The sequence below is a fragment of the Natrinema thermotolerans genome (assembly GCF_031165565.1).
GTDB lineage: Archaea > Halobacteriota > Halobacteria > Halobacteriales > Natrialbaceae > Natrinema > Natrinema thermotolerans.
Genome location: NZ_CP101873.1, coordinates 1231407 through 1286429, shown reverse-complemented (window position 1 = coordinate 1286429; position 55023 = coordinate 1231407). Strand labels below are relative to the sequence as shown.

The window sequence follows — 55023 nt, the reverse complement described above, 5'->3', positions numbered from 1 at the left end:
GGGCAAGGGCATGGACGCCCACAATCAGGCGATGCGGGAGATCCGCTCGCGCAAGGAGGCAAGCTACGATCCCCACGAGCCGACCCGCGTCTGGCTCGACGAGGACAACACGCCAGACGGCGTCAAGACGAGCCTGACGATCATTCTCAACACCGGCGGCTGCCGGTGGGCCCGCGCCGGTGGCTGTACGATGTGTGGCTACGTCGCCGAAAGCGTCGACGGTGGGTCGGTCTCCCACGACGCTCTGATGGACCAGATCGACGTCTGTCTGGCCCACGAGGCGGACAATGCTGACGAGCAGGCCGACCTCATCAAGATCTACACCTCCGGCTCGTTCCTCGACGAGCGCGAGGTCGGCGCGGAGAGTCGCCGGGCGATCGCCGACACCTTCGCGGACCGCGACCGGATCGTCGTCGAGTCGCTGCCCGACTTCGTCGACCGCGAGAAGATCGGCGACTTCACCCAGCACGGACTCGATACGGACGTCGCGATCGGCCTCGAGACGGCGACCGACCGCGTCCGTCACGACTGCGTGAACAAGTACTTCGACTTCGCGGACTTCGAGGACGCCTGCGCCGAGGCCGCCGCTGCTGACGCTGAGGCGGACGGCGACGTCGAGGCCGGCATCAAGGCCTACCTGCTGATGAAGCCGCCTTTCCTCACCGAGTCCGAAGCCGCCGAGGACATGATCTCCTCCGTCGAGCGCTGTGCCGACGTCGAGGGCTGTCACACCGTCTCGATGAACCCCTGTAACGTCCAGCGCTACACGATGGTCGACGATCTCTATTTCGAGGACGGCTACCGGCCGCCGTGGCTCTGGTCGGTGGCCCACGTCCTCGAGGAGACGGCCGATGCCGACGCGATCGTCGTCTCGGACCCGGTCGGCCACGGCTCCGATCGCGGCCCACACAACTGCACCGAGTGCGACGACCGCGTCCAGAAGGCGATCAAGGACTTCGATCTCCGGCAGGACCCCTCGGTCTTCGAGCAGGTCTCCTGCGAGTGCAAACTGACCTGGGAGACGGTCATCGAGCGCGAGCGGAGCTTCAACCAGCCGCTAACCCGATAACGGCGGCAGTCGCAGGACGAACCGTTTTGGCACTGGCGCGGGTCGGGCGGATATGGCGCTTCCCGTCCCATCCCGATACGTCAACGAACTCGAGCCGACCGTCCTGATCCTCATCGGTATTCTCCTCGTCGTCTTCCCCGAGCCTGCCACCTCCGCGTTCGGCGCGGGACTGCTGTTGCTGGGGCTTGGCTGGTGGTTCTACGAGTGGGGTCGGTAGCGCGGCCGCCGCCTCATACGGTTCACTGTCGGTTACCACCGGTGTACCTGCGACGGTCCTGCGGAGACACCAGTATACAGTGACAACAACCCGTCTCAGTCGCCGGTAGCCGGCTCGTCCGACGCCGAGCGGATCGGTTCCGCGTCCGCGCGCGGGACCTCGAGCGTGACGACGGTCCCGCGGGGGTCGTTGTCGGCGAAGGAGAGTTGCCCGCCGGTCTGGGTGACGACCCAGTTGACGAGCCAGAGGCCGAGTCCGCTGCCGTGGCGCAGTTGGGTGATCTCCCGTTCGCCCTCGAGCAGTTCGCGCTCCTCGTCGGGGATGCCGGGGCCGTCGTCGGCGATCGAGAGCGTCAGCAGTTCGTCGTCCGGGCAGTCCCGAAGGGTCACGTCGACGGCCGGCCGGTCCCGATCGCTGTGTTCGACGGCGTTCTCGAGGACCTGATAGATCGCCGTCTCGAGGTATTCGTCGGCGCGTGCCTGGACACCGTCCGGCAGCGTTCGGGTGACCTCGACCGCCGGCGCAGCGTCCTCGAGGCGGTCGATCGCGCGGTCGATCGACGCCGAGATGTCGAGCGGGCCGGTCGGTGCCTGATCGCAGTCGAGGACGCGCTCGACGGCGCGGGTCTTCTCCGCGAGCCCGACGAGTTCGTTCGTCCGGTTCCGAATGGTTTCGACGTACTCGTCCTCGCCGACGGCATCGGCGAGCATCTCGGCACAGCCCTCGATGATGTTCATCCCGTTTCGCAGGTCGTGTCGCAGCACGCGGTTGAGGATCTCGAGGCGTTTCTGGCGCTGTTTCCGCTCGGTGATGTCGGTGTACAGGCCGAAGGCGCGGTCCGACGAGCCGTCCATCTCGATCGGGACGACCCGGAGCCGGAAATCGCGAAGGCCGTTCACGGTCCGGCGTTTGACCTCGGCCTCGCCGACCTTGCCCCTGCTGCCGCGTCGGTTGAGCGTCTCGGCCTCGTCCGTCCTGTCGGTCGGCACGACGAACTCGTCGAGCGACTCGCCGACGAGGGTCGACTCCTCGTAGCCGAAGAGCCGCTCGAACGCCGGGTTGACGGCCTCGACGATCGGCCCGTCCGAGAGGTTACTGACGCTGACGACGCCGTCGGGGACGTTCTCGAACAGGGCGGCGAACCGGTCGCGCTCGGTTCGTAGCCGCTCTTCGAACGCGATCCGGTCGAGCGCGTCGGCGACGTGAGAGAGCAACAACTCCGTCAGTTCCTCGTCGGTCGGGGAAAACGCCGACGGCTCCCGGGAGACGGCCTGGAACACGGCTCGATCGCCGATCGGAGCCGTCAGGACCGACCGGCAGCCCTCGATCCGTGGCGTTCGAGCGCCCGTCACGTCGTCCAGTCGGAACAACTGGCCGGTGCGATAGGTTCGGCTGGCGAGACAGCCGTCGATCGGGGTCCTGTCTTCGGGGTCGGCCGTGAGAGCCGACGACGCGGCTTCCGTGACGAGTTCGTCCCCGCTGACCATGTCGATGACACAGCCGTCGAAGTCAAGGACATCCTCCGCGGCTTCGATGGCCACGTCGTAGATCTCCGCGCGGCTCTCACAGCCGTCGAGCCGGGAGGCGACGCCGTGGAGCCCCTGAATCTTCGCCTTTCGATCGACCAGCTGTCGCTCCATGCGCTTGCGGTCACTGATGTCGCGGGCGATGCCGACCGTTCCCTCGAGTTCCCCGTCGGTCGTCAACAGCGCCATGTTGACCTCGGCGGGCGTTTCCGTCCCGTCCGTATTCGTCAGCGTGATCTCGTAGGTCGCGACGCGTCGGTCGTCGTCGGCCAGCAACTCCTCGACGTAGCGTTGCCCGCGCGCGACGCTTTCGTCGGTGAGTATCGTCGAGACGTGTTCGCCGAGGAGGTCGTCGCGATCGTAGCCCGTCGTCGTCGCCATCGTATCGTTGACGGTCACGAACCGGCCCTCGTGGTCGAGTTGATAGACGCAGTCGCCGACCGTCTCGACGACCGTCTTCGTTCGCTCGAGTTCGCGTTCCCGAGCGGCCCGATCGAGCGCCGCCTCGGCCGTCGTCGCAAGGACGTTGAGGAGATTACGTTCGGCCTCGTCGAGTTCGCTCGTCGCGGGGGATGCCACCGAGAGTATTCCATGATCGCCGAGCGGCTGGAGGACCGCGTTCCCCATGCCGATCGTGACATCGTAGGGGACCCGGTCGGTTGATGGCTCCTCGACGACGGTCGATTCCCCCTCGGTGTAGGCGTTCCAGAGGCTCGTATACTCGCCGCCGACCGACGAAATATCGCCGGTACGACGGTCGAGTTCGGACGTGATGCCGGCGAGTTCGAGGCGGTCGGTTTCCTCGTCGTAGTACCTGATCGAGCCCAGCGGCCGGTCGATCACGTCCTCGGTCGCCGCCATGACGATGTCGGCGATCTCGTCGGTCGATTCCGCCCGGAGCAGCTCACGGGTCGTCTCCTGCAGCGCCTCGAGCGCGGTCGCGCGCTTGACGTCCGCGGTGATGTCCTGCCCGAACGAGAGGACGCTGACGATCTCGCCGTCCTCGACGATCGGCGTGTTGAACCACTCACAGGTTATCGTCGTCCCGTCCTTGCACCGGTTGCGGTTGACCTGTCGCGAGGGCAACCCGTCTGGGTCGCCGTCGACGAGTCGCTCCCAGTACTCCCGGACCGCTTCGCGGTCCCCCTCGGGAACGAGGAAGTCGGGCGCGACCTGGCCCATCGCCTCGTTGGCGGTGTAGCCGAACAGTTCCGTCGCCGCCGGATTCCAGTTTCGGACCCCGAACTCGAGGTTCCACTCGATGATCGCGAGCGGCGACTGTTCGACGAGCAGTTCGAGTCGGCTCGAGGGATCGGCCGTCGATGACGGAACGGCCTCGAACGGACGCTTGTGTTCGGTGTCCGACGGGTCCCGGTTTCCGTTCTCTCGGTCCGCAAGCAGTTTCCGAAGCCGCTCGAGGAGCGGTTCCGTTCCCTGTGATCGGGGGACGTAGCCGTCTGCCCCCGCCGCGACGACATCGCCTGCGAGCCGTTCGCTGCCGTCATCGGGGAAGACGACGATCGGCACGTCGGCCCGCCGGTCGCGGAGTCGCCGACAACACGCGACCGGGTTCACGGCCGAACCCGAGCCGGCGATCACGATGCAGTCGGCCGTCCCGAGTCGGTCGAGACACTCGGCGACCGACCGAGTCGACGCGACCGAGACGCCGCGCTCCTCGAGGGCGCGTTCGGCGTCGCCGGTGTCGGTACCGATGACGACGGCTCGCGTGTCCGGACCGATGATCCTATCCATGCCTCGATAGTCCGGTCGTGTTCAACGAACCAGTCCCCTATTACTGTTTCACTCAGTTCACGAACTGCGTCGTAGTTCTTATCGTTTCGGAAGGAGAGTAAAATGGACCGAGCGGCAGTGAAACTGTGAATTACTGTTCGAACCCGCACAACACACCCTGCCCGTCGGTCGGGCCGATGTCGGGGAGGGTCGCGCGCTCGGGGTGGGGCATCAACACCGCGACGGTGTCGCGTTCGCCGAGGACGCCCGCGACGGCGTGTTTCGAGCCGTTGGGGTTGGCCTCGGGGCTCGTCTCGCCGTCCGCATCGCAGTACCGGAAGAGGACCCGCCCCTCGTCCTCGAGGTCGGCCAGTCGGTCGTCGGCGATCTCGTAGCGGCCCTCGCCGTGGGCGATCGGCACCTCGATGACCTCGCCTTCCTCGTAGGCGGCGGTCCAGGGGGTGTCCGCTCGCTCGACACGCAGATGGACGTGTTCACACTGGAAGCGCGCGCTCTCGTTGGTGGTAAAGGCACCCTCCGTAAGTCCGGCTTCGCAGCCGACCTGCGCGCCGTTACAGACCCCGAGGACGGGGACGCCGTCCGCGGCGGCCTCGCGGACCTCGGCCATGATCGGCGACCGGGCCGCCATCGCGCCGGCCCGCAGGTAGTCGCCGTAGGAGAACCCGCCGGGGAGGACGATCCCCGTCGTGTCCGCGGGAAGTCCGTCCTCGTGCCAGACGATCTCGGCGTCGATGCCGAGGTACTCGAGGGCGCGCTCGGCGTCGCGGTCGCAGTTCGAGCCGCCGAAGCGGACGATCGAAACCGTCACAGTCGCCACCCCGCGGTGTTGCGATCGACGGTTTCGATCGGTGTGAGAGAAACCGTCATCTACCGTTCGGCGACCTCCACGTCGTAGTCGTGGATGGTCGGGTTCGCCAGCAGCCGTTCGGCCATCTCGTCTGCGCGCTCGCGCGCAGCCTCGGCGCTTTCGGCCTCGAGGTCGACCTCGAAGCGGTCGGCCGAGCGCAACTCCTCGAGTTCGAAGCCCAGCCGCTCCAAGGCCTGTGCGGTCGTCTCGGCCTCCGGATCTAAGACGCCACGTTTGAGTCGAACCGTCACCGTCGCGGTGTAGGCGGTCATCACCTGATACCCCGCAACCGTGCTCAAAAACGCTTTCGCCTTGGCTCCGTAATACATGTTCGTGGATATCGATACGAGTCGGGGGATCGCCCCGTGTCCCGCCACCCCAGTCGCCGGTGGCGTGGACGGTCACCGCATCGGCGTCCGACTGGAACGGCACCTGTCCGGCGGTCCGATCCGTCACCCGTGGGGCAAACAGCGTCTCGTGTCCGGCGAATCCGCTCGAGGGAGCCGTCTCGCTGCTGGCACGGCAGGAACGCCACTGCCATCGGAAGGGCATGGTTCGCCCCGACGGACCGCTCCGAAACGGAATGCGGGCGATTCTCACGCACTCTGCCGGAAAGCAGGACTTTTAGCCGCTCGTGGACTGGGATCCGTCGTGATGAATCGCGAATCGCTCGAGCGGAGGTGGCAGCGTTGACGACCGACGTAACCGAGATCACGGTGATCGGAGAGGACGACACGGGACTGATCGCGAACGTAACCAGCCTCCTGTTCGAGCGCGGAATCAACATCGAGGACCTCGATCAGGCGGTTCGTGACGGCGTCTTCCGGATGTATCTCGCCGTCGACACCTCGGAGATGGTCTGTACCGAGTCGACGCTCCGGGAAGACCTCCACGACCTCGGGGACGACCTCGGACTCGACGTCCAGGTCCGGTTCCCGTCCGATCGCGAGAGCCAGCAGATCGCCGTCCTCGTCACCAAGGAGAGCCACTGCCTCGAGGCGCTGTTCGAGGCCTGGGCCAACGACGAACTCGGCGCCGACATCGGGGTCGTCATCGGCAATCACGACGACTTACAGCCGCTGGCCGAACACTACGACGTCCCGTTCCACGACATCGGCGACGAGGGCGGCCAGCAAAACGAGGACGAACTGCTCGAACTCCTCGCGGAGTACGACGTCGACCTGATCGTCCTCGCGCGGTACATGCGAATCCTCTCGCCAAACGTGGTCTTTCGATACGAGGACCGCATCATCAACGTCCACCCCTCCCTGCTGCCGGCCTTCCCCGGCGCGGAGGCCTACCGGCAGGCACTGGACGAAGGCGTCCGCGTCGCGGGCGTCACCGCCCACTACGTCACGACCGACCTCGATCAGGGGCCGATCATTACCCAGCGCGCGTTCGACGTCCCCGACGACGCCGATATAGACGACATGAAACACCGCGGCCAGCCGCTGGAGGCAGACGCCTTGCTCGAGGCCGTCCAGCTCCACTTAAACGGCGACGTTTCGGTCCACCGCGGTCGGACCTCGGTCCGGGAAAACGGCACCAAATACCAGCTCGGGCTCCCCGACGAAATCGACGAGTTCACGCCCGATCGGCCGGTCGACGGGATCGGCAGCGCGGTCGCCAAGGACCAATAGCCGCGGCGGCGTTCGTCTCTCCCGCTATCTTCCGTTTGAGGACCGTAGCGACCCGTCTCGAGCCCGATACTCAGGCCGAGTCCGACGACTCCCACTGATTGCGGCAGTCGTCGCTGCAGAAATGCCGGTGGACGGCGGTGCCGTCCTCGACGGTCGTGACCACGCGCTGTTCGGAAGACGGTCCCACTGGGCTCCCACACTGTCGACACTCGGGCGAATCCGCATCCGTCGAGTCAGTCATCGCTTGACAGAAGACACGAGAGCCACTTGAACGAACCTATTGCGGCGGATTCGGCCACGGCCAGCCGAACGAGTTCGTCCGACCCCGGCAGGCGTTCTCCCGGTCGATCGCGACCCGTTCGAACAGCGGAGCGTGGTCGTCGTGGATGTCGGGAACGCAGCCGCAACCAGCGCCGGTCGCCGCCGAAACCGGATCGGGGAGTCGAATCGGCGTCGCTCGACATAGTTTCGCCCCGTCGTCCGTTCATCCGAGGGCGGACGAGCGCTCACCGTCGGTTCCGTGAGCGGCACCCTTATCGACGTCAGCGACCAACTATGGATTGGTATGGCACAACAAGATATCCGCCGGGAGCTGCACGTCGACCAGTACACGCTCGGGCTCGTCGGCCCCGATCAGGAGTGGGCGGGGACCGTCGCGGACGGCGGGACGATCGAGACCTACACCCCGCCGGGCTGTTGGGGGCCGATGGTAACGCCGGAGTTCCACGGCGGCCACGAGGTGACCCGGCCGATCCGCGTCGCGGGGGCCGAGGTCGGCGACGCGATCGCCTTACACATCCGCGATATCGAGGTCACGAGCATGGCGACGAGTACGGGCTCGATGGCCGAGCGCGAGGACGCCTTCGGCGACGACCCGTTCGTCGATCACCGCTGTCCGGAGTGTGGCACGAAGTGGCCCGACTCGATCGTCGAAGGGACCGGCGAGGACGCGATCAAGTGCGCCGAGTGCGGCGCGAACGCCTCTTCGTTCGGCTTCGAGTACGGCTACACCGTCGCTTTCGACGACGACGGGACCGTCGGGATCACCCTCGACGAGGCCGCGGCCCACGAACTCGCCGAGGACGCCGCGGAAGTAATGGACATCCCCGCCAACTCCCGACAGCACCCGATCCTGCTGTACGAACCCGGCGAGATGCCCGGAACGCTGGGTCGGCTGCGCCCGTTCATCGGCAACGTCGGGACGACGCCGCCGGTCACGATGCCCGACTCGCACAACGCCGGCGACTTCGGCCAGTTCCTCATCGGGGCCGACCACGACTACGGCGTCGACAGCGAGGCCGACCTCGAGGCCCGCACTGACGGCCACATGGACATCCCGCAGGTCCGTGAGGGCGCGACACTGATCTGTCCCGTCAAGGTCGACGGCGGCGGGGTCTACGTCGGCGACCTCCACGCCAACCAGGGCGACGGCGAACTCTCCCTGCACACGACCGACGTCAGCGGCACCGTCCGAATGGACGTCGAGGTCATCGACGACCTCGAGATCGACGGCCCCGTCTTGCTCCCGCCGGAGGAGGACCTGCCGTTCATCAGTAAACCCTACAGCGACGAGGAGCGCGAGGCGGGCCGCGACCTCGGCGCGGAACACGACGTCGACGTCGAGACGGACATGGGCCCGATTCAGGTCGTCGGCTCCGGTGCGACGGTCAACGACGCCACGCAGAACGCCTTCGACCGCGCCGGGAAACTGCTCGACATGAGCGAGGGCGAGGTCCGCTCGCGGTGTACGTTCACCGGCGGCGTCCAGATTGGCCGGCTCCCCGGCGTCGTCCAACTGGACATGCTGGCTCCGATGGACATCCTCGAGGACCGCGGGATGGACCACCTCGTGCGCGAGCAGTACGGACTGTAGCCGGCCCCGTGCCGTAGCCCCCTCCGCTTTCCCCCTGCGGTGGCGCGCGCTGAGACACGGCGAACCACTGGTGAGCCGTGGCACGATCTCGCGCGAGGGATGAGCGAGCGAACGGAGTGACCGAGCGTTAGCGCGGAACCGACGGTTCCGCGAACCATACGAACGGGCACTTCGTGCCCGTGAGTAGAAATCGGTTGGGGAGGGCGTGGTCCTCACTGCAGCCACGATAGCAGCGAACTCGTTCGTCTTCCCGTTTCCTTCGACTCCGTCCATCACTCAGTGACGAGATCCGCCCTGCACGGCCGGCACTACCGCCAGCGCCGCGCCCTCGGGTACTGACTCTTCGAGCCCGGCCCGATCGCCCTCGAGCGAGACCCTGACGCTCGCACGCACCGCGTCGCCGTCGTAGAGGTGCGACGCCGCGCGCGGATAGGCGTCGACGAGCGCCGCGAGCGCGTCGGCGACGGTCCCGCCCGCCCACTCGAGGACCACCGTCTTGTTGCCGGTCGCGCTCCGGAGCGGGCCGTACACCGTGACTTCGGTCTCCATACCGACTACTGGGACGACCGGCGACATATACCGACCGCCGCCCGTTGCTCGAGGGCGCCGGCTTCGAGGACGTCGCGCCGTCGCCCGTCTGGTGGGGACCAGTACGGGCTGTAGGGTCGACTCCGCGCGGTAGGGATCGAAGCGAGCCCGTTACGGTTCGGGCCGCTCCGTCCCGAACCGGAGATCGAAGTCGTCCGGAGTCGCGGCCTCGGCCGCGGGGAGGCGGCGGAGCCGCGGCCGCAGGAGGACGTAGGCGGCTGTGAAGCCGAAGCCGCCCGCGGCCAGCGCCATGGTGGTCGTCGTTCCCAGCGTATCGGCGACGACCCCGCCGACGAGCGAGCCAAGCGGGAGCGTCGCCCCCGAAGCGGTCCCCTTCGTTGCCGAGATCCGGCCCAGTAGGTCGGCCGGAAACAGTCGCTGGTTCAGCGTCGCCGTGAGTACGCCCGATGCGCCGATCGGCACCCACGCGAGGCCGAACAGTGCGACCGTAAGCGCCGGCGACGGCGCGACGACCGCCGCGACCCAACACCCCGCACCGAGCCCGTGCGAGAGCAGTACCGTCCCGTATGGGACGCCGGCCACGTACGGACCGAGGATCGATCCGACGAGCCGACCGATGCCAAGGGCCCCCAGCAGCAGGCCGTAGATCGCGGGACCGCCCAGTCCGTCGCCGAACGCCGGCAGAATCGCCAGCGCGACCCCGGTCGCGAAGTTCGCCACCGCAGTCAGCAGAATCAGTTCGACGAAGAGGGTCCCGCGGAGGACTTCGATACCCACTCGGAGGTCCGAACCGTACGACCGGAGTACCGATCCGACGGACGGTGCGGACTCGTCGGCCCCACCGCTTTCGTTCGAATTCGCGGGCATTCCGATCGTGATTCCGGCGAAGAGTACCGCTGCGACGGCGAACGTGAGCGAGTCGGCGAGGAACAGCGTCGTCGCACCGAAGACGGCGATGACCCCGCCTCCGATCGCGTCGAACACCATGTCCAGCCCGAGCGTCACCGTCGTCAGCGCGGAGTTGGCCTCGGAGAGCCTGTCCTCGTCGACGATCCGGGGGAGCAGCGCGGTCTCCATCGGCCCCATCACCAGCGTCGCGAGCATCAGCACCGGGGCGACGACGAACAGGAGACCGACGCGGAGCCGTCCGGTCACCGCTGCGAGCGGCAGGACGAGTACGACGACGCCCTGGACCACCTGTGAGCCGACGAGGACGGATCTGAGCGGTAGCCGGTCGACGAGCGGGCCGGCGAACACCTGCAGCAGCCACGGGAGCAGCAGTATCGCGTTCAATGCGCCGGTGACGAGGGTCGACCCGGTCAGTTCGAAGGCGAGCCAGAGTACGGCGACCGTGTAGAGACTGTCCCCGGCGTTCGTCGCGAACTGACCGGCGACGAAGCGGCGAAAGTCCCGGTTTCGCCCCAGCAAGCGCCCGGCGGCGATCATCGCGGACCACTCCTGCGGAGCGGCGACACGGCTCCGGGCGGTTCGAGCGATCGGGTCGGCGGTGATTCGAATATCGATACGCGGTCGTGCGAGCCCCGGCCGGTGACCGGTGGCTCGGTGGATGTCGGCATGTGCGTGTTCGGTCGAGAGAAAGTGCGGCTACCGCGGCGGTAGCGAAACGAACCCGAGTGCTGCGGCTATCGGGCCCGTCACGCGGCGGGGGGCGAGAGGGGGTCGAACACCGGACGAACCGAGATCCGGCGGGTCATAGAACGAATCGTTGAGAGGATCCGCACGATCCGTCAAAAGTGTACTGATTCCGTACGGTCCGGAACTCCGTCGCGGGTCGGCGGTGAGCGCAGGCGGGCGAAACCCCAGACGCAGCATCCGCTCGAGTCGTCGTCGCTCGAGACGAACCGATGGCTCGAGCGGCGAGCGAGACGTTGCGAGCGGAACGGGCGACGGACGGGGGTTCAGTCGTCGCTCGGTTCGGCACTCGCCGCCGCGGTCGCGTCCTCCCGACCCGCCCAATCGCTCGAGCGAAGCGGCGCGAACGTCAGAAACAGGATGGCCAACATGAAGACGCTCAGCATGACGGTCGCGACCATCGCGATACCGGACGTGAAGCTGAACAGGACGATACCCGCTGTGCTGGCTATGAGACTCATTCGTGTTCGTTCGACCGTCGCCACTCCCGCCATATGAGGGTTACTTTGTCCGGTGCCGAGTGCGAAATGACAGCAATGGACGCGTGATCGAGCCGGTAGCGGCGCTCGTTCCCGCCCGGACTCGCCGTCGTCAGAGCCGCCGGACCGCGCCGATCGCGCTCGAGAGCGGCGGCGCGTCGAAGAATTCGCGGTCGGTGTAGGCGTTCGCACCGCTGCGATACAGTTCGCTCGCGGTCTCGAGAACCGACTCCTCGAGGGGCTCGGGCGCTTCCTCGCAGAGCGATTTCCAGTCGGCGACGTCCTCGGCTTTGGCCTCGGCCTTGGCGTCGTCGACGGCCCGGACCCAGTCGGGCTGGGTGCGCTTGTGGTACTGGCGCAGCACCTCCTTCGAGAGCTGGGTCCCCTCGTAGCTAAAGCGGTTCTCGTCGAAGGTGCCGACGACGTCGCCGACCCGGATCTCGCCCTGATAGTAGAGACACTCGATCTTGCCGTCCTCGTGGGTCAACCCGGCGGCGTCGGCCTGCTCGGTGACGATCCGGTTGACCTCGCGGGCCAACGACTCGAGGTCGTCGATCGACGCCTTGCCGGCGATGGCGTCAGCCTCCGCCCGCTCGAGATAGCGGTCGCCTTCCTCGTACTTCGTGGAGAACTCGACGATCGGCTCCGCGAGGTCGACGGCCTCGTCGGGCCACTCGTCGAACGCGAGCCCGTGGTCCGCGGGGTCGGTTCGGCTGCGCAGGCTCGAGCCGACCGGGACCCGGTTGCGGAAGACGATCTCCAGCGGGATCAGGTAGTTCTCGCCGGCCGCCTCGTGGTAGCTGTCGTAGTCGTACGCCCGTCCCTCGTGGGGGAGGTCGGGCACCTGTGTGAGGTCGATGGCCATCTCCCAGGGCGGGTGGGAGGCGTCCGCGAGGGCGACGACGTCGCCGTTTTCCACGACGCCGCGGTAGTGGGTCGGGACGCCCTCGGACTCGAGCAGTTCGAAGTTGAACGCGCCCATGGTACAGAGGCTCGCGCCCTTCTGGGGGATCTGGTCGGGCATCTTCCCCCAGTCGAACACCGAGTAGTCGTCGGTGAAGACGAACGAGCCGCGGCCGAGATCGTCGTCGGTCGCGTCCTCCTCGATGCGGAACTCCTTGACGCTGGTCATCGGCTCCACCTCGCGTGGAGTCCGTAACCGTCGAACGGTTGCGCTGTGCGTGCAGTCACGTGAGACACCTCAGGACGTGTTCGCCCCCGTCGCTCATATCCCAGTTGCCGTGGCCGGAGCGTAAGAAGGTTTCAATATTCGGTCGGTGGTCGGGAGCCGGAGCGCCGGAGCCAGACGCGGAGTGACGATCGCCACCACCGGTTCGGTTCGACGGCCGGTGGCGGCCGCGATCCGCCTTGCCTCGCGTCATCGGTAGCGGCAACTCTCGACGCGGCCGATTCTGACGGGGCGGGGTCCGGATCCATCACCCTTTTCTCGCTGTGCGAGCATCGTTACGTCGATGGAGCGACCGGTGACCGAGGCCGACCTGGCGTTCGAACACGTTCCCGAGACCGACCAGTCGTTCGAGAACGCACTGGCGAAAGCGCGCGACGGCGACCGACTCGGCGTCGACGACGCCATCGAGTTACTCACGACTGGGACCGACAGCGACGGCATCGATCGCCGGCGCAAGGAACGCGTCCTCGAGGCGGCCGACCGCCGGCGCGCCGAGCAGGTCGGCGAGGAGGTCACCTTCATCGCGAACCTGAACAACAACGTCACGACGGCCTGTAACGTGGGCTGTCTGTTCTGCAATTTCAAAGATGCAGCTCACACCTTCGAGAGCGACACGGAGATCGAGACGGCGGGGTTCACGAAGACGCCCGCCGAATCCCGCGAGATCGTCGCCGACGCCGTCGAGCGGGGCATCTACGAAGTCACGTCCGTCTCGGGACTGCACCCCGCGTTCGCGCTCGACGAGGAACATCGGGAGATCCTCGAGGCCCACCCGAACCCGAAGGAAGTCAACTACAAGCCGCCGGCGGTCTACGACACCAGTCCCGGTACCTACACGGACCAGCTCTCGGCGATGAGCGTCGACGGCGTCCACGTCCACTCGATGACGCCCGAAGAGGCCTACCACGCCCGGCGGGGCACCGACTGGTCCTACGAGGAGGTCTACCGCCGACTGCAGGAGGCCGGGCTGGATACCGTTCCCGGCACCGCAGCGGAGATCCTCGTCGAGGAGGTCCGCGAGGTCATCTGCCCCGGCAAGATCAGTACCGAGGGGTGGCTCGAGGCCATGGAGGCCGCCGCGAACGTCGGCCTCGGGATGACGGCGACGATCATGTACGGTCACGTCGAGAACGAGGCCCACCGCGCGATGCACTTAAAACGGATTCGTGACTTACAGGATCGGACCGGCAACATCACCGAGTTCGTCCCCCTCTCGTTCATCCACCAGAACACGCCGCTGTACGAACACGACGTGGTCTCTGGCGGGGCCAGCATCGACGAGGACGAACTGCTGATCGCCGTCTCGCGGCTGTTCCTCGATAACATCGATCACATCCAGGCCTCGTGGGTCAAGTACGGCGACGAGCAGGGGCTGAAGATGCTCTCGTGTGGGGCCGACGACTACATGGGGACGATCCTTTCGGAGGAGATCACCAAACGCGCCGGCGGCGGCTTCGGCGAGTTCCGCTCGTTCGAGGACTACGTCGAGATGATCTCCTCGATCGGCCGCGTGCCCGTCGAGCGCTCGACCGACTACAAGCAGCGCCGGGTCATCGACCCCGACGACCCGCCCTTTGGCCCCCGACTCGGGCCGAAGGCCGACGGGACGCCGCTGCTGACTCGAGCGGAACGGGAAGAGCGGGCGGTGCCGGCCGACGACTGATCGGTGCCGGCCGTCTCCATCCGTCGTTCCGCGGTGGCGGCACACTGCCACCGCTCCCGGTGACTACAGTCCCTGTTTCAGTGAGATGAATACTTAACTGCGGCCCGGTCCCACTCACGATCGTGTCTCGTGACAGACCTCTTGAACGTACTCCTGCCATCGGTGTTTTGTCCCGATAATGACGGCTTCGTTTCACGGGAACGGGCGACTGGTACTGGGACTCGTTCTCATCGTAAGTACGGTAGCGCTCGGCGGCTGTCTGACCCAAGCGGACTACTCGACCTCGGTCGGCGAACCGACCAATGGGACGGTCATACGGAACGTCTCCGTCTACGACGTCAACGAGCTAGACGGGGCGCGATACGAACTCGACCATCGTCTCGACGACGAGACCAATTACTCCCTCAAGACGTACGAACGGACGAACGGAACGGACGAAATCGTCAAGATATCCTCGCTGACGGGGCACGAACCGACGTACAAGAACGATCTGGCACCGCCGCAGGACCGCGGCGACGAGCGGACGTACAGACTCGTCGTCGTCCGATCGGACACCGGTGCGACCGTCGACGCTATCACGATAACGATCAAGCGGAACTAGCGGTCGCAGTAATTACTCGCGGTCGTGAGGCCTAGTCCCCACCGCGGACGCCGACGGCCCGCACCGGTGCGCCATCGCCAGCGAGCGCGAGCGGATACGCCCGGAGTTCGAACCGCTCGCCGACCGCCTCGAGCCCGGTCAGATTCTCGAGGATCAGCCGGTCGTCGCCGAGCAGTGCGTGGTGGGCCGGGACGCCGTCGGGCTCGTCCGCGCCAGCACCCTCGGTCGGCGTCGGATCGGGGTTGAGCGCGTCGACGGCCACGTCTAGTCCCCGATCGGCACAGGTTTCGGCCGCGGCCGGCGAGAGATAGGGATGCTCGAGGTAGCGGTCGGTCCCCCAGTGGGCGTCCCAGCCGGTCCAGAACGCGGCGAGGTCGGCGTCGTCGTCGGGCACTCGCGACGCGGGGATCGGCTCGCGGGCCTCGAGGTCGCGACAGTCGACCCGGACGGCGTCGAAGACGAACCGCTCGAGCGGATAGGCAGCGAGCGTTCGGCCGTCGGGCTCGGTGTGGGCGGGCGCGTCGACGTGGGTTCCGGTGTGGCTGCCACACTCGAGGCTCGAGACGCGAGCGCCGTCGTCCGCGTGGGTCGCGTGGGGGTGGACGGCGACCGGGGGGTCGCCGGGGTAGGTCTGCATCCCCGTTTCGATCGGCTGGGTGAGATCGATCTGCATGCGGGATAGCTGTCGGCGACGGGGCATAACGCTGTCCGGACCTCGAGCCGATCGATGGTCGATTTTCAGAACCGGTGACAATCATTATACGGTATCCCGATAACGTGTGGGTATGCGACTCGAAGGCAAGACAGCGTTTATCACGGGCGCGGGCTCAGGTCTCGGGCGGGAAGCAGCGCAACTGTTCGCCGAGGAGGGCGCGACGATCGTCGCGGCCGACATCGATCACGAGAGCGCCGCGGAGACGGTCGCTCGCGTCGAAGACGCGGGGCGGGACGGCACCGCGCTCGAGTTGGACGTCCGGGACGCCGACGCGGTCCACGCGGCCGTCGACGAGGCGGTCTCGGAGTTCGGCCTCGATATCATGCTGAACAACGCGGGCGTGAGCCACGAGCGCTCGAAGATCGAGGAGATCGACGAAGGCGAGCGCGATCGGGTCATGGACGTCAACGTGAAGGGCGTCTGGAACGGCTGCCATGCCGTGATCCCCCACTTCAAGGAGCAGGGGTCGGGCGCGATCGTCAACACGGCGTCGCTGGCGGGCGTCATCGGCGCGCCGCAACTGGGTGCCTACTCGCTGTCGAAGGGGGCGGTCGTCAACTTCACGCGGACCGTCGCGGCGGAGGTCGGCCCGGCCGGCGTCCGGGCGAACGCGGTCTGTCCGGGCGTCACCGACACGGCGATGCCCCGGCAGAACCGCACCGAGGAGGAGTGGGAAGCGACCAAGGAGGAGATGTCGCGACACTACCCGCTCAAACGGCTGGGCGAGCCGGAAGACATCGCCAACGCCATGCTGTTTCTGGCCAGCGACGAGGCCGACTGGATTACCGGGCAGGCGCTGGTCGTCGACGGCGGCTTCTCCTGTACGTAGCTCGAGGCGAAGCGTTTCGGAACCGGCGGCCGAACGGCCGCTATGGCCACTGACGACTCGTACGTGCGGCGGGCGATCGACCTCGCAGAATCGGCGGTCGAGAACGGTAACACCCCCTTCGGTTCCCTGCTCGTCGTCGACGACGCGGTCGTCCGGACCGCGGAGAACACCACCCTAACTGACGACGACGTGTCGGCCCACCCCGAGTTCAAGCTCGCTCGGTGGGCCGCGCGCGAACTCGAGCCGAGCGAGCGCGCGGCCTGTACGATGTACACCAGCACCGAGCCCTGCCCGATGTGTGCGAGCGCGATCGTCTATGCGGGGCTGGACCGAGTCGTCTACAGCGTTCCCGTCGACTCGCTTGCCGGGATCCGGGACGACGGCGTGATCGAGATTCCCTGTGACGAAGTCGTCGAGCGAGCCAATGCCGACACCAGCGTCGACGGGCCGGTCCTCGAGGACGAGGGACTGGAACTCCACGAGGACTACTTCGCCGAGTGACGGCGCGACGGACTTTCCTCGCAGTCCGAAACTGACCCGCCATCCACCGTGCGGTGGCGCGCGCTGTGCCGCGGTGAACCGCCGGTGAACCGCGGCGCGACGCCGTGCGAGGGATGAGCGAACGAAGTGAGCGAATCGGCTGGGGAGGGCGTGGCAACTCACTGTTGCCACGATAGCAGGACGCTCGTCGCCGTCGGTTCCGGTCGGGACCGACTCATCTGCGGTTCTGATTACGGATCGGTGAAACACCGATGCTCGAGCCACAGCAACTAGTTCTCATCGTCTTATCCAGTAGTTATAAGTGAAAACGCGCAGACATTCAACTGGAAGCCGGTCTCCGAACGGAGCAAGGGGGCTGCATCGAAACGCCCCGGGTGCGGAGACACCCGAGACCTGGCTTCCAAGCGACCTGCTTGAAGCCATGCTTCGCTTCGTACTATCGGGATATAAACGTCCCGCACGACGGTGGAATCAACTCCGACGATCAGCGACGGCCCTCGAGTCCCCGCTACGGTCCTCGAGAACCGGTGATCGCGATGCCTGACAATGACCCGTTCGAGTCGTCGCTCCCCGACTGTCCCCATTGCGGCCGCCCCGTCTGGGTGGTGACCGTCAGCGGACCCCGCGACGGGACCGCCTCTCCCTGTGGCTGTTCCGTCGTGCCGGACCGCCTCGAGCGGGAGTAGCCAGCTCGGGGCTCAAGATTCAGTCCCGGTTGTCGCCGTCGACACTGTCGGCGACCCGCCTGACGAACCGCTGAATTGTACGCGATTCCGACCATCATCAAAGGATTGATAATTGAAGCCGAGGCACTATAGAGACAAGCGAGATGCTTCGCTTTAGACGGGCGGTAATTGCGGTATCGGTAGTGATTCTGTCGGCAATAATGAACTATGTCGAATTTCACGGAACGAGCAGGAACGTTTCCTCGATCGGAGATTTCATCGTCTGGTTTGCGGTCGGCGTCCCTGTTGCCTATCTGTTCCTCACGATCAGTATCGTCTGTAGTACTGTTGTAATGGAGCGTCTATTTTCCGTTCTGAGATAACCTGGTCCTCTCGGGATCACTCTCTGAATTATAATCAGAGTCAGTCGCTAACCGTCTAGAGAAGGGAAAGAGCGGCAGGATAATTCACGTCCAGTCACACTTGCAACCGTTGGTAGCGTCCCGCTGGCCAATCTCAGTGTGACGCGGCCGTCTCTCCGTCCCGAAGCACCGACCGGTACCGCCCACCTGCCGCGTCGTCGGCCTCGAGCGCCGCCCGAATCGCTGCCGAGATCCACTCCCGGTCGCCGTCCGCGCCGTCGGCCAGCCGACCGTCGAAGCCGTCGGTCCGCAGTTCGGCCGGCAGGAACCGCTCGTAGACCGGTAGTCGCTCGCCAAGCGGCACGCCCGCGCTCGCGGCGATCTCCTCGAGTTCCCTGAGCGCGGGCCACTTGTATTCGGGGTTGATGTGGTCGTCGGTGACCGGCGAGACGCCGCCGAGGTCGTCGACGCCGCAGTCGATCAGGTCCTTGGCGGGGGCGAGATTTGGCGGGACCTGCACCGAAATCTCCTCGGGCAGGGCGGCGCGGGCCATCGCCGTCACCTGCCGCATCGTCGCGAGATCGGGCGAGCCGCCGGACCAGCGCTCGTTCTCGACGACGGGCTGGACGATCACCTCCTGGATGTGGTCGTAGCGTTCGTGGAGCTCCCGGATGGCCAGCAGGCTCTCGGCGCGGTCGCGCCAGTCTTCGCCGATCCCCACCAGGATTCCGGTCGTGAAGGCCACGTCGAGTTCGCCCGCGTTCTCGAGGGTGCGCAGGCGCTGGCCGGGCACCTTGCGCCGCGGGCCGGCATGGGCCCCGACCTCCGCGGTCGTCTCGAGCATCACGCCCATGCTGGCGTTGACGTCGGCGACTTCGGCCAGCTGCTCGCGAGTCTGATCGCCCGGATTCGCGTGCGGGAGCAGTCCTTCCTCGAGCGCCACTTCACAGGCCTCGCGCAGATAGGTATGAATCGAGTCGTGGCCCCACGCCTCGAGTTGCGCGTGGATCTCGGTGTAGCGGTCGTCCGGATCGTCGCCGAAGGTAAACAGTGCCTCAGTACAGCCGGCGTCGGCCCCCCGCCGACAGATCTCGCGAACCTCCTCGAGCGAGAGCAGCTCGGCCTGACCCGGCGGGTCGAAGTACGTACAGTAGGTGCAGGTGTAGCGACAGGCGGTCGTCAGCGGCACGAAGACGTTCCGCGAGAACGTAAGCGCCGGCGGCGCGTCGACGTCGCTCGGACTGACTTGGAGGAGGTCGTCGACGGCCCCCTCCTCGACCGCGACGTCGACGCCGTACTCGCTGGCCCCGGGAAACATTACCTCCCATTGTCGTGGCTCGGCACATAAGGCCTTCACTTCGTGGCGATCGTCGGGGCCGTCACTCGGCCGTCGGGCCGCCGTCGCGGACCGCGGCGACCCGGCCGTCGCGACGCTCGAGTTCGAAGCCGAACTCGCGGAGGACAGCGGGCGCGCGGTCGCTCTCGCGGCCGTGGACGAGGACCTCGACGAGGTCGGCGGGCTCGTCGATGTCGGTCCCCAGCCGGAAGGAGTCGACCGCCTCGAGGGTCGCGCCGACCTCGCGGGCGATCCCGCGGTGGTCGAGATAGGAGAGCCCGTGGTAGTCGACGCGGAAGTCCGGATGGTCGACGGCGAGGGCGTTGGTGCCACCGCCGCGGCCGGGCGCGATCGCGACGTCGGCCCCCGCGGTCAGAAGCTCCTCGAGCGCGTCGGGCGTCGCGAGCGCGAGATCGGCCATGACGACGGCGACGGGATCGTCACCGGCGTCGGCCGGCAGCCGCGCGTTGACCGCCTCGGTCAGCGGGCGGTCGTCGACCGTCAGCGACGTCGCCGCGGCGACCTCGCCCGGCATCTCGAGGGCCCCGAGGTCGAGCGGCGCGGTCGAGACGACGGCGGGCTCGTGGCCCGCGCGGACGATCGCGCGAAGCACGTCCGCGAGCATGGCGCGGGCGAACTGCGAGCGCTCGGCCGGCGAGAGAACTGACTCGAGCCGCGTCTTCGGCGTCTCGGCGGCGAACGGAACCACGACGCGCATGTGAATCTAGTTGCGGTAGCCGGGGCGGCCCCAAAAGTACGTCGGAGCGAAGATCGAGGGCGGCCGACGGTGACTGCCGGCTCTCGAGAACGCTGGCGATCGACTTCCCCCTCCCGGCGAGCGCGGCCGCTGGCCCCGTCGATCGTCGAAAGAACGGCGGCCTAGAACAGCGGCTCGAGTTCGTCCTCGTCGTCCTCGACGAGTTCCTCGAGGTTCTCTTCGCTTTCCTGCTGGATGTCGTCGATGTTGTCCTGTGCCTCGATGGCGACCTGCTGCAGTCGCTTGATCCGGGGGACGTTGGTCACGCCGGAAAGCAGGATGGCAGCGGCCACCTCGGGCTCCTCTCGCGGGAAGTCGCCACCGCGGACTTCCATGCTGCCCGTTTCCTCCTCGAGCCACTTGCGGCCGCGTTCGATGCCTTTCCGATTGAGGTACTCGGAGGGACCGGAGAGGACGAGCAGCGCGCGCTCGGTACCCTCGATCTCACAGGGGAGCGTGAGTCGGCCGAGCGCGGCCTTGCGGACGAGGCTCGTGATACGGTTGGTCGTGTTTGCGGCGTCTAAGTCGTCCTCGCTGCCGCCTTCGCCGGTAAAGCGAGAGAGGAGGCCACCGCCGGTGTTCATCTCGACTTCCTCGCTCGCGAAGCCGACGGTCGAGACGCCGCCGCCCGAAAGCGTGTTGATGATCTCCGAGGAGTCGACGACGCTCTCGGCGACCTCCTGTCCGTCGCCGACCTCGCCGGCACCAAAGAGGATGCCAAAGCGGCGGACGATCTCCTCGTTGATCTGGTCGTAGCCGCCCTCGACGGACTCGCCGGTCTGTCGCCAGGAGTCGTTGTCGAAGACGAGCAGGTTGTCGACCTCGCGGACGAACGTCTGGAAGGATCGTGCCGCGTTGAGCGTGTAGATTCCGCCTTCGTCGGTGCCCGGCAGGACGCCGAGGCCGTAGACCGGGATCGTGTAGATCCGCTGGAGGTGTTTCGCGAGGACCGGCGCGCCACCCGAGCCGGTGCCACCGCCCATCCCGGCGACGATGAGGAAGGCGTCGACCTCGTGGGTCGGGATCGCGTCGATCGCGTTTTGCACCTCGTCGATGTCTTCCTCGGCGACTTCCGCGCCGAGTTCGTTGTCAGCACCCACGCCGTGGCCCTTCACGCGGGCCTGGCCGATGAGTACGCGATTCTCCTGTGGAATATTCTCCAGGCCCATGAGGTCCGCTTTCGCGGAGTTGACAGCGATCGCTGCCCGGACGATTCCGCTTCCCGTCCGATCGTCGTAATCGAGGAACCGATCGACGATTTTGCCACCGGCCTGTCCGAATCCGATCATCGCCAGCTTCATTGTTTATCAGGGGGCTCCGTTGGATTGGTAACAGTGGGATAGAGGATATAAGTCTTGTGCTAATCTGAATTTCTCGATTAATAGAGTATTGCTCGAGAGCGCCGCGTAGAGACAATGAAGCGCCCAATATCGCGAGTAGTAAATATCTTTTTACCCTCCCCTATAGTGTTTTTTATATTACGTTTCGTACCTGATCGCCGTTGATCGGAACGGTGACCGCCCCGGCTGGCGCTCGATCAGGCAGTTCCCGCCGGCCGTCCTCGGCGACCGGGTCCCGCGAGGCCGAGATACGAGGCGAGCGTCGTCAGGTCGGCCGGATCGCGATCGAACGCGGTCACGTCGTTGTCGGTAACGGTATTGTCGAACGCCAGCGAGCGTGCCTGATCCGGGCCGAAGGGAAGGAACGGGACCGGGCCGATCGCCGAGAGGCCGACCTTGGCCAGTCCCATCGGGATCGGGACGATCGTGATGTCTTTGCCTTCGGCCGCGTAGGCCAGCTCGGTCACGTCCGCGAGGGTCAGGACCTCCGGCCCCGCGAGGTCGTAGGTCTCGCCGGCGTGGGCCTCGTCCTCGAGCGCGTCGGCCAGCATCGGGACGAGGTCGCCGACCCAGATCGGCTGGAACCGCGTCTTCCCGCCGCCGGGGAGTCCGGTCACGTACGGCGTGGTCAGCGCCTTCGTGAAGTCGACGAACTCGCCGCCGTCCCCGAAGACCACGGAGGGGCGGACGATCGTCCACTCGAGGTCGGACGACCGGACGACCCCCTCGGCCCGCCCCTTCGCGCGGATGTAGGCGGTCGGCCCGTCGGGGTTGGCCCCGAGCGCGCTCAGCTGGAGGAACCGGTCGACGTCGCCGGCCTCGGCGGCCCGCACGAGGTTCTCGGTTCCGCCGAGGTGGACCGCCTCGTGGCTCTTTCCGCCGCGGGGCTTGAACAGCGGCGAGAGCGCGACGAGGTTGACGACCGCGTCGTGGCCCGCGACGGTGTCGGCGATCGAGTCAGCGGCGCTCACGTCGCCCATCGCGACCTCGACGCCGTCTGGCAGGCCGCCGCCGTCGGGGGACCGCGACAGCGCCGTCACCTCGTGATCGCGCTCGGCCAGTTCCGCACACAGGTTCGTCCCGATGAAGCCGGTGCCGCCGGCGACGAGGATCTTCATACACGAACGTGCCGGCGCAACGATAAATAGCTAGGCGGCTACGTAGTGAGGTCGTCCGTCTCGACAGATTGTAGTAGCCGTCACGCCCAGGTCCGGGCATGCTCGTCACGCTCGAGGGGTTGGACGGCAGCGGCAAGACGACGCTCGTGGAGGCCTTGCGCGAGCGCTATCCGGACGCCACGTTCACGCGCGAGCCGACCGACGACTCCTGGTACGGCGAGGCCGTCTACCGCTCGATCGAAGACGACGACGCCGACCCCCTCGCGGAACTCTTTCTCTACACCGCCGACCACGCCGACCATCTCTCGCGGGTGATCCGACCCGCCCTCGAGGCCGGCGACCTCGTGATCTCCGACCGGTACGCCGATTCCCGCTTCGCCTATCAGGGCGCGACCCTCGAGACCGCTCCGGCCTACGACTTCGCGGACCCGCTCGAGTACGTCGTCGACCTCCACCGGCCGTTCTCGATCGAACCGGGCCTGACGATCTATCTCGATCTCGACCCCGAGACCGCCGCCCAGCGCGCGGGGACGACGAACAAGTTCGAGCGCGCCGCCTACCTCGAGTCGGTCCGGGACAACTACGAACGCCTGCTCGAGCGCGACCCCGACCGGTTCGTCCGCGTCGACGCGACCCGGTCGCCCGATGCGGTCCTCGAGGCCGTCGTCGACGCGCTCGAGGACGCGCGGTCGAGCGACCGCTGACCGGGCCGCGACCGCGTCTCGGTGGATTCGGGCAAAGGCTTTAGTCGTGCCAGAGTGTACCACACCGCCGATGGTCCACGCCTTCATCATGGTGAAGACCGCCGCCGGGAAGTCCGAGCGACTGCTCGCGGAGATCGGCGATCTCGAGTCGATCACCGATGCCCACATCGTCGCGGGCAACTACGACATCATCGCCGAAGTCGATACGCCGGAGGTCTACGACGTTCTCCAGACCGTCTCCACGGACCTGCAGGCCCTCGACGGCGTCACCGACACGAAAACGTACATCGCGATGGGGTAGGGTCGCTCGAGCGCCGTTCGTCTCGTGGGCCAGTCGTCGTTTCTCGCCGCCCGCACATCGTGCCCTCGCGCCCGCCGGCCGAACGCATGCCATGGTAATCCGGGGCAAGCTTATTGACCGGGGCCGGCGTATCCCCCTGCATGCGGTTCGTGATTATCGGGGCCGGACGGGTTGGGCTGCGCACCGCGCGCGTCCTGCGCGACGAGGACCACGAGGTGACGATGGTCGAGCGCGACGAGCCGACGCGCAGACGCGCCCGTGAGCAAGGGTTCACCGTCGTCGACGGCGACGGCTCCCGCGAGGACGTCCTCGAGGCGGCCGGCATCGCCGACGCCGACGCCCTCGGCGCGCTGACCGGCGATCTGAACGTCAACTTCACCGCCTGCATGATCGGGAACCACCACGGCTGTCGGACGGTGATGCGGATCGACGAGGCCTACCGCGAGGGCATCTACCGGAAGTACGCCGACCAGGTCGACGAGGTGATCTACCCCGAACGACTCGGCGCGATCGGCGCGAAAAACGCCCTGCTGGGCGGGACGATCCGCGCCATTGCCGACGTTGCCCCCCACCTGCAGGTGGTCGAACTCACGCTCACCGCCGACGCACCCGTCAACGGTTACACGATCAGCGAACTGCACCTGCCCGCCGACGCGACCGTCCTCGCGTTCGGCAAGGGCGACGGCCCCCTCGAGATCCCCACCGAGGACCTCTCGCTCGAGGCCGACGACCGGCTCGTCGTCCTCGCCGACTTCGACGTGTTGAGCGAGGTCCGTCAACTGCTGGTCGGCGAGACCGCCGAACGGGCCACCGCCAACGCCGGCACGGGCACGAGTTCGGCCGCGACCGAACTGCTCGAGGGCGACACGGACGGAGGTGCCAACTGATGGTTACAGCATTCGTCATGATCAAGGCGAACACGGGCGAGGCGGATCGGCTCAGAGACAGCATCGAATCGGTCGCGGGCGTGGAGTCGGCCCACATCGTCGCCGGCGACGTCGACCTCATCGCCAAGGCAAGCGTCGAGACGCCCGCGAAGGTCAAGGAGATCGCCGCCACCCACATCCAGGCCATCGAGGGTATCGAGGACACGCAGACGTACATCGCGATGGACTAAGACCCAGCTTGTACCCTGTCGTTCGGAAGACGCGTAGCGTCTTCCGTGATCACGAGACGGCGAAGCCGTCTCGAACGACGGTCTGCCGCGCTGACGGCAGCGGAGCTGCCGCACAGCGCGGCGTCCCTCGGTAAAAGCTGGACCAAAAGCACTCCTCCTTCCCCGTCAGCCGCGCAAGCGCGGCTTCCGGGTCAGTCGTCGGCCCGCTCGCTCGTTTCACTCGCTCGCGGTCGTTCGGGTAAGCGCCTGCCCTTCCCCGGGTCGTGTGGCTCTCGCTGTCGCTCGAGCCACACTCCCGGCCACAGCATCCTACATCGGCATCCCGCCGCTGTCGCCGTCCGCGGCCTGCTGGCCCCTGTTCTGGGCGTTCTCGAGCAGCGTCGCCGCTTCGCCGCGATAGTCGTAGCCTGGAATGATCCCCTGTGCGAAGGTCCCTTCGACGAACTCGATGAGGGCCTTGGCGTCCGCGACGCCCTCGGCGGCGTCCCAGGCGGTGTACTCGAGGCGGACCCTGACTTCGTCGTCGTCGCGTTCGACGACGGGTTCGTCGTGGGTACTCGTGTGGGCGACGGTGAAGACATCGTCGAGTCGGCGCTCGAGCGTTTCGAACCAGCCGTCCTCGACGGGGGGCGCGACGACTTCGCCGGCGACGGCCGCGTCCAGCGTCGGGAGGACGACGGTGATCGCGAACCGGCCGTCGCGGTTCCCCTCCGCGTCGTCGGCCGTGACGGTCGTCTCGAAGACGGTCGTCTCGAGGTCGTAGGCGTCCCCGCGGGCCGTAAACGCGTCGTGGGACTCGAGTGCAGTGGCGACGGGATCGGGCAGGTCGGTCATTGGGGAACCAACGGGCGTGGCGGAAAAGGGTGTTACGTTGTTCGATGCGGTGCGGTCGCCACGTCAGCGGCCGTTTCGAACGAAACCGCACGACAGCGCGGGGATCGTTTCACGCGGGAAGCGCGGCGTTTCGAGCGCAAACGGCCCCTATTACTACAAGGGACTCCCCCATCTGTCGTCGGCATGAGTCTCGATAGACACGCCGCCGATCGCCGTCGCTTCGCTCGCCTCCTCGGGACGGACGGCGACCGCGGTTCCGGCCTGCCGATCGGCGGCGACGATAGCGACGGCGCGGATGCCGACCCCGATGCGGATGCGGACGCGGACGACCCGCCCGAGGCCGACGATACCGATAGTGACGACTCGAGCGCGGATTAGTCGAGTTCGCGCTCGCTGAGGAACGTATCGAGCGCCGTTGCGACCTCTTCGAAGTCCTTGACCGTGAGGCCGTCCGTGGTGGCGAAGACCCCCTCGCTGTCGTTCGTCACGCGGATGAGGAACCCGTTTTCGAAGACCCGGATCGTGTAGTCGTAGCCGCCAAGTTCCGACCCCTCGTAGGCGGTCTGGGTCGTCTTGAAGCCGCGCCACTCGTGGCCGATGAACGTCGAGAGGTCCGCATCGCGTTCGAGGTCCTCCCGCAGGTAGACCTGCTCGAAGTCGTCGCGCGTGAAGTAGGTGACCGACCGGAGACTGTCGCCGATGGCCGTCCGACAGGTCGCGACGATCTGCTCCGCCGCATCGTCCGTGAGTATCCCGGTTGCCATATCCGACCAGTCGAACGCCGGTCCCTTAACCGCGGGGGCTAGTCACAGCGCAGTGAAAACGTCGGCCGGCCGCGGGCGGCGATCGATCAGGCCTGTTCGATCGCGCGATCGAGGTCCGCGATCACGTCGTCGACGTCCTCGATGCCGACCGAGAGCCGCACGAGGTCGTCGGTGACGCCGCTTGCCAGCTTCTCCTCCTCGGTGAGCTGCTGATGGGTCGTACTCGCGGGGTGGATGATCAGCGTCTTCGCGTCGCCGACGTTTGCCAGCAGGCTCGCGAGGTTCACTTCGTTACAGACCGTTTCGGCGGCGTCGTAGCCGCCCTCGAGCCCGAAGGTGATCATGCCGCCGTAGCCGCCCTCGAGGTACTTCTCGGCGTTCTCGTGAGTCTCGTGGCTCTCGAGGCCGGGGTAGTTGACCCACGCGACCTTCTCGTGGTCCTCGAGGTACTCCGCGACCGCCATGGCGTTCTCGCAGTGTTTCTCCATGCGCAGCGGCAGCGACTCGAGTTTCTGCAGCGTGACCCAGGCGTCGAACGGCGACTGCTGGTTGCCCAGGTCGCGCAGCCCGCGGGTGCGAGCGGTGAAGGCAAACGCCGCGTCGCCGAACGCCTCGCGGAAGTTGATGCCGTGATAGGCCGGGTTCGGCTCGGTGATCTCGGGGTAGTCGCCGTCCTCCCAGGGGAAGGAGCCGCCGTCGACTAAGATTCCGCCGACGGTCGAGCCCGCGCCGTGGATCCACTTGGTCGTGGAGTTCCAGACCAGGTCCGCGCCGTGTTCGAGCGGCCGGCAGAGGTACGGCGTCGCGAAGGTGTTGTCGACGAACAGCGGCACGTCGTGATCGTGAGCGATGTCGGCGATGCGTTCGATATCGGGCGTCACCAAGGCGGGGTTGCCGATCGTCTCGAGGTGGACGAAGGCGGTGTCGTCGTCGATGGCCTCGGCGTAGGCCTCGTAGTCCAGCGTGTCGACGAACTTGGTCTCGACGCCGCGTTTCTCGACGGTGTGGGTGAGGTAGGTGTAGGTCCCGCCGTACAGCGCCGACGAGGAGACGATGTTGTCGCCGACGTCGGCGAGGATGAACGTCGCGAGGTCGAACGCGGCCATCCCCGACGCGGTCGCGAGGGCACCGACACCGCCCTCGAGCGTCGCGATGCGTTCCTCTAACATCGCGTTCGTCGGGTTCATGATCCGCGAGTAGATGTTTCCGGTTTCCTCGAGGCCGAACAGGGCGGCGGCGTGGTCGGTGTCGTCGAACTCGTAGGAGGTGGTCTGATACAGCGGCGGCGCGCGAGCCCCGGTCGTCGGATCGGGTTCCTGCCCGGCGTGGACGCTGTCGGTGGCGAATCGGTTCCCCTCGGAGTCTGAATCGTCGCTCATACCCGCCCCGTCGCAGGCGGCCTAAGTAAAACCACTAGACGTGTGGCTTCGGCTGGGAAGCACTGTGGATCGCAGGGCGGCCGGCCGCGTCAGAGAACGCTGACGACGCCGAGGCTTTCAATGAGCAGCCAGCAGACGAACGCCCCGTACAGCCCCAGGAGCAACCACCCCTCGCGCTGGGACAGGGCCATCCCGGTTCGGGAGATCGCGAAGAACGCGACCGTCGCCAGAACCAGAAACCCCATCATCGGGACGATGTTGGCGAAGTTGACCGTCAGTGCCCCCTCGACCATGACGCCGACGGGCACGGCCACGAGCAGGTCGAACGTGTTGCTGCCCAGGACGTTCGCCAACGTGACCGTCGGTCGGTCGGCCCGCGCGGCCGTCAGGCTGACGAACGTGTCCGGCAGACTCGAGCCGGCGGCGACGACGGTCATCCCCCAGAGAAAGGAGGGGGTCCCGAAGGCCTCCCCCAGCCCGATCGCCGCCCGAACGAGCGCTTCCACGCCGACGACGATGAACGCCAGCCCGACGACGAACCAGAACCACGTACGCGCGAGCGCGATCGAGCCGTCCGCCTGCTGCCCGGACTCCGCGGCGTCCAAGTACTGTGTGAACAGGTAGAGGCCGTACAGCGCGAGCGGGAACAGGGCGAGCGGCCTCGAGACGGAACCCCCGATTCGGACGCCGGCCTCGTCGACGGGGTTGTAGATGACCGCCAGCGAGAACGTCAACAGCAGGGCGGCGACCGCGAGCATGTAAAACAGCGACTCCTTGTAGACCAGTTCCCGCGTCGTGTCGACCACGCCGCCGGCGACGACGACCGCGAGCCCCGGAATCACGAGGAGGTTAAACACCGCCGAGCCGACGATCGATCCGACTCCGAGTTCGAACTCCCCGTGTACCAGCGTCGCGAGCAACACGCTCGCCAGTTCCGGCGTACTCGAGCCGACCGCGGCGATGACGGCACCCTGGACGACCGCCGGCAGTCCGTACGCGATCGCGAGTTTGTTCGCCGAATCCTCGAGCCAGCTGCTGCCTTTCCAGACGATCGCCGTTCCGAGGGCGGCAAGTCCCAGCAGCGCCGCGACCGCGAACATGACGGTCAGTTCAAACGACCGATTGATAAAACGATCGACCGCGTCGTCGGTCGCGTCGCTGCGGCGGAACCGCGGTCGCCATCGCAGCTACTGAACCACACGAACGCCGGACGCCGTCGGGTTGCATCAGCGGGGGAATCGGGTCAGCGGCTCCGATCCTGCCGTCGTGCGAGCAGGCCGCCCGCGAGGACAGCGAGCGCGAGCAACGCAGTGCCGCCCGCGAAGCCCGGAACCGCTTCCGAGTTCGACGCCGAGTCGTCGTCCGACCCGTCGGTCCCGCCGGCCGGCTCCTTGTTCGAGGCCGCTCCGTCGCCCGCGTCGCTCCCGTCGTCCGGCGTGCCTGTCGATTCGGCCGCCGTCGCGTCCGTCTGAACGGTGAGCGTTCCCGGCTCCCGTGTCGGGTCGATCCGGCTGCCGCCGTCAGCGTCGAGCCGGGCGTCGGTCACCTCGAGCGCCGCCGCGCCGGGCTCCGTCCCGTTGACCGTGACCGTCGCGAGCGTGACGTCGCTCGCGCCGGGGGTGACCGCGTCGTCGAGATCGACGGCCTCGACGGTCACCGATTCCCCGTCGTCGCTCACGACGGGGTCGGTCGTCATCCGGTAGTCGTCGGGATAGCCGGCGTTCTCGACTGCCGCCGCGTCGCCCGATAGCTCGAGGGTGAGTTCGAAGCCGGCGAGCCCGTCGGGCGCGTCGGTGAGTACGATGCGGTGGACGGCGGTCCCACCGGGCTCGACCGTCGCGTTAGTGATGACGAGGGCATCCCCGGTCGACGCGGACGGGCCGCCGGTCGCCGTCGCGGGGGCCGTCCCCCCGTTCGCGGCCGCCGCAACTACCGACGATGGTGCGAACGCCGCCCCGATCGCGAGGGCGATGACGAGGGCGACGGCGGGCCGTCGCCACCATCGTTGTCGGGGAGCCGACGCCGCGGTGTCGGCCCGGTCGGACGAACTCGTCGCAACGGTGTCGTCTGCGGCCATCGGTTACAGCTCGTCGTACAGCTCGACGACGTCGTCGTAGTCGATGCGGCCGTTGTCGTTGAAGTCGTACGCGTCGACGGTCAACGACCCGGAGTCGTCCTCGATCTCCTCGAACAGGAGGACGATATCGTCGTAGTCGAGCCGCTCGTTCCCGTTGACATCCTCGTAGCGACCGTCGCCGTCGGGATCGGTCGGCACTGCCCCGCTTCCGCCCGCGCCGCCGTCGATCGGCGGCGGCCCGGTGACCACGACGCCCGTGTGCGGCCGGGACTCGATCGGCGCGCCGTCGTCGTCGTCGAGCGAGTCGACCGTCACCGAGATGTCGGTCGTCCCCATGCTCGCGCCCTCGAGTTCGACCGTCGCCACCGACACGTCGGTCGCGCCGGGCTGGATCTCCTCGTCGATATCGGCGAACTGGAACTCGACCGTCGAGCCGTCGTCGCTGACGGTCGGGCCGGCGGTGAGTTCGAGCGCGTCGTGGTAGGTCGCGCCCGTGATCTCGGCGACGTCGGTGTGATCGACCGAGACGGACACCGTCCCGCCGGCGAGTCCGTCCGGCACCGCGGACAGGGTCAGCTCGGCCGCGGCGGTCGCGTCCTGTCGCACCGCGACGGAGTCGATGTGGACCGAGGTCGGCGGCTCGTAGACCCACAGCGCGTCGTTGGGGTACGACCGGCCGAAGCTGCCCTTGTCCTCACAGAGGAGGACGCGGCCGTCGTCGAGTACCATGACGTTGTCCACGTTGATCGGTGCGGCGTCGACGATCGACTCGCGGTCGGTCGCGTCGGGGCCGACGACCGCCGGCTCGAGCGTCGAGACGTCGTAGTCTTCCTCGAGTTCGGCCCGGTAGACGACGCCGCCGTCGACCCGGTCCATCCGCACGTCGCCCTCGTCGTCGCTCATGCCGTCGTTGAGTTCCGAGATGCCGAGATAGAGGAAATCGCCGGGCTCGGCGTCGTCGAGCGAGTCGATCCCCTCGGCCTTGCGGAACTCGACGGTGGCACCGATCGCCTTCGCAGCGGCGCGGGTCTCGAGGAACGGGATCCGGCGCAACTCCTCGTCGACGCCGTCGGGGCCGTACTCTTCGTACTGGCGGGCCCACTCGACGATCTCCGCGTCGGTGATGTAGTCCCGATTACCGTTGATCGCGACTTCCTCGTCGGCCGCCGCCAGCGCTGCCTCGAGGTCACTCTCCCAGTCGACGTCCGCGTGGGTCTCGAGGTAGTCGACCTGCGTGATGTCGTCGTAGTCGGCGATCCAGGACGCGACCTCGGCGTTGCTCGCAGTGCCGAGTTCGACCCACTCGATCTCGAGGTCGACCTCGGCCGGCGGGTTGTTCTTTGCGGCCTCGTCGTTCGTGACGCGGGCGGCATACAGCGTGCCGCGGACGTCCATCCGGTCGTCGTAGCTGGGGATCGGTTCCTCGGCGACGAACTTGTAGAGCCCCTTGCTCGCGCCGTCGGAGGCGAGGTAGACGGTCCGTTCGTCGGGCATGAACTCGGGACACTCGAAGGCGGCCCGACCCATGACGTAGTGTTTGACCGGCGTCGGCTCCGCGGCCGTCGGCTCGGTGACTTCGACGATGTGACCGTATCGGTAGCGGTTGGGGTACCCCTCGCCGATCGGCTCGGTCGTGTTGGCGTCGCCGTCCTGATCGACCGGCTCGGCACCGAGGTAGTAGGCCTGCATCTCGACGCCGCCCAGCGCCCAGGTCCCCTGTGGGTACCAGCTTTCCTCGAACAGGTCGCCGTCGTCGCCGAGTACGCCCGCGATCTCGGTCGGGTTCGGCCGGTTCCAGAACGCCGCCGCGCCCCGGATCCCCACGCCGCTTTCGGCCTCGATCACGTCGCCGACCGTCGCCGGCCCGGAGACGCGCGGGTGGCTGTAGTCCTCTTCGGACGACATCGGCGTCCCCCACGGACTCAGGTCGCCGTAGCAGTTGATCCGCGTGCCGCCGATCTCGCGGAACGCCTCGCGGTTCTCGAGTTCCATCGCGTTCGCCGCGTCGGCGCTCCAGCCGCCCTCGCCGCGGCTGATCGGCGTCCGCGTGATACAGCCGGGGCTCGTCTCGTTGTTCGTGAAGAGGTATCCCTCGAGCCCCTCGTCGTCGGTCGGGACGAAGAAGTTCATGTCGGGGTTGTAGCCGACGTCGCCGTACCGACTCCCGACGAACTCGGTGACGTCGGTGCCGTCGGGCGTCTGGGGGTGGCCCCACCGTTCCGAACCACCGTTGATCTCCTCGCCCTCTTGGACGAGGATATCGTACTCGCCGCCGGCCACCTGGACCTGCTCTCGGGCCGCTTTCGAACGCGGTGCCTCGAGTTCGTCGAACTCGTCGTTGCGGCCGTTGAACTCGAACTGATGGCCGGCGAGGACGCCGACCGCTGCCGTATCGTAGGGGGCGGCGTTTTCCCGGCTCGGGTGCTGGAGGCTGAACAGCACCTCGCCGTTCTCGAAGACGAACGGGCCGGTGACCTCGGCCCCGCGGGCCGTGGTCGCGAGTCGGTCGATGTCCCCTCGAATCGTCGGCGCGCCCGGTGTGTCCGTATCGTCCGCGCTCACGGTCCCGATCGCACCGATACCGAGCGCCGCCGCCGCGGACGACGCCATCAGTTTCCGCCTGGTGAATTCGACCATGCGTGTGGGGAGAGACACCCGACATATGGTTAGATTTTATAATAGTATTCTTTACCTGAATTGTTTTAGCGAAGGAATACTATGCCGGTCAGAGAGAAACGAACGGAAACCGACCGCTCTGTACGGCTATTGAGACGGAAACCGACCGCAGTACTCCCCCGTGCTGGCGACGGATCGAAAAGAGCGCGACTATAGTCGCCACTGACAGTCACTGCAGACCCGATCGCACGACAGCGGTGCGATCAGTGTGTCAATCGTTTCAGCGGCGACGATACCGAGACGCTGCGGACGAGCGCCCTACTCGAGGCCGTGGGCGTCGGCACGGGAGCGGATCTCGTCGGCGCGGTCGCGGACCCACGAGCAGTAGCGCTCGATCTCTTCGGGGGTCGTCCCGTAGAAGGAGGCAACCCAGTTGACGTCGGCCCACGGGCAGGTCACGAGGTAGGCGGCGAGGGTGTCCTTGCCGGCCTGGACGACCTCCGGCGGGACGCCGCGGGTGCCGGTGTCTTCCTCGACGAAGCCGTTGACGTCGTAGTAGACGGCCCCGTAGAGCCGGGCCGTCTCGAGGTCGTCGAAGTCGATGGCGGTGTGGTTCGGTGCGACGAACTCATACCGTGGATCGCCGTCGGCCGACTCGGTTTCGACGATCCGGACGCCGAGGACGTACTCGTCGACGATCGACTCCGCCTGGGTGGTGGCTGACTGGGTCATGGCGTTCGGCTGCACGCAGGCGTGTCGACCCATTGAACCTTCGTATGTGACGTATATAGCGCTCGGGATCGCTCCGTTCGGCTCCGATCAGTTCGCGACGCGACTCACCGCGATCGGTCCGCGTTCGCCCGGCGGTCCGCAGCTGCCGATCGGTCGGCGCGTGTCCCATCGGCCGACTGCGCCGCTGACGGGTCGACGACGCCGGGGAGCCGAACCGTGACGCGCGTTCCGCCCTCGTCGGTTTCGAACGCGAGATCGCCGCCGACGGCCGTGACCGCCCACGAGGCGATCCACAGCCCGAGTCCGCTGCCGTGTTCCAGCGGCGTCTCCTCGCCGCGCTCGAGGACGGCGAGTTCGTGGTCCGGAATCCCCGGGCCGTCGTCGCGGACGGTAAAGACGGCGGTCCGATCGGGATCGACACCCTCGAACGCGACTGTGACGTGGGGATCCTCGTCGTCGTGGACGAGCCCGTTCTCGACGAGGTTCGAGACGGCGAGTTCGAACAGGTCCCGATTCGTTCGCAGCGTGAGGTCGGTCGGAACTGTCACCCCGACGCGGCCCCCGGTCTCGCCCTCGAGGTCGGCCGCGACCGCGTCGAGGACGTTCCGGGCCGAAAACGTCCCTGCGGCGGGCGTCGCCTCCACCGCTCGTTCGAAGGCCCGGACCTTCTCGGTCATTCCGATCACGCCGTCGACGTCGGCGGCGGCCGTCTCGAGGCTCGCCCGGACGTCCTCGTCGTCGGTTCGATCGGCGGCGAGGCCGACGTATCCCCGGACGGCGGTCAGATCGTTCCGGAGGTTGTGACGCAGCACGCGGTTGAGGATCTCGAGGCGCTGTTCGCGTCGCCGCTGGTCGGTGATGTCCTGGAGGATGACGGTGTGGCCGACGACCCGTCCGGAGTCGTTTCGGAGCCGCGAGGTCGAGACGGCGAATTCGCGGCGTTCGCCGCCGTCGGAGCGGGTGATGACGCGGCCGTCCGCATCGTCGATCTGCAGTTCGGTCACGGCCGTGAGGGGGTCGCCGAGGACGGTCGGTTTCGCGACGCCGAACAGGGAGGCGGCCGCGGGGTTGCAGTCGACGATCCGCTCGTCGGTGTCGACGGCCAGGAAGGGGTTCTCGAGATCCTCGATGGCGGACCGGTCGGCCGTCCGGCGGACGGAAGGGCTGTAGGTGAACAGATCGCCGCCGACGAAGGCGTAGGCGTCGAGGGCGACGTGGGGCAGGAACAGGACCGCCGAGAGGTTGAGCTGGGGGACCGGACCGAGTTCGAACAGCCAGACCAGTAGGGCAACGCCCGGCGGCAGCGTACTGAGTCCGACCGCGAGCGCTTCCGTCCGGTAGAGCGGGCCATAGCTGACGACCGTATCGAACAGCAACAGCGTCCCGGAGGCCGCGAAGACGGTCGCGGTCATGATCGCGAAGAAGGCCCACGCGTTGGGCTCGTAGGCGACCGTCGCCGCGCCGAAGACCGGCTCGAGTCGGAACCCGGTCCAGACGAGTTCGTGGAGGGGGTTCGTGACGACCAGGAACGTCGTCACCGCGGGGACGAGCGCGAGCAGCCCGAACCACGGGGTCTTGACGAGGGCCCCGCGGCCGGTGTACGTGAGACCGAAGGCCAGGAACGGGACGCCGGTCCAGACGATGCCGGTCCAGGTCAGGGCCTCAAGCGCCCAGCGAAGCGTCGGGTCGAACACGAGCAGCCCGGCCCCGTAGGCGAAACACCACACCGCCTGCGCGACGAGCGTCAGCAGCAACCAGTCGGCGCTCGGGGTTCCGCGATGCTCGCGGAGATACCAGAGCAACAGCGCGGTGCCGACGCCGGACAGCAGGGAGCCGGCCGCCGGCCACGGGATCGAAAGCACGCTACTCGAGGGTACGAACACAGCGACTTCGGTGTTGCGGCCCCCGAGCGATCGCCAACGGCTCCCTCGCTACTCGAGCAGCGACTCGCCGGTCATCTCAGGGGGCTGGTCGAGGTCGATGACCTCGAGAATGCTGGGTGCGATGTCGGCGAGCGTGCCGCCCTCGCGGACGGTCCGACCGCCGTCGGAGCCGTTGGGAGCGAGGTAAACCAGCGGGACCTCGTTGTACGTGTGGGCGGTGTGGGGGTCGTCTGCGGTCCCCATGTCGTCGGCGTTGCCGTGGTCGGCGGTGATGAAGACGTGCGCGCCGGCGGCCTCGAGCGTCTCGACGAGCCGGCCCAGTTGCGCGTCGACGGCTTCGACGGCCTCGATCGCGGCCTCGTAGTCGCCCGTGTGCCCGACCATGTCGGGGTTGGCGTAGTTGAGGACGAGGACGTCGGGATCGTCCGATTCGATAGCGTCGATAGCGGTATCCGTAACTCCGGGCGCGCTCATCTCCGGCTGCAGGTCGTAGGTCGGCACGTCGGGGCTCTCGACGATCTCCCGGTTCTCGCCGTCGAACTCGACCTCGCGGCCGCCGTTCAGGAAGTAGGTGACGTGGGCGTACTTCTCGGACTCGGCGATCCGCAGTTGCGTCCGGCCCGCGTCGGAAAGCACCTCGCCGAGTACCTGTTCGGGCTGGTTCGGCGGGTAGGCCACGGGGAGGTCGAACGTCTTGTCGTACTGGGTCATCATCACGACCTCGGCGTCCGGTGGGCTGGTCTCGACTTCGTCGGCCCAGTCTCCCGGGCGGATGTCCGCGAGCATCCGCGTGAGCTGACGAGCGCGGTCCGAGCGGAAGTTGAACCAGACGACCGAATCACCGTCCTCGAGCGCCGGTTCGTCGGCGATCAGCGTCGGCTCGACGAACTCGTCGGTCACGTCCCGGTCGTACGAATTCTCGACGGCCTCGACCGCCGACTCCGCGGTCCACTCGGCCTCGCGGTCGACGATCGCGTCGTAGGCCCGCTTCGTCCGCTCCCAGTTCTGGTCGCGGTCCATCGCGTAGTAGCGGCCCGACACCGTCGCGACGTGGCCCGTGCCGTGGTCGTCGACGACGTCCTCGAGCGTCGAGAGATACGCCCGCCCGCCGGTGGGCGAGGTGTCGCGGCCGTCCGTGATCGCGTGGGTGACCGCCTCCACGTCCCGGTCGCCCGCGAGTTCGATCAGCGCGTGCAGGTGTTCCTGGTCCGAGTGGACGCCGCCGTCGCTGACGAGGCCGACGAAGTGGACCCGCCCGTCGTTCTCGCGGGCGCGGTCGAAGGCCGCGTTGATCGCGTCGTTCTCGCGGAAGGAGCCGTCCGCGATCGAGTCCGAGATGCGGGTGTACTCCTGATAGACGACCCGTCCCGCACCGATGTTGAGGTGGCCGACCTCGCTGTTGCCCATCTGGCCCTCCGGGAGCCCGACGCGTCGGCCCGCGACCTCGAGCCGACCGTCCGCGCCCGATTCCGCGAGCCGGTCGAAGACCGGCGTTTCGGCCGCCGCGACCGCGTCTCTGCCGCCGTCACCGAGTCCCCAGCCGTCGAGGACGATCAGCGCAGCTTCCATACGAAATCGCAACTCGGCGTCCCGTAACTAGCTGTCGTTGTTCGTCGTCGCCGCGACGCCGATATCGACGGACCAATCAGAACAGTGCCATTCGGTCGTGACGACTCGAGCGGACGCCGTCCGCCTCCGCCCCGCGTCGGACCGACGCCGGACTCGAGCGGCTCGCGACCGGCCGCTCAGTCCCGCGAGGCGTGATCGAACGCCGTGCCGCAGTCGCCACAGACGGTGCCGTTGCCGGGTTTACTCCGCTGGGCGAACACCGCGCCACACTCGTCACAGACCATGAACAGCCGGTGTTCGGGATCGACTCCGGCCTCGAACTCGGCGTGGATCCAGGCGTCGGCGTTGCCCTCCTCGTAGAGGGTGACGCCGGACCCGTTCTGTCGCCAGTTGACTGGACTGTCCCCGCGGTCGACCGCCGCCGACTCTCGCTCGGACATCGAGATATGCCGACCCTCGAACCGCCCATACATACGCTTTCTGATAGTAATTTACACGGGCTCGAGTGAACGTCTTCGCCACCGCGATCACTGGCTTTTTGCCGGTCGGGTCGGTCCCACCGTGCATGACGCTCGATCCGGTCCACTTCGACGGTATCGCGCGACTCGCCGGGCGGATCGACCACGGGACCGACGAGCGCGACCGCCGCGCCCTCGCCGAAACCGTTTGGGAGGAGTTCCTGGATCCGCTGGTCGTCGACGGCCGGCCGATCCTCGAGCCTCTCGACGAGCGAGCGCGGCGGCTCGTCGACTGCGAGGGCGTCGCCTTACGCGACCGGGAGTTCCCGACCGAACACGGCCTCGACGCGGGAACGATCAATCCGACGACGTTCAAGAACGGACTCGTGATCGACATCGCGCAGGCGGCGATGAGCGCGACGCCGAGCGACCTCGACCTCCACCGGTCGCGGACGACCGTGATGACGGTCCACTCCAACGACGAGACGATGGCCGTCGATGAATCCTGGGGCAAATTCGACGCGGGCTACAGCAAGAGCCGGGCGGTCAAGGTGCCGCCGCTGCCGCGCTTTGCCGAGGGCGTCGTCCACGCGCTGGCACTCTATCTCGCCGAGAGCAAACACGCTCGCGACCACGCCCAAACGGTCTCGGACCTGCTCGTCCTCGACGGCCCGCTCTACCCCCGTGGCCTGTTGCGCTGGGCCGACCAACACCCTGACCTCGCGGACTTCCTGCTCGAGGACCCCCGTCCGACGACGGTGCTAGAGAACTACGTCCGGCTGGTCGAGGAGTTCGTCGACCGCTCGGTGCCGCTGGTCGGCTTCGTCAAAAACCCCGCGACGCGGGTCATCACGCGCTCGCTCAAGTCCGAACGGGAAGTCAGCGTCCCCTGGGCCGACGATTCGGCGCTGTTTACCCGCCTGCTCGAGCGCGGCGAGTACGTCGACGACGTCGACGGCGACCGCTGGGAACGGGACGACTCGGCGCTTTCCTACACCAACTGGTTCCGATCGCGGGGCGGCGTCGACCGGCCGCTATCGACCGACGGCGATGCCCTCGGCGTCGAACGCCGCCTCGAGCGCGCGGCCTACGAGGTCACCTTCTTCGTGATCTACGACCCCCGCGACGACCTGCTGTACCGGATCGAGGCCCCCTACGCGTTCACGAAGGATCCGGACACCCGCGAGCGGCTGACGATGCAGTTGTTACAGGACGTCGCCGTCGCTCACGGGCCGCCGACTATCGTCGAAAAGGCCGACGAACTCGCCCGAATCAGCAATGCCGAGAAGGCGTCGCTCCGGGAGACCCTCGAGGAGCGGTTCGACGCCGCACAGGACCGAACGTACGACGATCACCGGTGGGACGAGCAGCCCTATTGAGCCGCTCGAGCGACCTAGCCGTCGCTTTTCTCGACTGCGAGGTCGACGTCGTCGGGATCGACGCCGATCCGGGCGAACTGCGTCCGGACGTGTTCTTTGGCTCCCTCGAGGGCCTGCTCGCGGGTGTCGAACCCCCGCGGCATCGGCGACTCGAAGGCCAGATTGACCTCCCGGCCGTCGACTAACTGCGTCGAGCCGCCGCTGTCGACCTCGTAGAACTCGTCGCAGACCCAGACGTACGCGGCGTCCTCGTCGGGCGCGCCGCTGAAGGTCGGGGCCCGCTCACCCCGTTCGTACAGCGTCCCCGTGAGTTCCGTCCCGCCCGCGTGACCGCGTACCAGTAGCATGACCTAGTGTACGGCTCCTGACGGCAAAAACACGGCGCATCGGGATCCGGACTGAGCGTCTCCACGCGTCGATCGACCCCGCGGGCGGTCGGCCGAGGACGGGTCTCGAGGGACCGCTGTCAGGCCGACCCGCGTCACCGGTCCGTCACTCGGCCAGTAATAATGTGGTACGGTGACACTAGGATCGGTCCGTCCGACGTAATCAGCTCGTACCACACCGCTCGAGCGACAGTAACCGTCTTCTGAGTCTTCCGGTGCGGTGATTGTTTTTGGACGGTGAGACTCGTATTTTCACCACAGGTCGGCTCTATCCACCGATATAGGCTGCCTCAGCCCAGTACTACGAGGTTACGGGAGTAACAGCTGACTTGCGGCCCAAATCGTTTTGGAAACGGGCTTATCCCCGTTGCAGGGGTTGGTCGGGGTAATGAGTTCGGACGCTCACCTCGGCGACGACGTATCCCATCCACTCGCGAACGTCCCGACGGAGTGCTACGAGATCCTTCGCCATCCCCGTCGGCTCCGCGTCCTCGAGATCCTCGGCGCTCGCGGGACGCGACTCTCCCTGTCGGAACTGACGACCGCGCTGCTCGAGCGGGCCGCGACGGACGACCACACTGACCGACGGCGACGCGAGGTCCGGATCAGCCTCGTCCACAACCACCTGCCGCGGCTCGCGGACTACGACATCCTCGAGTGGGACGAGGACGGCGTCGCGCTCGTCGACGAGTCGCCGGTTCACCCCGCCGACCTCTCGGTGTTGCTCGATCTCTGCGGGGACGGCGACGGCGCGGAACTGCTCGAGACGCTCGTCGATCCCGCCCGGATGCGCCTGCTTTCGGTCCTCGCCGACAGCGACCGACCACAGTCGGTCGAGCAGTTGGCTGGTCGGCTCGCCACCCCCGACGGCGGCCCCTTCGTCGACCCCGACCGCGCGGCGATCGCGCTGCATCACTCCCACCTCCCCGCGATGGCGGCGGTCGACGTCCTCAACTACGACCCCGAGTCGGGGCTGGTGACCCGATACGCCGACGCCGTCTCGATCGTCCAGTAACCGCCGATTCGATCGCGTCCGTCCGATCGATTCTCCCTATCCCGTTCCGTTCTCGATTGCGTTCTTGACCGGCGAGAGGGGACCGTCTCGCTCCTCGCTCGGCCCCCTCGGCCGCCACATCCGGAACCTGTAAGCGGGCCTCGGCCGTAGCTCCGCTCGATCCATGACAGCGGCCGACGGCGACCGCGTTCACGGACCGTCGAGCGACCCCCGCAGGGCCGTCGCCGTCATCGTCGTCGCCGTCGTCCTCTCACTCGCGTCGATCACCGCCGTTGCGAGCGTCGCCGCGATCGATCAGGTCGCCTTCGTCTCGCCGGACCGGACCGAACTCGAGGCCGACCCCGGCGAGACGGTCGAGATCACCGTCGCGCTCGAGAGTCGGGGCGGCCACGGCGGCGAGGGCGTCACGGCAGTCGCGTTGATCGCCCAGTACAATCCCGATTATCTCACCGTCACCGACATAGAGCGAGGGCCGTGGCTCGAGGGCGAGGACACCGAGATCGCAACGCGGTCGACGCTCGCCGACGAGGCCGGGACGGCGATCATAGAGCAGCGCCGCGAGCCGGCCGCCGGCGGGACGACCGGCTCGGGGACGATCGCGACGCTGACCGTCCGCGTCGCCGCGGACGCGCCGGCGGGCACGACGCCGATTTCGTTCGGTGAAAGCACCGTGTCGCTGACCGGCGACTATCCGCCGGCCGTCGTCGACGAGTCCGCGACCGTCGCCATCGCCGGCGGAAACGAGTCGCTCGGCTCGTTCGACCACCCCGATCCGGACGGCCTCGAGCGTCCCGGCGAGTTCGACTCGAGCGGGGACGCGGAGGAAACCGACGCGGCCGCGAGCGACGGCGGCGCGCCGGTTCCGGGCATGACTGTCGGGGCCGCGCTCGCGGCCCTCGCGCTGGGAACGGCGGCTCTGGCGGTCGCCCGTGACCGTCGGCGCGGATAAACAGTCCGTCCGACTGGAGGGAAACGCGTTTGGGGGCCCGGTCTGATGGACGTGATATGAGCGATCTGGGAGACTTCGGCGATTTCGATGCCGACGCCGACACCGACGACGGCGCGGCGGACGCGGCGGACTCGTCGCCAGCGTCGTCGGACGGCGAGCGCGCGGCGACGAGTTCGACGACCGACGCGGACGACGGGTTCGAACCGACGAACGTCGAACCCAGCGGCGAGGACGTCGGGATCGGGACGATCTGTGTCTCGCAGGGGCTGCGCGTCGCCGAGGACGGCGACGACACCACCCTCCGGGCCTACGTCACCCGCGGCAACCGCTCGTCGGTCCGCATCGGGAGCTACCTGCTCGCGCCTTACCCCGACGGCGAGACGCTGTTCTGCCGGATCACGGGCCTCGAGTACGCCCAGCAGTACCACGCCGACGACGCGACCGAGATCCACGCCCGCCGGGCGATGCGCACCGACGACATCGACGAGTCCGACTACAAGTTCGTCGCCGAACTCGAGCCCGTCGCAGTGCTGTACGACGACGACGGCGAACTCAAACGGCGGATGACCGACCGCGTGCCGAAACCCCAGACGGTGATCCGGCAGGCCGACGACACCGCCGAGATCAAGACCGGGCTGAAGATGCCCGACGACGGGGTCTTTCTGGGCCATCTCTCGGTCGGCGGCGAGAAGGTCCGGACCGCCGCCTCGCCGCCCACGATCGATTACCGGCTCAAAGACGACTACGACGCGGGCGATCCGCTGGTCTTCCGCCACACCCTGATCGCCGGCGGGACCGGATCGGGGAAGACCCACGGCGCGAAGAACATCCTCCGCCAGTACCTCGCGGACGAGCGGACCTACCCGATGGCCGACGGCCGCGAGGTCACCCCCGCCGTCGTCCAGTTCGACCCCCAAGACGAGTACGCCCAGATGCACGACGACAACCCCGACCTGGACGACGAGTTCGCGCGCCGCCTTGAGCGCGAGGGGATCGCCTACGGCGGCCACGACGATACGACGGCGTTCGTCCCGAAGGTCGGGTCGGCGTCGTACGCGGCGGGGCACCACCGTGCCCAGCAGGTCGAGTTCACGATTCCGTTCGCGATGGTCCACGACAACCCGTGGCTGGTCGCGGGCAGCGGGTTAAACGACAACCAGTACGGCGCGCTCGTCAGCGTCCTCCTCCCGCGGTTCCGGAAGCAGTACGGCGCGGACGGCACCTACGAGGAGTTCACGACGTTCCTCGACGACCCCGCCCTGCGCGAGGAACTCGACGAGTCCGGCCGGGTCCACGAGGCGACCTTCGACGCCGTTCGCCGGCGCGTGCTGGGCTTCGACAACGTCTTCGATCAGGACGCCCGGCCGATCACCGAACTGGTCAGTGACTTCGTCCGCCCCGGCGGGCTGACCGTCGTCCCGACCTACCACATCAACGACAGCCGGGCGACGGAGACGATCGTCCTCGCGGTCTCCTCGCTGCTCATCGACCAGAAGCTCTCGAACGACCCCGACTACGACCGGATCAAGGAGACCCCGCTCCTGCTGGGGATGGACGAGGCCCACAACTTCCTGACCGACGCCGACTCGGTCCAGGCGGGCAAGGTAATCAGCAAGTTCACCGAGGCCGCCAAACAGGGCCGTAAGGAGCGACTCGGCCTCTTTCTCATCACGCAGGACCCACAGGACATCCACGACGCCGTCTTCAAACAGATCAACACCACCGTCGTCCTCAACCTCGGCGACGAGGACGCGATCAAGAGCGTGAATATTCCGAGCAACCTCGAGTCGAAAGTGCCCTACATGGAGAAAGGCCAGATGGTCGTCTACTCGCCCGACAACTCGGAGCCGGTCGAACTGATCGGGCTCCCGAAGTGCCTGACCCGCCACGGACGGGACTGAGTCTATACGGACTCTTGTAGTCTGTTGACGGTGTTTCACTTCCGCATCGTGTGACTCCATCAAAATAGCCATTTAGAACGGATTCTTTGAGATAAAGTTTTATCATCTAATATAAAAGCAAAAATTATATATAACGAATACAATTGTTATATTGCTACAACATATGAAAGGTAGTAGTGGTAAGAATAAGGTCAGTAGACGAAGAGTACTACAGAAAACGACTTCCGGTGCAGTTGGTGCTGGAATCGGCCTGAATACACTGCTTGGAACTGTTAGCGCAAAAGAAACGACTCGTGAGGATCTCAAACGCCTTGAGGAGGCTTCTGCAGTGAAGAAAATTCTTAACGAACTTAACGTCCAGTCACTGCCTGAGCCAGAACGAGTCGAAAAGCGCCATGCTGCCGCCGATGGAAAACTCACGAACGGTGAACTTGAAGCATGGAGAATTCCAGTTCGTAACTATGGGACACTTACTGCTATGGAGTACAGTGATAAGATTGGAGCACTCTTTACGTTTGATCCGGACCTATCTCAGACTCCCTCTGGCTACGTAATGGCCAAAGAGGAGAACGCTGCTCTAGGCGTCAGTGGTTCCGAAGTTGTGTTCAGCCGGAACGCAACAAAGAATGAACAACAACTGGTACTGTCGGCGCTTGATATTGATGGTGAAATAGATGGTGTGAAGATAGAGGCCAAGACAATCTTTGGTGGATTTCACGCTAGTATTGGGATAAAAGGCCCGGATGATGAAAACCCTAAAATTCGTGAGTTTGCTATCGAAATAGATGGGTTTGATCCTCGAACAGAAGTTCTGTCAGATATAGATGATGACGTGAGCCCGCTACTAATATCTGAACCAGCAGCACAGGAAGTAAGTACGCAAGGAATTGGTCCGATCCCTGGTCCAAAAGACATTTTAAAAGATGTTATCCAAGATTGGATTATCGGGACTTTTGCAAGCGAATCGCTAGATTATTTAGGCGTCGAATGTAACGTAACCTGCCCTGATTGTGTCCTATATATTGTTGATGTAGTCGGATCCTGTAGAAGTTGCATTCCTCTCTGTTCATCAGGGGCAACTGGAATCGGTGCAATCACTTGTGTCGCTTGTTTCTATCTCTTCTGTAATGATGCACTTGCTCAGGCAGACTGTCTCGCTTGTCTAGTCTGTCTATACAAGGGAGAAGAACCGAATACGCCGAATACAAACGCGATGCGGTGGGTTCTGGACGAAATTGAGAACGTTCCTTCGAACCCGCTTTAACAGTTATTCTATACCTATCTGATAAATCACCTCTCCTCATAATATCTACTAACTACTGCACTAAAAATAAGTACAAGCGACCATAATAAAACTACCATTGAAATTACAACAAATCTAAATATTTGGTCTTGTTTAATTGGTAAGTTAACAAGTGCGGCTGCTATTATAATACAAGATGAAATAAAGAATAAGACTATCCCAAGCCATAAATCAGAGACAGTCAAGCTAGAGACTGGTTTGGCATACAACCACCAGACAACCAAGAGATAGATCATGCTAATGCCGACGATTTGTCCGAACCCACGCACGCTAATTGGGTTGTCAATGGCTTGAACAGCTAACGCGATGATTATTATACTACATAGAATTAACCCGAGTGTTTCGATTTTGTCAGGTAGGGGTCGTCTGGTATCTTTCCCCATATTGATTATGATTACTGAGGGAATAGAAAAAACTGCGGATATCGTATATAATGGAGTTCCTATCGCAATTGGATATTTCTGTCTCCTCGGCTTACTCCTTTGCCTGTGGCTGATAGTACTGCGTGAGCCACGTCGCCAGCCCCCCGAGGCCGGGGAACAGCGTCCGGTGGTTGACGTTCAACTGGTCGAGTTTGTCGCGGAACTCGAGTTTGCGCTCGCCCGGGATGACGATCTTCCGGTAGCAGTCCGGGCGGTCCTCGAGCCACCGGTCCAGAACGATCCGAGGATCCGACTGAAAGGAGAAGACGGCCGACTGGTTGACGATGCGGTCGTCGATCGCGGGCGGCCGGAAGAACATGACGTACTCGTCGTCGCGCTCGGTTTCGGGCGCCCACAGCTCCTGCCAGAGTTCGTTCACGCGGGAGACGTCGTTGAGGTTCCGGGCCGGCCCGGGTCCGTCGCCGGCGGCCTCCCGCAGGTCGTACTCGAGGGTCGCGTTCGAGAGCAGGTGGGTGTCGAGCATGTGCGTCTCGGTCGTCTCGAGGACCGCCTGGTAGCGGTCGGGCAGTTCGGCGTGGAGTTTCCGGTAGTCGACGGCCCAGATCGCGCCGTCGTGGGCGGTGTCGCCGGTGACCGTGGCGAAGTAGGCCGCCACCAGCGGCGAGAACGACCAGTCGAGCAGCCGCGTCGGCAGCCCGTAGTGTTGGGCGATCGAGAGCAGGTGCCAGACCGACCGGAGTTCGTCGATTTCGCCCTCGGCGTACTGGGCGAAGTTCCGGAGTAAGAGGGGTTCGAGGTGCCACCGTCCGGAGTCGCCGACGAAGCGGCCGATCGACGTCTCGAGGCTGAACGCCTCGTCCGGGACCCCGCGGAACACGTAGGGGGAGCGGTGGCGGCCGATGTCGCCCATCCACATCTCCTGAGAGACCAGCCGCTGGAGTTCGGTCCACGTCTCGGCCCGGCGGACGGACGCGGCGCCGTCGCCGGTCATCGCTGCACGCGGTCACACGGGCTTCGGTCACGAGTCGGTGCCGCGGTCACAGTGACGGCTTCTCGGGGCGCGACGAAAAGCGGTTTCACGCACTGGGGTGACTGACGCCGGCTCGAGACGGTCCGCGACGCCGACCGGTCGGTCCTCAGGCCGATGCACACAGCGCCCGTTCGAAGAACGACGCGACCGCCGTCGCGATCTCGTCGTGCGCGCCGAGGAAGAAGTGATCGCCGGCGAACGCCGCCGTCTCGTCGCCGCGCTCCTCGGCCCGCTCGACGATCGGCTCCCAGTCGACGGTGGTGTCGCGCTCGCCGTAACAGACGCGGAGCGGCGCCTCGAGCGACTCGAGCGCCGCGAGCGCGTCGAGGTCGTCTGCGAGTCGCGCGGTCGGCGCGAGGACGGCGACCGCGTCGGGGTCGGCGTCGGCCGCGGCGAGCAGGGCGAGCGACGCGCCGAAGCTGTAGCCGAAGAGACCGACCGGGCGGTCGTCGCCGCCGTCGTACTCTTCGCGGGCCCACCGGACGGCGTTGCGAACGTCTTCCCGTTCGCCGTAGCCCTCGTCCCACAAACCGTAATCGAACCGCAGGCAGGCGATGCCGGCCTCGACGACCGCGTCCGAGACGGCGCGGAGCCGTCGGTCGCTCCGCGAGCCGCCCTGCTGGGGGTGGGGCGGGCAGGCGACGACGATCGCCCGCGGCTCGTCGGTCGGTTCCTCGAGCGTCCCCCGGACGTCGCGACCGCCGGGGATCAGGACGTCGCTCATGGTGGCTCGTTCCGAACCGGCGCTCATCAATCCCCGGCGTCGGCGGCCACGAGTCGGGGGCCCGAGATGGGGTCAGGACCGGGCCCACGAGGCGGGGAACAACTCGCGCAAGCGGTGGCGTTCGTACTCGCCGAGGGCGGCGTAGGCGGCGAAGCCGGCGAGGAGGGCGAGGCCGCCGAGCGCCTGGGTTCCGACCTCGAGGGACGCTCCGGTCCCGGTAGCGCGGACGGCCGCGGCGACGAGTCCGAGGCCGATCGCGAGACCGAGGCCGCCGGGACGGCGCTCGGCGGCGGTCCGTCGGACCGCGACCCAGCCGTGCCAGCCCGCCGCGAGCGCGACCCCGGCGCCCAGCAGGAGCGCGACGGCGGTCCGTGAAACGACGATCGGCCCCAGAACGGCGACGGCGCCGCCGACGCAGGTCCCGAACGCGGCGCGTCGCACCGCGGCGAGTCGCCCGTCGCTCCCGGCCGATTGCCCTGCGTCGCTCTCGGCCGTGCTCTCGATCGTTTCCCGCTCTGGACTCGCGGACCCGTCGGTCGGCTCGTCGGCCCCCGCGACGTGTGCGACGCGTTGGCCGGCCGTGAGATACGTGCGGTCGACGTCGGTGGCGTCCTCGAGCGGGTCGGTGGTGGCGTCGCCGGCCCCGCCGGATCGGGGCTCGTCGATCGCCGCCTTCGCGCCCGGCCACTCGGCGTCGACGGCGTCGAAGGCGATCGGGAGCCCCGCCGCGAGTTCGAAGCGGGGGTGGTCCTGCAGCTGGAAGTGGAGGTGCGGTTCCGAGGAGTTCCCGGAGTGGCCACAGCGACCGACCTCCTGCCCGCGCTCGACGCGGTCTCCGGGGGAGACCGTCAGGCTGCCGGGGACCAGATGGGCGAGACAGCTGTACTCGTCGGAGGCGTGCTGGATCACGACGTAGCACCCGCGGATGTCCCGCTTTAGCGGATGGGAGAGGCCGCCGCCGCGGGGGGACTCGAAGTCGGTGTCGAAGACGTCGACGACGACCCCGTCAGCGGGAGCGAGGATCGGCTCGTCGTAGCAGTAGTACGAGTCCACTGCCGACCCGGACTCGGTGGGGGCAGTATGGCCGTCCGCGTCGGTGATCACGAAGTCGTAGGCGTATCGCTGGGTGGCAGGGAGCCACGAGTGGGAGTAATCGTGGTCGTAGCTGCCGTTGACGACGGTCCAGGTCCCGTCGAACGGGAGCCGGTAGGCGGTTTGCTGGTCGTAGTTCTCGGGGTCGGGGAACGCACCGCGGTGGCGGACGAACGCCACGCCGGTGCCGAGCCACTGCGAGAGGTCCTGTGCCAGTACGAGCGGATTGACGAACGTCAGCGGCATCGTCAGGAACCACGCCGCGTACGCCCGCCAGTTCCCCATGTGGAGCCAGTCGGTCGGCTCCGCGCGCTCCTCGTCGGCCCCGCGTCGCAGCACCAGATCCAACAGCGGCGAGACGAACGGCCAGAGGAAAAAGAGGAAGAAGAGTTCGAAGACCTCGAGGACGGCCAGCGAGTCGAAGACGTAGCTGGGAACCGCCAGCAGACCGAGCAGGGCCAGGTACAGCGGTTCGAACGATCGCAGCCGACGCCGGACTCGCGCGGCGATCGTCGTCGATTCGGCGGTTCGGATCCCCTCTGTCATGGGGTAATGGTGGTGCCGAGAACACGTAATCACTTTGTGAACTGAAATTCACGAGGGCGGTTGTCACGGCAGGTTTCGGCGGCACAGCCGGAACGGTCAATGGGGCGTCGAGACAACGTCGGGACATGAGTCCGGACGACGAGTCGGCGGCCGCGGTTCGGGACGCCTTCTCCCTGCTCGGTCACGAGATCCGCCTCGAGATCCTGCTCGCCTTGCTCGAGGACTGGCACGCGGTCTACACGGAGCCGCGGTCGTACGCGGAGCTGATGGATGCGGTGGGCATGCGCGACAGCGGAAAGTTCAACTACCACCTCGACAAGCTCCGGGGCGTCTACGTCCGCAAGGTCGAGGACGGCTACGTCCCGACGGCGGCCGTGACGGCGCTGTACCGTGCCGTCCTCGCTCACCGGCCGGCCGAAGGAGTCAGGGACTGGACACCGTCCGAGCCGACGCCGATCGACTCCGAGTGCCCGGATTGCGGTACGGGGGCGGTCCTACGGTACGAACGGGGGTTCGTCACCGTCGCGTGTTCGGCCTGCGAGGAGTGGTCCGGCTTCACCTATCCGTTCCCGGCGAACGGCTTCGCCGGACGGAGCGCGGACGACGTCGCACGCGAAACCGCACGTCGTGCCCGCTTTCACGTCGGACTGGCCCGCACCGGTCAGTGTCCCTTCTGTGCCGGGACGACGACCGCCGACCTGCGTCTCGAACGCGAAGGCGAGGACATCGTCGAGATCACGTGTGACACCTGTACGTTTCTCGTCGGCGTGGAGCCGCTCTCGGCGCTGCTGAGTGACGGTCGCGTCGCCGCGGCGCTTTCCGACGTCGGAATCGACCTCGAGCGTCCGGACTGGGAACTCCCCGCGCCGACGACCAGGGTCGAGTCCCGGGACCCAGTCCGGATCCACCTCGAGGTTGCGGGCGACGCCGGCACGGCGACGATCGTCGTCGACGACTCGCTTGCCGTCCGATCGGTCGAGACCGACCGCTAGTCCGCGGTGTGTTCCGCCACCGGCCCCGCGCTCGCGAACATTGGATATTCCTGAAGTGACATTTTTAAGGCCCGCGAGCAATACGTAGCGAGTATGGGCATCCTCTCTCGGGCTTCCTACGTCATCCGGTCGAAACTCAACTCGGTGCTCAACCGGGCCGAGGATCCGACCGAGACGCTCGACTACTCCTACGAGCAGATGCGTGACCAGCTCCAGCAGGTCAAACGCGGCATCGCCGATCTCACCACGCAGAAAAAGCGCCTCGAGATGCAGAAACGCCGCCTCGAGGAGAACGTCGAGAAACACAACGATCAGGCCCGCACTGCGGTCCAGCAGGGTCGGGAGGATCTGGCGCGACGCGCCCTCGAGAAGAAGAAGACGAAGATGAACCAGATCGAGGATCTGGAGCGCCAGATCTCGGACCTGCAGAACCAGCAGGACCGGCTGATCGACCAGAAAAACGAACTCCAGAGCCGCATCGAGGAGTTCCGCACGAAAAAGGAGACGATGAAGGCCCGCCACGAGGCCGCCAAGGCAAGCTCCACGGTATCGGAAGCGATGACCGCGACCGGCGAGGAGTTCGAGGACGTCGGCCGCGCCATCGAACGTGCCGAGGAACAGACCGAGGACATGGAGGCCCGGGCCGCCGCGATGGACGAACTCCACGAGTCGGGCGCGTTCGACGACGTCCTCTCGGACAAGGACAACATCGACCGCGAACTCGAGCAGCTCTCGACCGACAGCGGCGTCGAGGCCGAACTCGAGACGCTGAAATCCGACGTCGGTGCCGACGACGCGGAGTCGGCGCCCGAGCAGACCGGCGAGGCCGACGAGGCGGAGCTGACCGACCTCGAAGGCGAGGACCAGGACGAGGTCGAGGCCGAACTCGCGGAACTGCAGGACGAAGAGAGCGCCTGAGCCACCGACGGATCGACTGCGTCACAGCGACCGCGAGCGTCTCGAGCCGACGCTCGGTCTCCGCTGCTGTAGTCGGGAGAAACTGTTACCATTGTTCACGGTCAAGGGGTAGTATGAGCAACGTCTCGCGGTTCGACTCGATTTCCCTGACCAATCAGGCCGTCCTGCTGGGGCTCGCCGATCTCGCTGGCGAGGGGGAGACGCCGGTTCAGACCCACGACGTGAGACGGCACTGCAAACAGCGGCTCTCGGATGTCGATACGGAAGTCGTCGGGACGATCTCCGAGGCCGACGTCATCCGATCGCTCTACCGGCTCGAGGAGGAGGAGTTAGTCGAGGAGGTCCCGCCCGCGGAGACGTCGCCGACGGGGAAGGGGCGACCGGCCTACGCCCTCGCCGTCGAGTCCGACGTAGTCTACGACGGCGTCGTCGACGAACTGGTCGCAGGGACGCGGGACTGACGCCGCGGATCGGGGGAACGATGGTCTCGATCGCCGGTTCCGACGCCGGTCACGAGGGCGTTCCGAGTACCGTGATGTCGTAGTCGGCCACGTCGCTGGGAGCCTCGAGGACGACGACCTGAAACTCCCAGGCGTCGCCGGCCCCGAGGTCGCCGGTGCTGGCGAGATACCGGCCGAGGAGGTTGCCGGCGGCGTTGTAAATTCGGGTCCGGACCTCGACGATCTGGAGCCGGTCCGCTCCCGTGTTGGTCACGGTTCCTTGCACCGTCGAGCCGAGGTAGCCGTCCTCGAGGACGAACTCGTGTTCGACCAGCTCGAGGGAATCGAGCGGCGTCACCGAGTTGGTCGGTTGCTGTTGGGCCAGTGACGAGGCCGTGGACATCTCGCTTGCGTTCCTGCTCGAGGCGTTGCTGGCGTTTATCGGGCCGACGTTACCGCTCTCGTAGCTGGGGTCGCCGCCGAGCGCGTCGCTGCCGGTACAGCCGGCGGCCGCGGTCGCCATCCCGACGCCGAGCGACGCGAGCAGTCGTCGTCTGCTCGTCGTCTCCGAGCGCGTCATCGGGACCTGCCCGTCGTCCGCGAGTCGATTCCGGTGCCGAGCATGTCTTCGGGAACACCGCCGACGCATTTCAGTGTAGGCCCTGAAGCGACAGCGCTCGGCGGTGTATGCAACGCAGGCCCTTATTGTCGGGTCGATTGAACGTGTCGCCATGTCCTCCGAGACCGACGAGACGCTCGAGTCCTACGGGGCCGACGTGGGCGGGCCGGAGGGGCCGCTGACGCGGTTCCACGAGTGGGTGCTGATTCAGGGGAACCGATTGGTCGTCGCGGCGTTGCTCTCGGCGGTCATCTTCGCGCTTATCGTCGGCCTGTACGAACTCGGCGTGATCAACTTCGTCAACGGGAGTTCCGTGACGAGCGTGGCAAGCGGCATGATCGCGGGCACGTTCTCGCTGGTGACGCTCGTCGTCTCGGTCAACCAGCTCATCCTCTCCCAGGAGTTCGGCGCGGCGGGGAAGGCCCGCGACCGATTCGAGGGCGTCGTGGCGTTCCGCGAGGACGTCGCCGAGACGGCGGCCGTTTCCGCGACGCCGACCGCGCCCATGAGTGTCCTCGAACTGCTCATCGAGTCGGTCCGACGCGACGCGGCCGAACTCGCCGACATCGTCGCCGATCACGACGACGAGGTGCGGGAGACGGTCGTTCGGTACACAAACAGCGTCAGGGAGCGGGCCGACCGGGTCGACGAGACGCTCGAGCGCTCGGACTCCGACGCCGACACCTTTGCGGCCGTCTGGGCGGCAATCAACTACGACGAGGCCTGGCAGCTGTACGTCGCGACCCAGTTGCGCAACGACTACCACGAGTCGCTGTCGCCGACGGCGAAAGAGCAGTTCGACGACCTGATCGGCACGTTGAAACTGTTCAGGGTGGCCCGCGAGCAGTTCAAGACGACCTACCTGCAGCGGGAACTGACCCGGTTCTCGCAGCTGACGATCTACTGCGGCGTCCCGTCGATCCTGTCGGCGATCGTCGTCGGCCTCCTCTACGCCGACTTCGCCGGGCCGAGTCTCAGCGTCGTTGCGCTCCCCTACGTCGTCGCCGTCCTGATCGTCGTCGTCCTCTCGCCGCTGTCCCTGCTGGTCTCCTACATCCTCCGGATCACGACCATTACCCGCCGGACCGCGTCGGTCGGTCCGTTCGTCCCCCAGAAGGATCCCGACGAGGGACCGTTCGACGTGACCGCCGGCGAGGACCGCTGATCACTCCCGGTCCGCGTCGGCTCCACGACCGGTCTCCCGGCGGATGAACGGCCCGATCGCCGCGTCCACTTCGCGAGGTTGGGAACCGGGAATATGCGACGGGACGATCGCGAACGGTGTCACGGAGCGCGAAGGCGATACCGACGACCACTAGTCCGTGGTCGATCCCCGGGGTTCGTATCCCTTCGGCGGCTACCGGGGACCGTGATCGTCGTCATCTGCGGGCCGCCGGGCACGGGCAAGTCAACCGTGACGGCCCGCGTTCGGGACCGCCTCGAGACGCGCTCGATTCCCGTCCGGACCGTCCACTCCGACGACTTCTCGAGTCGGACCGACGAGCAGTTGGCCGAGCGGGTCGCCGACGCGCCCGCGACGGGCGTGACGCTGGTCGATGGGACGTTCTATCGGCGACCCTGGCAGACCCGGTTTCGGACGCTTGGCGATGTCCGGTTCGTCCGCCTGACCGCGAGCCTCGAGACCTGCCTCGAGCGCAATCGCGCTCGTCCCGACTCGATCGACGAACGGGGCGTCCACGTGGTCTACCGGGAGTTCGACGCGCCCGACGCCGCCCTCGAGATCGATACCGACCGCTGCGGCCCCGACGCGGCGGCCGTTCGGGTCGCGGCCGCGATCGAGGGCTGGCTCGAGTGACGTTCCGCGAGTCGTTCCGGAGTGATCACAGCCCCAAATCGATGCCGAACGGGTCGAATCCGGACGGGTCGAACGGGGCGAGATCGGCGGGTAGTTCGTCGGGGACGACAGCCTCCGGGAGCGCCGCCCAGCCGAGGTCGTCCTCGCCGGGAACCGCGTCGGTGTCGAACGTCGGTTCGTCGGCGGGGTCGACGTCGCGGTCCTCCCGGGGCGGCGCGTCGTGGGCGTAGACGCTCTCGGGATGGTCGACGGTCCAGACGTGGAGCATACAGGGGGTCCGACAGGGGAACTCGAGGTCGCCGTCCGCGGCCGCTCCCTCGTAGGTCTGCCGGTAGAACCACCACGCGAACCGACCGGGGAGGCCGGTGTGGGCGTGCCACGGCGAACACAGTTCGGCGTCCTCGCCGTACACCGCCGGCGGCGCGACGGCCGTGCCGTCCTGCGTCGCGATGAACATGACGCCGATCGAGCGCCACGTTTCGTTGTCGACCAGCACCGATTCCGGTCGCTCGGGTTCGAGGAGGTCGCCGTCGCCGATGAACGCCGGGTTGAGCCAGTGCGACCAGCTGTCGTCGCCGGTCTCGAGCGTATCGAAGTACGGTTTGTAGCCCGCCTCGAGCAGTGCATCGACGTCCGGGTACCGGCGCTCGAGGGCGTCCGCGACCGCGGACTGCAGGGCGACCGTCCTCGGGTGGTCGTCCGCACACCCCTCCATGCTCGCACCCTCGCAGTGGGCCATACTGGGCTCGATCGTCGCGTCGGGACAGTCACGATCGAACCGTCGGGCGAGGTCGTCCCGCTCGTTGCCGTCGTCGGCGCGGGCGCTCCCGATGGCCGAGAGTGCGGCCGTTCCGGCCGAGGCCCGCAGGAGCGTTCGTCGGGACACGGTTCGATCGTCGTCGCTATCGGACATACCACACGTTCCACACCGACGATCGGTATGAAACCCCGTTGGGAGTTGTCCAGACAGTCGCCGACAGTGGTGTGATGCGCGCAGTTGAACGCTGACTCGAGGACGGCTTCGCCGTCGGCGACCGAGTGGGCGATGTCGGTCCGGACGCGAACCGGCAGTGGCCGGATCGATGGGCATGCGTCGCAGTCTTACTCTCGATACCGCTTGCTTGCCACTGTCCGACTCGGAACGCAAACACCCTAATTGTACGTTCATTTTCCGGTGATGGACCATCGAGCGAACGCAGCCGCCGGTCCGGCTGGGTGCCATCGAAGGAGCGCCGCTGCCGATTCGGGGACGGTCCGGCCGTCGGCGGGACGGTCCCGTGATCAGGACGAACCGAAGCCGGCACCCGTCCCGGACCGCTCGAGGGCGGCGAGGTCGATCCGACCGTCCGCAAGGGGGACGCCGTCGACGGGGTCGTCGGCGAGCAACAGCGAGCCGTCGAGGTCGGCGTAGTCGAGCAACGGCGCGAGGTGACAGGCCGCGGCGATCGAGGCGTTCGACTCGTTCATACAGCCACACATGACCTCGAGGCCGTGGGCCCGGGCGGCGCTGATCAGTCGTCTGGCCTCCCGGAGGCCGCCGCATTTCATCAGTTTCAGGTTCGCGATGTCACAGCGGTCCGCGATACGGGGGATGTCCGCGAGCGTTCGACAGGACTCGTCGGCGGCGATCGGCAGCGCCGAGCGCTCGGAGACGAACTGCAGCCCTTCGGGGTCCTCGGCGGCGACCGGCTGCTCGACGAACGCGAGGTCGAACTCGGCGAGCCGGTCGATCTTTCGGACCGCCTCGCGGGGGGTCCAGGCCTCGTTGGCGTCGACGAACAGCCGCACGTCGGGTGCGACCGATCGAATCGTCCGGACGATCTCGAGGTCGCGGTCGGTCCCGAGTTTGACCTTCAGGGTGTCGAACCCGCGCTCGAGGGCCGTCTCGGTCTTCTCCCGCATCCGATCCGTGTCGTCGAGCCCGATCGTGTACGAGGTCGAGAGCGTCTCGGCCGGGTCGAGTCCCCAGTAGCGATAGAGGGGCACCTCGAGTCGCTTCGTGACGAGGTCGTGGAGCGCGATGCTCACTGCGGCGCGGGCGGCCGGGTTCTTCCGGACCGTCTCGCGCATGCGGCGTTCGATCCGCTCGAGTTGGTGGGGATCGCCGACCGATTCGACGACTGCGAGCAGGTCGGGCAGGACGGCCGCAACGGTGGCCGCGGTCTCGCCGTAGTGTGTCGACGGGGCGGCGGCCCCGAGACCGGTCGTCCCGTCGTCGTCCTCGATCCGGACGTAGACGACCTCGGTCTCGGTCGTCGTGCCGCGGGAGATTCCGAACGGGTACTCCAGCGGCAGCGAGCGCCGCTCGAACGATGTCTCGAGGCTCATAGCAGCGCCTCGAGGACGTCGTCGGTTCCGAACCGGATGACGTCGTCGGCCGGCGCGCCGAGGGCGTCGGCGTATTCGGCGACTGCG

Annotated in this window: 55 protein-coding genes (2 of these 55 running past the window's edge); 24 read left to right on the top strand and 31 right to left on the bottom strand. The window is 66.7% G+C overall.

Annotation, left to right across the window (positions count from 1 at the left end; genetic code table 11):
• Both NP511_RS06560 and NP511_RS06555 read left to right on the top strand, forming a co-directional pair.
• On the top strand, positions 1-1069 hold the 3' portion of the coding sequence (locus NP511_RS06560) for an archaeosine biosynthesis radical SAM protein RaSEA (protein ID WP_049964890.1). The gene continues 32 nt to the left of window position 1, outside the view; 1069 of the gene's 1101 nt are visible here — the last part of the coding sequence; the start codon falls outside the window, past its left edge; it ends in the stop codon at positions 1067-1069.
• A gap of 52 nt (positions 1070-1121) precedes the next feature.
• The gene (locus NP511_RS06555) at positions 1122-1286 is read left to right on the top strand and encodes a hypothetical protein (RefSeq protein ID WP_006181340.1); all 165 of its coding nucleotides are present in this window, start codon (positions 1122-1124) and stop codon (positions 1284-1286) included.
• Positions 1287-1381: 95 nt separating this feature from the next.
• Here NP511_RS06555 and NP511_RS06550 read toward each other — a convergent pair whose 3' ends face one another.
• The 3 genes from NP511_RS06550 to purS form a co-directional block, all read right to left on the bottom strand.
• Positions 1382-4564, bottom strand: coding sequence for a PAS domain S-box protein (locus NP511_RS06550; RefSeq protein WP_049964889.1), 3183 nt, complete (start codon positions 4562-4564; stop codon positions 1382-1384).
• A 130-nt stretch (positions 4565-4694) separates the two neighbouring features.
• The gene (purQ, locus tag NP511_RS06545; protein ID WP_006181338.1) at positions 4695-5372 is read right to left on the bottom strand and encodes a phosphoribosylformylglycinamidine synthase I; all 678 of its coding nucleotides are present in this window, start codon (positions 5370-5372) and stop codon (positions 4695-4697) included.
• Positions 5373-5431: 59 nt separating this feature from the next.
• Positions 5432-5683: a phosphoribosylformylglycinamidine synthase subunit PurS gene (gene purS / locus NP511_RS06540; protein ID WP_006181337.1), complete on the bottom strand. Its 252-nt coding sequence runs from the start codon at positions 5681-5683 to the stop codon at positions 5432-5434.
• A 408-nt stretch (positions 5684-6091) separates the two neighbouring features.
• Between purS and NP511_RS06535 the strand changes: the two genes are divergently transcribed.
• Positions 6092-7051 (top strand): formyltetrahydrofolate deformylase, encoded by a 960-nt coding sequence (locus NP511_RS06535; RefSeq protein WP_006650207.1) that lies wholly within the window; start codon positions 6092-6094, stop codon positions 7049-7051.
• 70 nt (positions 7052-7121) lie between these two features.
• On the opposite strand, the gene NP511_RS22940 is transcribed toward NP511_RS06535, so the two are convergent.
• Entirely contained in the window at positions 7122-7292 is a 171-nt protein-coding gene (locus tag NP511_RS22940; protein WP_162834886.1) for a DUF7576 family protein, read from the bottom strand.
• Positions 7293-7616: 324 nt separating this feature from the next.
• Between NP511_RS22940 and NP511_RS06530 the strand changes: the two genes are divergently transcribed.
• Entirely contained in the window at positions 7617-8924 is a 1308-nt protein-coding gene (locus NP511_RS06530) for an acetamidase/formamidase family protein (protein ID WP_049964888.1), read from the top strand.
• Positions 8925-9200: 276 nt separating this feature from the next.
• Here the strand turns inward: NP511_RS06530 and NP511_RS06525 are convergent, their stop codons facing one another.
• The 4 genes from NP511_RS06525 to NP511_RS06510 all read right to left on the bottom strand — a co-directional run bounded on the left by NP511_RS06525 (position 9201) and on the right by NP511_RS06510 (position 12737).
• Positions 9201-9473, bottom strand: a complete 273-nt coding sequence (locus tag NP511_RS06525; RefSeq protein ID WP_049964886.1) for a MoaD/ThiS family protein — start codon at positions 9471-9473, stop codon at positions 9201-9203.
• 150 nt (positions 9474-9623) lie between these two features.
• Positions 9624-10919, bottom strand: a complete 1296-nt coding sequence (locus tag NP511_RS06520) for an MFS transporter (protein ID WP_049964885.1) — start codon at positions 10917-10919, stop codon at positions 9624-9626.
• Between the two features lie 473 nt (positions 10920-11392).
• Positions 11393-11587: a hypothetical protein gene (locus NP511_RS06515; RefSeq protein ID WP_049905860.1), complete on the bottom strand. Its 195-nt coding sequence runs from the start codon at positions 11585-11587 to the stop codon at positions 11393-11395.
• A 130-nt stretch (positions 11588-11717) separates the two neighbouring features.
• On the bottom strand, positions 11718-12737 hold the full coding sequence (locus NP511_RS06510) for a phosphoribosylaminoimidazolesuccinocarboxamide synthase (RefSeq protein ID WP_049964883.1): 1020 nt from the start codon (positions 12735-12737) through the stop codon (positions 11718-11720).
• A gap of 340 nt (positions 12738-13077) precedes the next feature.
• On the opposite strand from NP511_RS06510, the gene cofH reads away from it, so the two are divergent.
• Together cofH and NP511_RS06500 are read left to right on the top strand one after the other, a co-directional pair.
• A complete protein-coding gene (gene cofH, locus NP511_RS06505; RefSeq protein WP_049964882.1) occupies positions 13078-14457 on the top strand; it encodes a 7,8-didemethyl-8-hydroxy-5-deazariboflavin synthase subunit CofH in 1380 nt (459 codons plus the stop codon).
• A 178-nt stretch (positions 14458-14635) separates the two neighbouring features.
• Positions 14636-15058, top strand: a complete 423-nt coding sequence (locus NP511_RS06500) for a hypothetical protein (protein ID WP_049964881.1) — start codon at positions 14636-14638, stop codon at positions 15056-15058.
• Positions 15059-15089: 31 nt separating this feature from the next.
• On the opposite strand, the gene NP511_RS06495 is transcribed toward NP511_RS06500, so the two are convergent.
• Complete coding sequence (locus NP511_RS06495; RefSeq protein ID WP_049964880.1) at positions 15090-15731, bottom strand: cyclase family protein; 642 nt, start codon at positions 15729-15731, stop codon at positions 15090-15092.
• 112 nt (positions 15732-15843) lie between these two features.
• Here NP511_RS06495 and NP511_RS06490 point away from each other — a divergent pair, with 112 nt between their 5' ends.
• The 3 genes from NP511_RS06490 (at position 15844) to NP511_RS06480 (ending at position 17789) form a co-directional block, all read left to right on the top strand.
• On the top strand, positions 15844-16602 hold the full coding sequence (locus NP511_RS06490; RefSeq protein WP_049964879.1) for an SDR family NAD(P)-dependent oxidoreductase: 759 nt from the start codon (positions 15844-15846) through the stop codon (positions 16600-16602).
• 42 nt (positions 16603-16644) lie between these two features.
• On the top strand, positions 16645-17103 hold the full coding sequence (locus NP511_RS06485) for a nucleoside deaminase (RefSeq protein WP_049964878.1): 459 nt from the start codon (positions 16645-16647) through the stop codon (positions 17101-17103).
• Between the two features lie 536 nt (positions 17104-17639).
• Complete coding sequence (locus NP511_RS06480) at positions 17640-17789, top strand: hypothetical protein (protein ID WP_162834885.1); 150 nt, start codon at positions 17640-17642, stop codon at positions 17787-17789.
• 495 nt (positions 17790-18284) lie between these two features.
• On the opposite strand, the gene cofG is transcribed toward NP511_RS06480, so the two are convergent.
• The 4 genes from cofG to NP511_RS06460 all read right to left on the bottom strand — a co-directional run bounded on the left by cofG (position 18285) and on the right by NP511_RS06460 (position 22681).
• The gene (gene cofG / locus NP511_RS06475; protein ID WP_049964877.1) at positions 18285-19448 is read right to left on the bottom strand and encodes a 7,8-didemethyl-8-hydroxy-5-deazariboflavin synthase subunit CofG; all 1164 of its coding nucleotides are present in this window, start codon (positions 19446-19448) and stop codon (positions 18285-18287) included.
• Positions 19449-19509: 61 nt separating this feature from the next.
• Positions 19510-20184, bottom strand: coding sequence for a 2-phospho-L-lactate guanylyltransferase (cofC, locus tag NP511_RS06470; protein ID WP_049964876.1), 675 nt, complete (start codon positions 20182-20184; stop codon positions 19510-19512).
• 161 nt (positions 20185-20345) lie between these two features.
• Positions 20346-21524, bottom strand: coding sequence for a tubulin/FtsZ family protein (locus tag NP511_RS06465; RefSeq protein WP_006181321.1), 1179 nt, complete (start codon positions 21522-21524; stop codon positions 20346-20348).
• A gap of 236 nt (positions 21525-21760) precedes the next feature.
• Complete coding sequence (locus NP511_RS06460; protein ID WP_049964875.1) at positions 21761-22681, bottom strand: complex I NDUFA9 subunit family protein; 921 nt, start codon at positions 22679-22681, stop codon at positions 21761-21763.
• 98 nt (positions 22682-22779) lie between these two features.
• On the opposite strand from NP511_RS06460, the gene tmk reads away from it, so the two are divergent.
• The 4 genes from tmk to NP511_RS06440 all read left to right on the top strand — a co-directional run bounded on the left by tmk (position 22780) and on the right by NP511_RS06440 (position 24803).
• Positions 22780-23385 carry a dTMP kinase gene (gene tmk, locus NP511_RS06455; protein ID WP_049964874.1) on the top strand — a complete coding sequence of 202 codons (606 nt, stop codon included), beginning with the start codon at positions 22780-22782 and terminating at the stop codon, positions 23383-23385.
• 70 nt (positions 23386-23455) lie between these two features.
• Complete coding sequence (locus NP511_RS06450; RefSeq protein ID WP_049964873.1) at positions 23456-23686, top strand: Lrp/AsnC family transcriptional regulator; 231 nt, start codon at positions 23456-23458, stop codon at positions 23684-23686.
• Between the two features lie 140 nt (positions 23687-23826).
• On the top strand, positions 23827-24573 hold the full coding sequence (locus tag NP511_RS06445) for a potassium channel family protein (RefSeq protein WP_049964872.1): 747 nt from the start codon (positions 23827-23829) through the stop codon (positions 24571-24573).
• On the top strand, positions 24573-24803 hold the full coding sequence (locus NP511_RS06440; protein ID WP_006181316.1) for an Lrp/AsnC family transcriptional regulator: 231 nt from the start codon (positions 24573-24575) through the stop codon (positions 24801-24803). Before NP511_RS06445 ends, NP511_RS06440 begins: the two co-directional genes overlap by 1 nt.
• 309 nt (positions 24804-25112) lie before the next feature.
• Here NP511_RS06440 and NP511_RS06435 read toward each other — a convergent pair whose 3' ends face one another.
• A complete protein-coding gene (locus tag NP511_RS06435; protein ID WP_049964871.1) occupies positions 25113-25637 on the bottom strand; it encodes a DUF5813 family protein in 525 nt (174 codons plus the stop codon).
• Between the two features lie 183 nt (positions 25638-25820).
• Here NP511_RS06435 and NP511_RS06430 point away from each other — a divergent pair, with 183 nt between their 5' ends.
• Entirely contained in the window at positions 25821-26015 is a 195-nt protein-coding gene (locus tag NP511_RS06430; RefSeq protein ID WP_006650225.1) for a hypothetical protein, read from the top strand.
• On the opposite strand, the gene NP511_RS06425 is transcribed toward NP511_RS06430, so the two are convergent.
• The 9 genes from NP511_RS06425 to NP511_RS06385 all read right to left on the bottom strand — a co-directional run bounded on the left by NP511_RS06425 (position 26012) and on the right by NP511_RS06385 (position 37130).
• Positions 26012-26401 (bottom strand): DUF7522 family protein, encoded by a 390-nt coding sequence (locus NP511_RS06425; RefSeq protein ID WP_006181313.1) that lies wholly within the window; start codon positions 26399-26401, stop codon positions 26012-26014. The two genes, NP511_RS06430 and NP511_RS06425, sit on opposite strands and share 4 nt — an antisense overlap.
• A gap of 86 nt (positions 26402-26487) precedes the next feature.
• Entirely contained in the window at positions 26488-27780 is a 1293-nt protein-coding gene (locus NP511_RS06420; RefSeq protein WP_049964870.1) for an O-acetylhomoserine aminocarboxypropyltransferase/cysteine synthase family protein, read from the bottom strand.
• Between the two features lie 89 nt (positions 27781-27869).
• Positions 27870-28880 (bottom strand): sodium:calcium antiporter, encoded by a 1011-nt coding sequence (locus NP511_RS06415; RefSeq protein WP_049964869.1) that lies wholly within the window; start codon positions 28878-28880, stop codon positions 27870-27872.
• Positions 28881-29023: 143 nt separating this feature from the next.
• Positions 29024-29857 carry a hypothetical protein gene (locus tag NP511_RS06410; protein ID WP_049964868.1) on the bottom strand — a complete coding sequence of 278 codons (834 nt, stop codon included), beginning with the start codon at positions 29855-29857 and terminating at the stop codon, positions 29024-29026.
• Positions 29858-29860: 3 nt separating this feature from the next.
• On the bottom strand, positions 29861-32494 hold the full coding sequence (locus NP511_RS06405; RefSeq protein ID WP_049964867.1) for an alkaline phosphatase PhoX: 2634 nt from the start codon (positions 32492-32494) through the stop codon (positions 29861-29863).
• Between the two features lie 297 nt (positions 32495-32791).
• Positions 32792-33205 (bottom strand): hypothetical protein, encoded by a 414-nt coding sequence (locus tag NP511_RS06400; RefSeq protein WP_049964866.1) that lies wholly within the window; start codon positions 33203-33205, stop codon positions 32792-32794.
• Positions 33206-33309: 104 nt separating this feature from the next.
• Positions 33310-35067 carry a histidine kinase N-terminal 7TM domain-containing protein gene (locus NP511_RS06395; protein ID WP_049964865.1) on the bottom strand — a complete coding sequence of 586 codons (1758 nt, stop codon included), beginning with the start codon at positions 35065-35067 and terminating at the stop codon, positions 33310-33312.
• A 69-nt stretch (positions 35068-35136) separates the two neighbouring features.
• On the bottom strand, positions 35137-36657 hold the full coding sequence (gene gpmI / locus NP511_RS06390) for a 2,3-bisphosphoglycerate-independent phosphoglycerate mutase (protein ID WP_049964864.1): 1521 nt from the start codon (positions 36655-36657) through the stop codon (positions 35137-35139).
• 176 nt (positions 36658-36833) lie between these two features.
• Positions 36834-37130 carry a hypothetical protein gene (locus NP511_RS06385; protein ID WP_049964863.1) on the bottom strand — a complete coding sequence of 99 codons (297 nt, stop codon included), beginning with the start codon at positions 37128-37130 and terminating at the stop codon, positions 36834-36836.
• Positions 37131-37222: 92 nt separating this feature from the next.
• On the opposite strand from NP511_RS06385, the gene NP511_RS06380 reads away from it, so the two are divergent.
• Complete coding sequence (locus NP511_RS06380) at positions 37223-38494, top strand: DNA double-strand break repair nuclease NurA (protein ID WP_049964862.1); 1272 nt, start codon at positions 37223-37225, stop codon at positions 38492-38494.
• A gap of 14 nt (positions 38495-38508) precedes the next feature.
• On the opposite strand, the gene NP511_RS06375 is transcribed toward NP511_RS06380, so the two are convergent.
• On the bottom strand, positions 38509-38841 hold the full coding sequence (locus tag NP511_RS06375; RefSeq protein ID WP_006181304.1) for a DUF7113 family protein: 333 nt from the start codon (positions 38839-38841) through the stop codon (positions 38509-38511).
• 427 nt (positions 38842-39268) lie between these two features.
• Between NP511_RS06375 and NP511_RS06370 the strand changes: the two genes are divergently transcribed.
• The 4 genes from NP511_RS06370 (at position 39269) to NP511_RS06355 (ending at position 44009) form a co-directional block, all read left to right on the top strand.
• Positions 39269-39895: a DUF7344 domain-containing protein gene (locus NP511_RS06370; protein WP_049964861.1), complete on the top strand. Its 627-nt coding sequence runs from the start codon at positions 39269-39271 to the stop codon at positions 39893-39895.
• A 163-nt stretch (positions 39896-40058) separates the two neighbouring features.
• Entirely contained in the window at positions 40059-40844 is a 786-nt protein-coding gene (locus tag NP511_RS06365; RefSeq protein WP_049964860.1) for a cohesin domain-containing protein, read from the top strand.
• Between the two features lie 56 nt (positions 40845-40900).
• The gene (locus tag NP511_RS06360; protein WP_049964859.1) at positions 40901-42745 is read left to right on the top strand and encodes an ATP-binding protein; all 1845 of its coding nucleotides are present in this window, start codon (positions 40901-40903) and stop codon (positions 42743-42745) included.
• Between the two features lie 163 nt (positions 42746-42908).
• A complete protein-coding gene (locus tag NP511_RS06355) occupies positions 42909-44009 on the top strand; it encodes a hypothetical protein (RefSeq protein ID WP_136396856.1) in 1101 nt (366 codons plus the stop codon).
• Between the two features lie 513 nt (positions 44010-44522).
• Here the strand turns inward: NP511_RS06355 and NP511_RS06350 are convergent.
• The 3 genes from NP511_RS06350 to NP511_RS06340 all read right to left on the bottom strand — a co-directional run bounded on the left by NP511_RS06350 (position 44523) and on the right by NP511_RS06340 (position 47823).
• Positions 44523-45422, bottom strand: a complete 900-nt coding sequence (locus NP511_RS06350; RefSeq protein ID WP_049964858.1) for an FRG domain-containing protein — start codon at positions 45420-45422, stop codon at positions 44523-44525.
• Positions 45423-45567: 145 nt separating this feature from the next.
• Positions 45568-46185 carry a CocE/NonD family hydrolase gene (locus NP511_RS06345; RefSeq protein WP_049964857.1) on the bottom strand — a complete coding sequence of 206 codons (618 nt, stop codon included), beginning with the start codon at positions 46183-46185 and terminating at the stop codon, positions 45568-45570.
• Positions 46186-46257: 72 nt separating this feature from the next.
• On the bottom strand, positions 46258-47823 hold the full coding sequence (locus NP511_RS06340) for a M23 family metallopeptidase (RefSeq protein ID WP_049964856.1): 1566 nt from the start codon (positions 47821-47823) through the stop codon (positions 46258-46260).
• 125 nt (positions 47824-47948) lie between these two features.
• Between NP511_RS06340 and NP511_RS06335 the strand changes: the two genes are divergently transcribed.
• From NP511_RS06335 to NP511_RS06325, 3 genes are all read left to right on the top strand, one after another.
• Positions 47949-48815, top strand: a complete 867-nt coding sequence (locus NP511_RS06335; RefSeq protein WP_049964855.1) for a winged helix-turn-helix domain-containing protein — start codon at positions 47949-47951, stop codon at positions 48813-48815.
• 93 nt (positions 48816-48908) lie between these two features.
• Positions 48909-49733 carry a PspA/IM30 family protein gene (locus NP511_RS06330; protein ID WP_049964854.1) on the top strand — a complete coding sequence of 275 codons (825 nt, stop codon included), beginning with the start codon at positions 48909-48911 and terminating at the stop codon, positions 49731-49733.
• Between the two features lie 113 nt (positions 49734-49846).
• Positions 49847-50194 carry a hypothetical protein gene (locus NP511_RS06325; RefSeq protein ID WP_049964853.1) on the top strand — a complete coding sequence of 116 codons (348 nt, stop codon included), beginning with the start codon at positions 49847-49849 and terminating at the stop codon, positions 50192-50194.
• Between the two features lie 49 nt (positions 50195-50243).
• Here the strand turns inward: NP511_RS06325 and NP511_RS06320 are convergent, their stop codons facing one another.
• A complete protein-coding gene (locus tag NP511_RS06320) occupies positions 50244-50753 on the bottom strand; it encodes an FxLYD domain-containing protein (protein WP_049964852.1) in 510 nt (169 codons plus the stop codon).
• Between the two features lie 151 nt (positions 50754-50904).
• On the opposite strand from NP511_RS06320, the gene NP511_RS06315 reads away from it, so the two are divergent.
• Together NP511_RS06315 and NP511_RS06310 are read left to right on the top strand one after the other, a co-directional pair.
• The gene (locus NP511_RS06315; protein ID WP_049964851.1) at positions 50905-51957 is read left to right on the top strand and encodes a DUF7972 family membrane protein; all 1053 of its coding nucleotides are present in this window, start codon (positions 50905-50907) and stop codon (positions 51955-51957) included.
• Between the two features lie 204 nt (positions 51958-52161).
• The gene (locus NP511_RS06310) at positions 52162-52608 is read left to right on the top strand and encodes an AAA family ATPase (RefSeq protein ID WP_006650246.1); all 447 of its coding nucleotides are present in this window, start codon (positions 52162-52164) and stop codon (positions 52606-52608) included.
• A 25-nt stretch (positions 52609-52633) separates the two neighbouring features.
• On the opposite strand, the gene NP511_RS06305 is transcribed toward NP511_RS06310, so the two are convergent.
• From NP511_RS06305 to NP511_RS06295, 3 genes are all read right to left on the bottom strand, one after another.
• Complete coding sequence (locus NP511_RS06305) at positions 52634-53521, bottom strand: hypothetical protein (protein WP_049964850.1); 888 nt, start codon at positions 53519-53521, stop codon at positions 52634-52636.
• A gap of 368 nt (positions 53522-53889) precedes the next feature.
• Positions 53890-54936 carry a dipeptide epimerase gene (locus NP511_RS06300; protein WP_006650248.1) on the bottom strand — a complete coding sequence of 349 codons (1047 nt, stop codon included), beginning with the start codon at positions 54934-54936 and terminating at the stop codon, positions 53890-53892.
• Positions 54933-55023 carry the 3' portion of an N-acetyltransferase DgcN family protein gene (locus NP511_RS06295; protein WP_049964849.1) on the bottom strand. Its footprint extends 929 nt past the window's final position, so only the last 91 of its 1020 coding nucleotides appear in the window; its start codon lies off the right edge, out of view; it ends in the stop codon at positions 54933-54935. Before NP511_RS06295 ends, NP511_RS06300 begins: the two co-directional genes overlap by 4 nt.

Excerpts from the sequence above, each read along its gene's own strand:
- NP511_RS06555 (WP_006181340.1), top strand. The coding sequence starts at position 1,122 with ATGGCGCTTCCCGTCCCATCCCGATACGTCAACGAACTCGAGCCGACC.
- NP511_RS06550 (WP_049964889.1), bottom strand. The coding sequence starts at position 4,564 with ATGGATAGGATCATCGGTCCGGACACGCGAGCCGTCGTCATCGGTACC.
- purS (WP_006181337.1), bottom strand. The coding sequence starts at position 5,683 with ATGACCGCCTACACCGCGACGGTGACGGTTCGACTCAAACGTGGCGTC.
- NP511_RS22940 (WP_162834886.1), bottom strand. The coding sequence starts at position 7,292 with ATGACTGACTCGACGGATGCGGATTCGCCCGAGTGTCGACAGTGTGGG.
- NP511_RS06530 (WP_049964888.1), top strand. The coding sequence starts at position 7,617 with ATGGCACAACAAGATATCCGCCGGGAGCTGCACGTCGACCAGTACACG.
- NP511_RS06525 (WP_049964886.1), bottom strand. The coding sequence starts at position 9,473 with ATGGAGACCGAAGTCACGGTGTACGGCCCGCTCCGGAGCGCGACCGGC.
- NP511_RS06520 (WP_049964885.1), bottom strand. The coding sequence starts at position 10,919 with ATGATCGCCGCCGGGCGCTTGCTGGGGCGAAACCGGGACTTTCGCCGC.
- NP511_RS06515 (WP_049905860.1), bottom strand. The coding sequence starts at position 11,587 with ATGAGTCTCATAGCCAGCACAGCGGGTATCGTCCTGTTCAGCTTCACG.
- NP511_RS06510 (WP_049964883.1), bottom strand. The coding sequence starts at position 12,737 with ATGACCAGCGTCAAGGAGTTCCGCATCGAGGAGGACGCGACCGACGAC.
- cofH (WP_049964882.1), top strand. The coding sequence starts at position 13,078 with ATGGAGCGACCGGTGACCGAGGCCGACCTGGCGTTCGAACACGTTCCC.
- NP511_RS06500 (WP_049964881.1), top strand. The coding sequence starts at position 14,636 with ATGACGGCTTCGTTTCACGGGAACGGGCGACTGGTACTGGGACTCGTT.
- NP511_RS06495 (WP_049964880.1), bottom strand. The coding sequence starts at position 15,731 with ATGCAGATCGATCTCACCCAGCCGATCGAAACGGGGATGCAGACCTAC.
- NP511_RS06490 (WP_049964879.1), top strand. The coding sequence starts at position 15,844 with ATGCGACTCGAAGGCAAGACAGCGTTTATCACGGGCGCGGGCTCAGGT.
- NP511_RS06485 (WP_049964878.1), top strand. The coding sequence starts at position 16,645 with ATGGCCACTGACGACTCGTACGTGCGGCGGGCGATCGACCTCGCAGAA.
- NP511_RS06480 (WP_162834885.1), top strand. The coding sequence starts at position 17,640 with ATGCCTGACAATGACCCGTTCGAGTCGTCGCTCCCCGACTGTCCCCAT.
- cofG (WP_049964877.1), bottom strand. The coding sequence starts at position 19,448 with ATGTTTCCCGGGGCCAGCGAGTACGGCGTCGACGTCGCGGTCGAGGAG.
- cofC (WP_049964876.1), bottom strand. The coding sequence starts at position 20,184 with ATGCGCGTCGTGGTTCCGTTCGCCGCCGAGACGCCGAAGACGCGGCTC.
- NP511_RS06465 (WP_006181321.1), bottom strand. The coding sequence starts at position 21,524 with ATGAAGCTGGCGATGATCGGATTCGGACAGGCCGGTGGCAAAATCGTC.
- NP511_RS06460 (WP_049964875.1), bottom strand. The coding sequence starts at position 22,681 with ATGAAGATCCTCGTCGCCGGCGGCACCGGCTTCATCGGGACGAACCTG.
- tmk (WP_049964874.1), top strand. The coding sequence starts at position 22,780 with ATGCTCGTCACGCTCGAGGGGTTGGACGGCAGCGGCAAGACGACGCTC.
- NP511_RS06450 (WP_049964873.1), top strand. The coding sequence starts at position 23,456 with ATGGTCCACGCCTTCATCATGGTGAAGACCGCCGCCGGGAAGTCCGAG.
- NP511_RS06445 (WP_049964872.1), top strand. The coding sequence starts at position 23,827 with ATGCGGTTCGTGATTATCGGGGCCGGACGGGTTGGGCTGCGCACCGCG.
- NP511_RS06440 (WP_006181316.1), top strand. The coding sequence starts at position 24,573 with ATGGTTACAGCATTCGTCATGATCAAGGCGAACACGGGCGAGGCGGAT.
- NP511_RS06435 (WP_049964871.1), bottom strand. The coding sequence starts at position 25,637 with ATGACCGACCTGCCCGATCCCGTCGCCACTGCACTCGAGTCCCACGAC.
- NP511_RS06430 (WP_006650225.1), top strand. The coding sequence starts at position 25,821 with ATGAGTCTCGATAGACACGCCGCCGATCGCCGTCGCTTCGCTCGCCTC.
- NP511_RS06425 (WP_006181313.1), bottom strand. The coding sequence starts at position 26,401 with ATGGCAACCGGGATACTCACGGACGATGCGGCGGAGCAGATCGTCGCG.
- NP511_RS06420 (WP_049964870.1), bottom strand. The coding sequence starts at position 27,780 with ATGAGCGACGATTCAGACTCCGAGGGGAACCGATTCGCCACCGACAGC.
- NP511_RS06415 (WP_049964869.1), bottom strand. The coding sequence starts at position 28,880 with ATGTTCGCGGTCGCGGCGCTGCTGGGACTTGCCGCCCTCGGAACGGCG.
- NP511_RS06410 (WP_049964868.1), bottom strand. The coding sequence starts at position 29,857 with ATGGCCGCAGACGACACCGTTGCGACGAGTTCGTCCGACCGGGCCGAC.
- NP511_RS06405 (WP_049964867.1), bottom strand. The coding sequence starts at position 32,494 with ATGGTCGAATTCACCAGGCGGAAACTGATGGCGTCGTCCGCGGCGGCG.
- NP511_RS06400 (WP_049964866.1), bottom strand. The coding sequence starts at position 33,205 with ATGACCCAGTCAGCCACCACCCAGGCGGAGTCGATCGTCGACGAGTAC.
- gpmI (WP_049964864.1), bottom strand. The coding sequence starts at position 36,657 with ATGGAAGCTGCGCTGATCGTCCTCGACGGCTGGGGACTCGGTGACGGC.
- NP511_RS06385 (WP_049964863.1), bottom strand. The coding sequence starts at position 37,130 with ATGTATGGGCGGTTCGAGGGTCGGCATATCTCGATGTCCGAGCGAGAG.
- NP511_RS06380 (WP_049964862.1), top strand. The coding sequence starts at position 37,223 with ATGACGCTCGATCCGGTCCACTTCGACGGTATCGCGCGACTCGCCGGG.
- NP511_RS06375 (WP_006181304.1), bottom strand. The coding sequence starts at position 38,841 with ATGCTACTGGTACGCGGTCACGCGGGCGGGACGGAACTCACGGGGACG.
- NP511_RS06370 (WP_049964861.1), top strand. The coding sequence starts at position 39,269 with ATGAGTTCGGACGCTCACCTCGGCGACGACGTATCCCATCCACTCGCG.
- NP511_RS06365 (WP_049964860.1), top strand. The coding sequence starts at position 40,059 with ATGACAGCGGCCGACGGCGACCGCGTTCACGGACCGTCGAGCGACCCC.
- NP511_RS06360 (WP_049964859.1), top strand. The coding sequence starts at position 40,901 with ATGAGCGATCTGGGAGACTTCGGCGATTTCGATGCCGACGCCGACACC.
- NP511_RS06355 (WP_136396856.1), top strand. The coding sequence starts at position 42,909 with ATGAAAGGTAGTAGTGGTAAGAATAAGGTCAGTAGACGAAGAGTACTA.
- NP511_RS06350 (WP_049964858.1), bottom strand. The coding sequence starts at position 45,422 with ATGACCGGCGACGGCGCCGCGTCCGTCCGCCGGGCCGAGACGTGGACC.
- NP511_RS06345 (WP_049964857.1), bottom strand. The coding sequence starts at position 46,185 with ATGAGCGACGTCCTGATCCCCGGCGGTCGCGACGTCCGGGGGACGCTC.
- NP511_RS06340 (WP_049964856.1), bottom strand. The coding sequence starts at position 47,823 with ATGACAGAGGGGATCCGAACCGCCGAATCGACGACGATCGCCGCGCGA.
- NP511_RS06335 (WP_049964855.1), top strand. The coding sequence starts at position 47,949 with ATGAGTCCGGACGACGAGTCGGCGGCCGCGGTTCGGGACGCCTTCTCC.
- NP511_RS06330 (WP_049964854.1), top strand. The coding sequence starts at position 48,909 with ATGGGCATCCTCTCTCGGGCTTCCTACGTCATCCGGTCGAAACTCAAC.
- NP511_RS06325 (WP_049964853.1), top strand. The coding sequence starts at position 49,847 with ATGAGCAACGTCTCGCGGTTCGACTCGATTTCCCTGACCAATCAGGCC.
- NP511_RS06320 (WP_049964852.1), bottom strand. The coding sequence starts at position 50,753 with ATGACGCGCTCGGAGACGACGAGCAGACGACGACTGCTCGCGTCGCTC.
- NP511_RS06315 (WP_049964851.1), top strand. The coding sequence starts at position 50,905 with ATGTCCTCCGAGACCGACGAGACGCTCGAGTCCTACGGGGCCGACGTG.
- NP511_RS06305 (WP_049964850.1), bottom strand. The coding sequence starts at position 53,521 with ATGTCCGATAGCGACGACGATCGAACCGTGTCCCGACGAACGCTCCTG.
- NP511_RS06300 (WP_006650248.1), bottom strand. The coding sequence starts at position 54,936 with ATGAGCCTCGAGACATCGTTCGAGCGGCGCTCGCTGCCGCTGGAGTAC.